Below are 56,553 nucleotides of genomic sequence, written 5' to 3'. Positions count from 1 at the left end.
CCATCGTCTTCTCCGGCGGTCCGATGCTCGACGGCTGGCATGACGGCGATCTGGTCGGCTCCGGCACCGTGATCTGGCGCTCGCGCCGCAAGCTTGCCGCGGGCGAGATCACCCGCGAGGAATTCCTTGAGGCGGCGCTCGATTCTGCCCCCTCGGTCGGCCACTGCAACACCATGGGCACGGCCTCGACGATGAACGCCATGGCCGAGGCGCTCGGCATGTCCCTGACCGGCTGCGCCGCCATTCCGGCCGCCTACCGCGAGCGCGGCCAGATGGCCTATCGCACCGGCCGTCGCGCCGTGGAACTGGTCCTTCAGGACATCAAGCCGTCCGACATCCTGACCCGCGCCGCCTTCCTCAACGCCATCAAGGTCAATTCGGCGATCGGCGGCTCGACCAATGCGCAGCCGCATCTCGCCGCCATGGCGAGGCACGCCGGCGTCGAACTGCACCCGGACGACTGGCAGGTGCACGGCTTCGACATTCCGCTGCTAGCCAATGTCCAGCCGGCCGGCGCCTATCTCGGCGAGCGCTTCCACCGCGCCGGCGGCGTACCGGCGATCATGTGGGAACTGCTGAATGCCGGCAAGCTCGACGGCTCCTGTCCGACGGTCACCGGCAAGACCATGGCCGACAACCTGCAGGGCCGCGAATCCGACGACCGCGAAGTCATCAAGCCCTACGACGCGCCGATGCGCGAACGCGCCGGTTTCCTGGTGCTGAAGGGCAATCTGTTCGACTTCGCCATCATGAAGATGAGCGTCGTGTCGGAAGGCTTCCGCGAGCGCTATCTGTGCGAGCCCGGCAGGGAAGGCGTGTTCGACGGCAAGGCGGTCGTGTTCGATGGTTCAGAGGACTACCACAAGCGCATCAACGATCCCGAACTCGACATCGACGAGAACACGATCCTGGTGATCCGCGGCGCCGGCCCGCTCGGCTGGCCGGGATCGGCCGAAGTGGTCAACATGCAGCCGCCGGATCACCTACTGAAGAAGGGCATCATGAGCCTGCCGACGATCGGCGACGGCCGTCAGTCAGGCACCGCCGACAGCCCGTCGATTCTCAACGCCTCTCCGGAAAGTGCGGCCGGTGGCGGTCTCGCCTGGGTGAGAACCGGCGACATCATCCGCATCGACTTCAACGAGGGTCATTGCGACATGCTGGTGGACGAGGCCGAGATCGAGCGTCGCAAGGGCGAAGGCATCCCCAAGGTGCCCGCCGACGCGACCCCGTGGCAGCGGATCTATCGCCAGACCGTCACGCAGCTCTCCGAGGGCGCGACGATCAAGGGCGCGGACGACTTCCGTCAGATCGCCAGGACGCCACCGCGTCACAACCACTGACGCCCAGCGGGTCGCGGGAGCCCTTCCGCGATCACATCCTCGTGCCCTGCGGCCCGCGCGTTTGACGTTGCGGGCCGCACGCCCCATCTAAGGGCGGAACCCACACGGAAGGAGGATGGCATGACGACAAACACCGAACGCGCCGTACTGGCTGGCGGATGCTTCTGGGGCATGCAGCAGTTGATCCGCAGGATGCCCGGCGTTCTCGCCACCCGCGTCGGCTACACCGGCGGCGACGTGGCCAACGCCACCTACCGCAACCACGGTACCCATGCCGAAGGCATCGAGATCACTTTCGATCCGTCGAAGATCAGCTATCGCGACCTGCTGGAGTTCTTCTTCCAGATCCATGACCCGACCACGCCGAACCGTCAGGGCAATGACGTCGGCATGAGCTATCGCTCGGCGATCTACTACACCAGCGACGAGCAGAAGCGCGTGGCCGAGGATACCATCGCCGACGTCAACGCGTCAGGCCTGTGGCCCGGCAAGGTGGTGACCGAAGTCGAGCCCGTCGGCGATTTCTGGGAAGCGGAACCGGAGCACCAGGATTATCTGGAGCGCATTCCGAACGGCTACACCTGCCATTTTCCGCGGCCGAACTGGAAACTGCCGCGCCGCGCTGCCTGACAGGTCAGGACGACATCATCGACGCCGCCGATACCTTAGGTTCGGCGGCGTTTCTGCGTCTCAGAGCACGGCGCTCATGCCGCCGTCGACATAGATGATCTGCCCGTTGACATAGTCGGAAGCGGACGAGGCAAGGAAGACGGCGGCTCCCACCAGTTCCTCCGGGCGCCCCCAGCGGCGCGAGGGCGTGCGTCCCTTTACCCAGGCATCGAACGGCGGATTGCTGGTGAGCGCCTCGTTCATGTCGGTCAGCATGTAGCCCGGGCCGATGGCATTGGCCTGGATGCCGTGCTCGGCCCACTCGGCCGCCATCGACTGGGTCAGGAGCTTGATGCCACCTTTCGCTGCCGTGTAGGGTGCGACCGTCGGACGGGCAAAGGCGCTCATCAGCGAGCCGATATTGACGATCTTGCCCTGACCGCGCGGGATCATGCGCTTGGCCGCCTCGCGGCCGACGAAGAAGGCGCTGGTCAGGTTGGTGTCGATCACCCGCCGCCATTCCTCGGCCTCAAGCTCGACGAGCGGCTTGCGCAGCTGGATGCCGGCATTGTTGACGAGAATGTCGATCGGGACACCTTCGGCGTCGAGACTCTGGAAGGCTGCAACGACGGCGGCTTCGTCGGTGACGTCGAAGGGTTCGACGAGTACGACATGCCCTTGCGAACGCAGGACGTCCGCTGTCATCGCCAGGCGGTCGGCATCCATGCCGTTCAGCACCAGCCGCGCACCTGCTTCGGCGAGCCCCGTGGCGATCGCCAAGCCCAGCCCGCGCGATGAACCAGTCACGAGGGCGGTCTTGCCTTCAAGGCTGAACAGCGGATTCTTCAAGCCTGTACTCCCGGTTTCCGTTTGCGTCTCCCTCCCCGTCACCACGGCACGAAGCAGACCACGTTCGACTATAGAGGACGCGGTACGGGAGGACAGTCGCGACTGCCGGTATTCGCCCCTTCCTCAGGTTACGGCGCCGACCTGCCACGGTACGAATTCGTTGTCGCCGTATTCGAATTCCTCGCTGCGCGTCTTCTTGCCGGAAGCGACTGCGATCACCTCCTCGAAGATCCGCCGGCCGGCGGCCTCGATCGTATCCTCGCCCGTAACGATGTCGCCGCAGTTGAGGTCCATGTCGTCCTCCATGTGGCGGTACATTTCGGAATTGGTGGCGATCTTGATGCAGGGCGCCGGCTTGAAGCCGGAGACCGATCCGCGGCCGGTGGTGAAACAGATGACATTGCAGCCGCCCGCCACCTGACCCGTCACGGCCACCGGATCATAGCCGGGCGTATCCATGAAGACGAAACCGGGCTCGGTCACCATCTCGGCATATTCGTAGACCGCCGAAAGCGGCATCGACCCGCCTTTGGCGACGGCGCCCAGAGACTTCTCCAGAATGGTGGTGAGCCCGCCGAGCTTGTTGCCGAAGGAGGGATTGTTGTTGAGTTCGTCGCCGTTGCGGGCGGTGTACTGACGCCACCATTCGATCCGGTCGAGCAGCTTCTTCGCCACCGCCGGGCTGACCGCGCGGCGGGTGAGCAGATGTTCGGCGCCGTAGATCTCCGGTGTTTCGGCAAGCACCGAGGTTCCGCCGTTCCGCACCAGAAGGTCGGAGGCAATGCCGAGCGCCGGATTGGCCGAAATGCCGGAATAGCCGTCCGAGCCGCCGCATTCGAGCGCGAGCTTGATGCCGGACAGGGGTTGTTCCGTGCGGCCGACCGCATTGACGAGCGGCAGCATCTCCTTGATCGCCTCGCAGGCGGCGTCGATGGTCTTGCGGGTCCCGCCCGTGTGCTGGATCGTCATGGTCTTCAGCAAAGCGCCTTCGACGAGCTTGTAGTGCTCAAGGATGGGCGCGATCTGGTTGGTCTCGCAGCCGAGCCCGATCATCAGGATGCCGCCGAAATTCGGATGGCGGGCATAGCCCTGGATGGTCCGCGTCAGGATCTCGTAGCCTTCGGACTTGGTATTGATGGCACAGCCGCCTCCGTGGGTCAGTGCGACCACGCCGTCGACATTGGGAAAACCCTCGAGCCCGTGATGCCGGTTGAAATGCTCCGCCACGTAGCGCGAGACGGTCGCCGAACAGTTCACCGAGGAGATGATGCCGATGTAATTGCGGGTGCCGATGCCGCCGACGCCGCGGTTGAAGCCCATGAAGGTGCGCCGCTCGGCCTCCGGCAGGAGGACCGGGCCGGGCACGCCGCCGAATTCGTAGGCATGATGCGAATCGATCATTTGAAGGTTGTGCAGATGCACATGGTCACCCGCTGCGATCGATTCCGACGCGACCCCGATCACCTGGCCGAACTTCAGGACTTCCTTGCCCTTGGCGATGGCATGCAGCGCGATCTTGTGGCCGCGGCCGATCTGGACCCTGGCAAACAGGCCTTCCGGCCCGGCCGGCGCACCGGCGGGGATCACCTTGCGGGCGACGCCCACGTCGTCGGCGGGATTCAGGATGATGATCGGCGAAACTGCAGTGGTCATGGCCGGGCTCCCTGGCGAAAGCGATGCGGACGTTTAAGGTTCGGCGCCCGCCATTGCGGGCTCGCCTCATGGATATTGGGCGCCGCTGGCCGTTGTATAGACCGCATAGAGCGAACGTGTGGCGGTGATGAACAGTCGATTGCGGCGCGGCCCGCCGAAGGTCAGGTTCGCCACCGTCTGCGGCACCAGGATCTTGCCGAGCAGCGTGCCGTCCGGCGCAAAGCAATGCACCCCGTCGCCGGCGCTGGTCCAGACATTGCCCAGGGTATCGACACGAAAGCCGTCCGGAATGCCATTGTCCAGATTGCAGAACACCCGCCCGTTTGTCAGCCGCGACCCGTCGACGACGTCGAAGACGCGAATGTGGCTCGGCGCCGTCTCGTCATGGCTCTGCGCGGAATCGGCAACATAGAGCCGCTTCTCGTCGGGCGAAAAGGCAAGACCGTTGGGCTGGCGAAAATCGTCAACGACGGCGGAAAGCGCACCGCTCTGCGGATCAAGCCGGAAGACGTTGCGGTTCGGCAGTTCCGGTTCGGCCTTGTAGCCTTCGTAGTCGGACAGGATGCCGTAGGTCGGATCGCTGAACCAGACGCTGCCGTCGGACTTCACCACGACATCGTTCGGGGCGTTGAGCCGCTTGCCCCCAAACTGGTCGGCCAGCACCGTGATGCTTCCGTCGATTTCCGTCCGCGTCACGCGCCGTCCGCCATGCTCGCAGGTAACGAGCCGTCCCTGGCGGTCGCGCGTATTTCCGTTGGCAAAGTTCGACGGCTCACGAAACACCGACACGCCATGGCCCGGCGAATAGCGCAGCATGCGCTGGTTGGGAATGTCGCTGAACAGCAGGCAGTTGAGATCGGCGAACCAGACCGGACCCTCTGCCCAGCGGCAGCCGGAATAGAGTTCCTCCAACTCGGCGCTGACGACGATCAGGTGGCGGAAGCGCGGGTCGTGGATCTCGTAGATCGATGAAGGGGCAGTCGTCATGGCAGTCGTTCCGCAGACATGTGGAATTGGAGGAGATGGATGTTCATCTTGCTCCCCGCGGCGGTCGGCTCGCGACCAGGATCACGGTGATGATGATGAGGCCGGTCAGGATCAGTCGGATGCCGGCGCCGAAGCCGTAGGTGTTGAGCATCGAGACGACCAGGAACATGAAGAGCGAGGCGCCCCAGATGCCCGGAACGTTGGAATTGCCGCCGGCGACCGCCGAACCGCCGATGACTACCACGGCGATCGACATCAGCAGGTATTCCGAACCCATGTTGAGCGCCGCGCCGCCGGAAAAGCTCGCCAGCAGATAGCCGCAGATCGCTGCCAGCACCGCACAGAGCACGTAGGTCAGGAGGCGCGAGCCGTCGACCGGGATACCGGCCATGCGGGCGGCGAACCGGCTCTGGCCGATCGCCGAGATCCAGCGGCCGAAGATCGCCCGGTCCAGCAGCCACCAGACGGCAACGGAAAGCAGCAGCGCGACGAGCGCAATGTTGGGAATGCCGAAGCTGGTCGAGGTGGTGAACTGCGCCAGCATTTCCGGTGGCTTGATCCTGAGGCCGCGATTGTACCAGATGGCCGAGGACTGGACGATGAAGCTCATCGACAGCGTGGCGATGATCGGCGGGATCCTGAGCAGCTTGATCAGCGCATAGTTGAGCACGCCGATGACCATACCGATCAGGATGGCGACGAGGAAACCGAGGAGGATCAGCGAATCCTGTCCGTCCATCAGCTTGAGCGCAATGGTGCCCGACAGCGTCATGGTGGACGGCACCGAGAGGTCGACATTGCCCGGTCCGAGCGTGATGACCAGCATCTGCCCGAGGCCGACAATGACCGAGAAGGCGGCGAAAGTGAAGGCGGCCTGGGAGAGCCCGGCCGAGCTGGCACCGCCGGTGAACAGTACGGTGACGATCCAGGTGGCGATTGCGGCGACGAAGGACCAGATCCAGGCCTTGCTGAAGAGCGCGGTTACGCGGGTCATGGCTGCTTCTCCTCCTGGCCGCGGCGATTAAGCACCAGCCTGAGCCCGAGCACGATGATGAGGATCGCTCCCTGGGCGCCAATCTGCCAGTCGGGCGAAATGCGCAGGAAGGAGAGGAACGAACCGGCAAGCGTCAGCGTCAGTGCACCGATGACCGCACCGACCGGCGAAACGCGCCCGCCGACGAACTCGCCGCCACCGAGGATGACGCCGGCGATCGACAGCAGCGTATAGCGCAGCGCGATATTGGCATCCGCCGAGGTGGCGAGGCCGACGAGCGCGATGCCGGACAGGATGGCGAAGAAGCCGGCCGCCGCATAGGTCGCGCCCTTGATCCACAGCACCGACCAGCCGGCGCGTGCGACCGAGCGGGCATTGCCGCCGACGCCGCGCATCAGCACGCCGAAGGTGGTGCGCATGACGAGAAGGTGGGCGACGAGCGCGATCAGCAGGCTGGCGATGATCGCCATCGGCACGAAGGGCGGCTTGGACACCATCACGGCCCGCAGCCAGATCGGCGCCTCACCGCCGGGAGCCGGCAGGATGATGACCGCAAGCCCGCCCCAGACGAAGCTCATGCCGAGCGTGACGACGATCGAGGGCAGGTCCCGCAGGTGGATGATCATGCCGAGCGCCGCATAGGTCACCACGGCCGCGGCAAGAATGGCGATGGCCGTGGCCGGCTCCGTCGGCATGTAAACGGCCGTCACGCAGGCGGCGAAGCTGACGAAGGTGCCGATCGACAGATCGAGATCGTTGACCGCCATGATCAGCATCTGCGCGATGGTGGCGAGCGCGATCGGCACGGCGAGATTGAACAGCAGGTTGAGCCCGGTATAACTCATGGCGCGCGGCTGGATATAGAACACCGCCGCGAGCAGGATCGCGAGTGAGGCCGCAGGAATGACAAGCCTCAGCGTATTGACGGAAACGCCCTTCATGCGGCCTCTCCCGAGAAGGAGGCTGCGAGCACGTGGCTCTCGTCGATCTCGTCGTCCGTCAGTTCGGCGACGATCCCGCCGTCCCGGAACACATAGACCCGGTCGCACAGGCAGATTTCGTCCATTTCGGTCGAATACCAGATGAAGGTCCGGCCACCTTCGGCCTCTGCTCTGAGGATCGCATAGACCTCCTGCTTGGTGCCGATGTCGACGCCGCGCATCGGGTCGTCCATCAGCACGATCTCGGCCTTCGTGGCGAGCGCCCGGGCGAAAAGCACCTTCTGCTGATTGCCGCCCGACAGCGAGAGAATGGGATTGCCCATGTCGGGCGTGCGTATTTCCATGCGGCTTTTCCAGTCCGCGCCGAGCGCCGTTTCGCGCCCGCCGTCGATCGCCCAGAGCCGCGCAAGATGCGGCAGGCTGCCGACCGACAGGTTTTTGAGGATGCTCCACAGCGGGAAAGTGCCGTTCAGCGCGCGGTCGCCGGCGACGAAGGCGACCGCATCGCCGTGGCCGGGCAACCAGTTGCCGCTGTGGTCGCGGAAGAGATCGAGCAGCATGTCGGTCTGGCCATGGCCACCGAGGCCGGCAAGCCCGATGATTTCGCCCTTGCGCGCCTTGAAACCGATCGGCGATCCGGCCTGTGGCGCGCGCTCGATCGAAAAATCGGCTTCGGTCCTGATCCTGGCGCCACGGGTCCGCTCCTTGACGACGCTGCCCATGGCTTCCACGAGACTGTTCACGGTGAATTCGGCCGCCGGCCGCGAGGTCACGACCCGACCGTCCTTCATCACCACGATGCGGCTGGAGGTCGACAGGATCTCGCCGAGAATATGGGAGATGAGCAGCACCGCGCCGCCGGAGGCGACGAAGCGGCGGACATGGGCGAGCAACTGTTCGGCCAGGCCTGCATCGAGCGACGATGTCGGCTCGTCCAGGATCACCAGCCGCGGCGCGTCGGTGACGGCGGCAAAGGTGATGGCGATCTCCACCATCTGCCGCTCGGCGATCGACAGTTCTCCGACGGTCGCCGTGCAGTCGATGTGATTGCCGGGAAAGATCTCGTCGAGTTTCGCGCGGATCAGCGACAGCGCCCGCTTGCGCCAGCCGAAACCGGATAGCCCCGCATGCATGACGCGGGTGTTCTCGACAATGGTGAGGTTCGGGCAGAGCGACAGTTCCTGGAACACACATCGCACGCCGCCGGCGCGCGCCGTGGCAATGCCGCCGGCCCCGTCCACCCCGCCATAGGCGATCGTGCCCTGGTGCGGCGGGAGGCCGCCATTGATGACGTTGACGATGGTCGATTTGCCGGCGCCGTTGTGGCCGACCAGCCCGACCGCCTCGCCCGGCAGGATCGTCAGATCGACGCCGTCGAGCGCCTTGACCGCGCCGAACTCGACCCTGATCCCGCGCGCGGAGACGACCGCCTGCTGTTCGGCTTCAATACTCATGCCCTTGGCCACTGCCTGTCCGAAAGATTCATGAAATGACCACCCGGCGCCAGGTTGGGGGCGCCGGGTGGCGGGAGATCACGGCGGCGTGAAGCTCCGCCGTGATGATACCGTCACTTGCCGGCGATGACCGCCTGGGCGTCCTCGAGCGAGTATTCGACGTTGGCCACACCGCCCTTTTCGGTGGTCTCGAGGTTCTTCTCGAGATTGTCCTGATCGATGCGCAGGAAGGGAACCACGAGGTCCTTCTTCACTTCCTTGCCGTCGAGGATCTGCTGGGCGACCCAGAAGGCGAGCGTCGAGACGCCCGGCGCGATCGAGACCGACATGGTCTCATAGCCGTTGGCATCCTTCTGCTTCTTCCACCACTGCAGTTCGTCCTCGCGGTTGCCCATGACGATGGTCGGGATCGGGCGCTTGGCCGCGTCGAAGGCCTGCGCGGCGCCATAGCCGTCACCGCCCTGGGTCACGACCGCGGCGATTTCCGGCAGGCTCGGCAGGATGCCGGCGACAGCGCGCTGGGCGACGTCCTGCGCCCAGTCGCCATGGACCGAACCGGCGATCTTGAACTGCGGGTACTGCTTCACGCCCTCATGGATGCCGGCGGAGATTTCGTCATCGACGAAGACGCCTGCGAGGCCGCGGATTTCAAGCAGGTTGCCGCCGTTCGGGATCTTCTTCGACAGGTATTCGACCTGGCTGCGGCCCATTTCCTTGAAGTCGACAGCAATGCGCCAAGCGCAAGGCTCGGTGACGATGCCGTCGAAGGAAACGACGGTGATGCCGGCATCGCAGGCTTCCTTGACGGCGCCGTTGAGCGCGGTCGGGGAGGCAGCGTTGACGACGATGGCGTCATAGCCTTCCAGGATCATGTTCTGGATCTGCGCGGCCTGTTCGGTCGCCTGGTTTTCGGCGGTGGTGAACGGATCGGCTGCGGCGACGATGCCGGCCTTCACCGCTTCCTTGGTGACCTTGTCCCAGCTCGTCAGCATGGCCTGACGCCAGGAATTGCCGGCGTAGTTGTTGGAAAGCGCGATCTTCTTGGTCGACGTGTCGGCATGGGCCGAAATTGGCATGGCCGCGCACACGATCGCAGCCGACGCCAGGAGTAGTTTCCTGATGGTCATGTCTCTCTCCCTGAATGCCGGAGCGGTCCGGCGGATCTCCGGGACCGCTCCTCAACGGCTGGCCCGGAAATGTTCCTCCACTGAGGACTGGCGCCTCAGTGAAAAGCAGGATGGAGGAAATCGAAAAAGCTGTATAGACGGATACGAGCAGGGAGACTGCGGGATCCCGCAAGCGATTTGCGGATGTTCGCAAGACGCGACGACCGGTTTTCGCGCTAATGGGTGCGAAGTAAGTTGGTTTCACGGCTCTGGAGGGAGCCTTGAAACCGGGGAGGAATACCAATGCTGGAAGACGCCTCGGCCTCGTTGTTCGGCCAGTACCTGGCGATCTCGCGCCTGCTTGCCGGCCAACTCGATTTCCATTCCGCCATACGCGCAGTGGCCATGGAAATCAACCTGATCATTCCCAACGATCACATGGACGTCTGCATCATCACGCCCGGAAGCACCTATCACACGGCCTATGAAAGCGGCTTCGAGACGGCATGGAGCAAGATGTCCGCGGCGCTCATCGCCAACAGCCCGCTCCGCGATCTGCTGATGGGAGAGGTGGACGAAATGCTGACCGCCGATGCCAGCACCGACCCGACATTCAACTTCTCCGGCGCCTTTTCGCACCCGATCTTCGAACACGGCTTGCGCAGCCGGCTGCATGTCGCGCTCAAGGTACAGGGCGAAACCATCGGCGCGCTGTCCTGCTCCAGCCTGCAGCCGAACTTTTATACCCCAGCGGACATTACCAAGGCCCGTTCGATCGCTGACCTGCTCGCGCCCTACTTCTTTGCGCTGAGGGCCGCCGACCAGGCCAAGCGTTCGGCGATCGTCGAGGCTGAGGCCCGGGCCCGCGAGGAGGGGTTGCGTCTTGGTGCGCTGCGGCTGACCGAAGCGCTCGAAGCCGAGCGCCAGCGCATCGGCATGGACCTGCACGACCAGACGCTGGCCGACCTTACCCGTTTCGCCAAGCGCCTGGAGCGGCTGAGCCTGATGCCGACGATCAGCGGCGAGACGCTGGAGCCGCTGTTTCGCAGCCTGCAGCACTCGATGCAGGACCTGCGCCAGATCATCGAGGAGGCACGCCCTTCCGTTCTCCAGCTGTTCGGTCTTGCCGATGCGATCGAGAACCATCTGGAGCGATCGGTGCGCGACAGCGGGCTGACGATCGAACACCAGCTCCTCGACCATACCGAGGGAGCGACCGACCGGCTCGGCCATTCCGTGCGCGTCGCCCTCTTCCGCATCGCCCAGGAGGCAATCAACAACGCCATTCGCCACGCGCAGGGCGACCGGATCTCCGTTCGCCTCGACTGCCCGCCGGGCGAAATGCTGCTGGAAATCCGCGACAACGGCATCGGCATCGGCAAGGTCGCCCGCCGCCCCGGCAGCGGTCTGGAAAACATGCGCACCCGCGCGCGGCTGATCTCCGCCGGGTTCACCTATGGCCGCGAGCATGGCGAGACCTTTGTCCGCGTCACTTTGCCCATGCCGGAACAGGAGGTTGCAGAATGAAGGTTCTGATCGTCGAGGACGATGCGCTGCACCGGGCCTATCTCAACGAGGCCGTGCGTTCCGCCCTGCCGGAATGCGATACCGTATTCGAGGCTGAAAACGGACTGGTCGGCGAGAAACTGGCCCGCGAACACCGCTCCGAGCACATCGTCATGGACCTGCAGATGAGCCCGCGAAACGGCATCGAGGCGGCCCGCACCATCTGGAAGGAGCGTCCCGACACCCGCATCCTGTTTTGGTCGAACTATGCCGACGAGGCCAATGTCCGCGGCATCTCGCGCATCGTGCCGGATGGGGCGGCCTATGGCTATGTGCTGAAGTCGGCCTCCGATGAACGGCTGAGGCTGGCGCTCCGTTCGATCTTCATCGAGGCGCAATGCGTGATCGACCGTGAAGTACGGGGCCTGCAGCAGAAGAGCCTCGGCCATGCCCGCGGCTTCAGCGAATCCGAATACGAGATCCTGGTCGACATCGCGCTGGGTCTGACCGACCGCGCCATCGCCAAGCGCCGCAACCTCTCGCTTCGCAGCGTTCAGAACCGCCTGCAGCAGCTCTACGAAAAGCTTGGCGTCTACCAGCCGGTCGGCGAAGAAGCGGAAGAAGGCCGCTTCAACCTGCGTGCCCGCGCAGTCACCGTGGCGCTCCTGCGCAAGTTGCTCAACTACAATGCTCTGGAACGGGCCGAGGCCGACCTCGAGCACTGGCTGGCCCGCAAGCCGCAGCGACACAACTAGAGCCGTCCGTCTTCGGCGCCCCGAGTAACCACAGGTACCGCCATCTCCAAAGCGAGAGCCGGGTGAGGCGTCGCCGCCTCCCCGGTTCCGTGGAATCTGACTTTGGCTCGATATGCCCTATGCGTCGACGCGCTTGTTGATGATGAACTTGCGCTTTTCCAGTTCCTTGAAATAGGCCGCGACGTCGAAATATTCTTCCGGCGCCCAGACGCCCGGCCTCTTCGGATTGGCGAGGATCAGCTGCGCGGCGATCGAGCCGTTCATCGATGTGCAGGCGTCGACGTAAGGCGCGTACATCGCATCCGGCTTGACCACGACCTCGACCGTCACCGTCGTTTCGACGCCGTTCTTGCGACCCTTGCCGATGGCAAAGTGGATCTCGTGACTGTCCTGCGCCGGGATCTTGGCCGCATTCTTCTTGATATTGCGTTCGATCACCTTGTTCAGCACGTCGAGCGGGCGAACCTTGACACCCCCCACTTCGACCGGATCGTTGAAGTCGCCGAAGCCGGCCTTGACCAGACCCACCCAGGCCTCGTGTTCACGATGCGGCAGGTGCAGCTTCCAGGAGAATTCCTTGATGCCCTTTTCCTTGATGCCGTCGGCCAGCGGCACGGTCAGTTGCTCGGAATGCGGAGAGTGCATGAATTCGCAGCGTCCCCAGGGTTCCGGCAGGTCGAGGAACTCGCTGCCGCTCATCGGCGGGCAGGTCACATGCTTGCCCTCGTAGAACTGCGTGCTCTCATGGGCATATTCGGCGAGCACTGTCGAGACGCTGTAGGGCGGAACGAGAACCGGGTTTTCGTCGCCGACCAGTTCCGCGGCCCAGTAGAGGTTGATCTTGTCGATCTCGTCCAACTCGTCGGCCACTGCCCGGCAGATCACGTTCGACATGCCCGGATCGGCACCGACGCCGATCACGGCGGTCACGCCTGCCGCCTTGAAACGGTCGTGTTCGGCCAGTTGCTTGACCGTGAAGGTGCCAAGCCCGCCGAGGTCGATATAGGGCACCTTGGCCGCAAGCGCCGCTTCGAAGATTGCCATCTGGAAGCCGAGCAGGGTCGGCACGCAATTGATGCAGATGTCGGCACCGGCAATCGCGGCATTGAGCGCGGCCGGATCGGTCACGTTGAGGTCAACCAGTTCCAGGCGCGCATCGCCGAGCTCTTCCTTTAGCGCTTCCATCTTGTCGCGCGCCGCATCGCAGACGCGGATCTTCGTGATGTCGACGATGGCGCGGTCGGAGACGAGGTCGCGGACAATGCCGGCGCCCATGAAGCCCGCGCCGCCGAGAAGGGTGATGATCATTTCGAAATTCCTCTTGTCATGAAATCTGTTCGGGGCCGAAGCGCCGTTTACGCGTGCTTGCGGCCGCCCGTTTCGTAGAACCACGCATCCGGATAGGGATACCACCACTCCTGGCGCACCGGGTTGTGGTCGATGATTACCATCTTGGACCGGCGGAAGGTGTCGAGCCCGAGCTTGGACAACTCCCGGCCGATACCGGATTTCTTCCAGCCTCCGAAAGGCAACGCGTCATTGTCGATCAGCGGATTGTTGACCCAGACCATGCCGGCCTCCAGCCGCTCCGCCGCTCCCATCGCTTCTTGAAGAGAGGTGGTGAAAACCGAGGCGCCAAGGCCGAATTCGCTGTCGTTCGCCTTCTCGATCGCCTGGTCGAAATCCCCGACCCGCATGACGGCGGCGACGGGTCCGAAGCACTCCTCCTGCATGATCGCCATGTCGGACGTGCAGCCGGTGAGGATGGTCGGTTCGTAGAACCAGCCGACCGGCTCGGACGGCGGGATTCGTCCGCCGATCTCGACCTTGGCGCCCTTCGCGACCGCGTCCTCCACCAGCCGGGTGACCTTGGCGCGGGCGGCTTCGGAAACGAGCGGCCCGATCTCGGCCTTGCTGAGACCATTGCCAATGCGCAGACGTTTGGTCTCGGCGACGAATTTCGCGATGAAATCGTCATGCACAGCGTCGACCACGAAGAAGCGCTCGGCCGAGGTGCACACCTGGCCGGACATGTGGAAGGCGGCGGTGACCGCGCCGGCGGCGGCAACGTCGAGGGGAGCGTTGGCGGTGATGATCATCGGATCGGAACCGCCGGCCTCGATCACAGCTGGCTTCATCTGGCCGGCCGCGGCGATGGCGACCGCCCGTCCGGCGGCAACCGAGCCGGTGAATGCCACCGCATGGGTCTTCGGCGAGGCGATCAGCGCCTCGGCCAGCGCCACGCCGCCCGGCAGGCAGGCGATCAGGCCCTCCGGCAGGTCGGCGAAGATCTGCATGAATTCGAGCGTCGACAGCGTCGTGGCCGGTGCCGGTTTGATGATGCAGCCGTTGCCCGAGGCCAGCGAGGCCGCGACCGTCCAGCACATCAGAAGGATCGGGAAGTTGAACGGCATGATGTGGACGGACAAGCCCAGCGGCTCGTAGCGTGCGAACTGGAAGGAGCCGGTCTGCGTGGTGCCGGCGATCTTGCCCGCCTCGTCGCGCGCCATTTCGGCGAAATAGCGGAAAGCGCCGGCGCAGTTGGCCACCTCGCCGATCGCTTCCGGATAGGGCTTGCCCATTTCGCGCGACATGATCTCGGCACAGCGCCGCATGTCGGTCGCCTCGATGCGGTTGGCCACCTTGTGCAGGATGGAGGCGCGGGTCTTGGCGTCGAGAACCTTCCACTTGCGCTGGGCGGCCGTTGCGGCATCCAGCGTGGCGGAAAGCTCGTCCTCGGTGACCTCGGTGATCACCCCGACCTTCTCGATCCGGGCAGGATCGATCACGTCGATGATCCGGCCGAGACTGCGTCTGTATTCTCCCGCCGCAAAATAGGTGGGCTTGGAAATGTCATAAGCGCTCATGGCGTCCTGCCTGCTTCGGAAGTCGGAGAGGAATTCGGCGCGACCGGTGCGTGGTCGCGCCAGGAGGGAAGTGCCGCGTCCATGACGGCGCGGATATCATCGAGGCCGGCGCGCATCAGCGCCTTGTCGAGTAGACGCGCGACGCGCGGCAGATGGATCAGATAACCGTGCTTGCCGTCGCGCTTCGACAATCGCTCGAAATTGCCGAGGATCTTCGTGTGCCGATGGGCGGCGAGCAGCCAGTATTCGGTGAGGAAGCGCTGACGGTCGAGGCATGGTCGTCCGGCGAAGTACCGTTCGATCAGTCGTTCCTCCAGCGCGGGATCGATGTCGCGCCGGGCGTCCTGGGTCAGCGACACGAGGTCATAGGCCGCCGAGCCGATCAGCGCGTCCTGGAAATCGAGCAGCCCGCAGGCGGCGACGCCCTGGCGGTCTCCGATCACCATCAGATTGTCGACGTGATAGTCACGCAGCACCAGCGCGTCGCGGCTTTCCGCCACATCGGTAAGCGCGGACTTCCATAGGCCGAGGAACCGGTCCTTGAAGACGGCCGCGTCACAGCCCGGCGCGCATTGCGGCACGAACCAGTCGGTGAACATGGCGAGTTCTTCGAACAGCGGACCATGGTCATAGGCCGGCACATCGATCCGGGCTGCGCCAGGTGCCTCATGCAGGTGGATCAGCGCATCGACGGCCAGGCCGTAAAGCTTTTCTTCCGAATGGCTGGCGCCAAGAAGCCGGGTGAAGGTGCCGTGGCCGAAATCCTCGATCAGCGCCAGCCCGCGCTCGAAATCCACCGAAAAGACCTTCGGCGCCGACAACCCGAGCGCGTTCAGATGTCGGCTGATGCGAACAAAGGCCTCGAAGTCCGGCGTGCCGGGCTCGACCTCCATCAACAGCTTCGGCGCGACCTCGATCCGGTAATAGCGGCGCGGCGAGGCATCCGCCGGCAGCGCCCTTGCCTCCGGTGTCGCGTCGAAATGCGCGGCAATGAACTCCCGGCGCGCGTCCGGCAGCGTTTGGCTTTGCAGCATGGTCAATCTCTTGCCTCGAACGGCCGCCAGGGCGGCGTTTCGTTCCGCTGTTCAGCGGATCATGTAGACCTTCTTGATCGTCTCATGGACGGTGCAGACGCCCTTCCAGTCCTTGGGGAAGAAGGCTGCCGTATCCGGCGTAATCTCGATCACCTCGCCCGACTCGTGCACATAGGTGCTGCGGCCTTCGAGGAAGTGGCAGAACTCGTCGCGGGTCACGTGGCACTCCCACTTGCCCGGCGTGCAGACCCAGAGCCCGCATTCGCTCTCGCCGTTCGGGCCCTTGTGGATCAGCCGGCCGGAGACGTGGCTCTCGCCCTCGATCATGGTCGGGATGATGCCCCAGTCGACGAGATCGGTCTGTTCGAGCGGATTGCGCATCAAAGGTGCGGTGGTCATGGTCATGTCCTTTCGAGTGGGCCGGCTCAGGCCAGCATGTAGATGTTGCGCATGGTCTCGTGGACCGTGCATTCGCCGGTCCAGCCGGCCTTGAACATCACGGCGGTGCCGGGGGTGACGTCGATCACCTCGCCGTCGTCCGACCGGTAGGTCGCAGAGCCGGCGACGAAGTGGCAGAACTCGTCGCGCGGGATCGACAGCCGCCAGCGCCCGGGCGTGCAGACCCAGATGCCGGTTTCCGGTTGGTTGTTCGGCCCCTTGAACAGCAGGCGGCCGGTCGATTTCGAAGCACCCTCGATCGCATCCGACTGCACGCCCCAGTCGACGAGGTCGTCGAAGGTCGTGGCGCCGTGGATGTGCGGGGCCGTCGTATTCAGCGTCTCAACCATTGTATTTCCCGGTCTTCACCAGTTCGTCGAGAATACCGGCTGCCTTCTGCGGCCCGTTCTGGCTCTGCATGTGCTTTGCGGCAGCGGCGAGCTTGGCCTTCATCGCCGGGTCGTTGATCATGTGGTCGATCTTTGCCGCCAGTTCCGCGTCGGTCCAGTCGTATCGCGGCATCTTGAAGCCGTGGCCTGTCTCGTCGACGCGGGTCGCGTTGTCGTGGCCGTCCCAGACATAGGGCATGATGATCGCCGGCTTGCCGAAGTAGAGGCACTCGGTGAAGGAGTTGTTGCCGCCGTGATGGATCACGGCGTCGACGAGCGGGATGACAGATGGCTGCGGGAACCAGCTCTCGACGATGACGTTGTCGGGCAGGTTTTCGTACTGGTCCTTGTAGTCGCCGACATTGACCAGAGCGCGGTACGGCAGCTTGCCGACCGTTGCGATGATCCGCTTCAGCAGATCCGTGTCGCCGGCGCCGAGGCTGCCGAAGCTGACATAGAGCAGCGGCTTGTCGTTGTTGGCCTTGAAGACCGGCACTTCGTAGGGCTTTTCCGAGCGCACGCAGCCTTCGAGATACTGGAACTGGCTCGGGTTCAGCGGGTGTTCGCGCTCGAATTTCACCGGCTCCGGATAGAGCAGCAGGTTCATGAAGGGCGAGGCCTCGAAGAACTGGCCGATCGGATAGGCGTCCTCGCCGGTCGATGTCAGGAATTCGTTGAAGTCGTCATGGATCGGCTTGATGACCTCGTTGAAATGGTCGCGATAGGCCGCATGGCAGGCATAATCCTTGGCGCCACAGCCGGAGAGATGCGGCGGGATCTTGGGATCCTCGATCTCGTTTTCCGAGCAGGAGATGATGCGCACCCACGGCTTGCCGAAATGCTTGATGGCCGGAAACAGGATGACGTTGTCGACGCAGATCAGGTCCGGCTTGATCCTGGCCAGCACGCCCGGGAGGTCCTTTTCCGCCCATTTGGCGCTGTCGACGATCGCCGTCCAGCAGTCCTTCACATAGTTGTCGATCTGGTCGTAGGGGCTCTTGCGGAAGTTCGGAATGTGGCCGTTGATGAAGTCTTCCCAGAACTTCGCCATCTGCTCCGGCGGCATCGGCTCGGAGAGATTCACCGGATGGGCCTCGAAACCATAGCCCTGATAGACCGAGACGAAACCCGGATCGGACAGGAAGACGGCCTTGTGACCAAGCGCCTCGATGGCCTGCGCGATACCGACGGAATTCAGCGCCGGTCCGAAGGCGGCTTCTGGAAAGAATGCGATTGTCTTTTGCGACATGGGGTTCCCCTTCATTTTTTAGTTCTTGAATAGCCGGGTGCGATCCGGGTCGATCGCGATGTGAATGGTGTCGCCGACGGTGTGCGGCACGGCGGCATTGGCCGGAACCCGAACCTGCAGCGGCGTTGCACTGGCGGCGATCTTGACGTGCAGGACACGGTCGAGACCGTGATAGGCCATGTCGACAATCTTTCCTGCGCTGCCGGCGCCGCCTGCCGTCACCGTGATGTTCTCGGGCCGCACGGCAAGCGTCGCAGCACCACGGATGTCGGTTCCGACCGCCAGGTTTAGTCCGTCGGCAGCGAAATTGCCGTCGTTGCCGACCGCACCTTCGATGAAGTTCATCACGCCGATGAAGTTGGCGACGAAGCGGTCGGCCGGCGTTTCGTAGACGGCCTCGGGCGATCCGCATTGCAGCAGCTTGCCGTCCTTCAGGATCGCCATCCGGTCGGCCATGACCAGGGCCTCTTCCTGGTCGTGGGTGACGATGATGAAGGTGATGCCGACCTCGTGCTGCAGGCGCTTCAGTTCGAGCTGCATGCGTTCGCGCAGTTTCTTGTCGAGCGCGCCGAGCGGTTCGTCGAGCAGCAGCACCTTCGGGCGCTTGACCAGAGCGCGCGCCAGCGCAACGCGCTGCTTCTGTCCGCCCGACAGCTGGTCGGGCTTGCGGCCGGCGAACTGGCCAAGGTCGGTCACCGCCATGATCTCCTCGACGCGGCGGGATATTTCCGCCTTCGGCAACCGGTCCATCTCAAGCCCGTAGGCGAGGTTCTTGGCGACCGTCATGTGTGGGAAGAGCGCATAGGACTGGAACATCAGGTTGAGCGGCCGCTTTTCCGGCGGCAAAGCGGAGATGTCATTGCCTTCCAGGAGGATGCGCCCGCCGGTCGGCGTCTCGAAACCGGCCAGCATGCGCAAAAGCGTGGTCTTGCCGCAGCCGGAGGGGCCGAGCAGCGCGAAGAATTCGTTCTTGCGGATCTCCAGCGACACGTGGTCCACAGCGTTCACCGGGCCGAAGCTCTTGTGGAGGCCGTCGATCGTCAGGATCGGCTCGTGGGAATGGGGCGCGTCGGTCATTGCATCTGTTCTTTGTTGAGCCATTGGGAGATGAGCAGCGCAAGCGCGCTCACCCCCATGACGATCGTGGCGAGGGCGTTGATTTCCGGCGTGATGCCGAAACGGATCATCGAGTAGATCTGGATCGGCAGGGTGATCGAGGAACGGCCGGCGCCGGCGGTGAAGAAGGCGATGATGAACTCGTCGACCGAGAGCGTGAAGGCCAGCAGCCCCCCGGCGATGATCGCCGGCAGGAGTACCGGGAACGTCACCCGCCAGAAGGTCGTCCAGCCCGAGGCGCCGAGATCGCGGGAAGCCTCGACGATCGAATAGTCGAAATGCTTGAGCCGCGCCCGGACCACCGAACTCACGAAGGCGAGGTCGAAGATCACGTGGCTGATGATGATCGTGTGCAGGCCAAGCGTCACGTTGAGCAGCGAGAAGAAGGTGAGGAGTGCGACGGCAAGCACGATGTCCGGAATGACCATGGGCGCAAACGCGAGAGCCTCGAGCCCCGTGCTCTTGCGGCGCCGTGTCTCCATGCCGAGCGCCAAAAGCGTGCCGAGCGCCGTCGAGATCAGCGTCGCGAACACCGCGACGACCAGCGTATTCCAGGCCGCCCCGAGGATCTCGCCATTGCCGGCGAGCGCGGCGTACCACTTGAACGAGAAGCCGGACCAGCTTGTCGGCAGGCCCGCCTCGTTGAACGACAGCGCCACCAGGACCGCGATCGGCAGGTAGAGAAAGCCGAAGACGGCAAGCAGGACGAGACGGCCGGGCAGGCGCGAGGAATTTGCCATTCTCATGCGTCCGCCCTCCCGCGCTCGCCGCTGGCACGCGCGGTCGCCCGGGCCTGCAGCATCAGGAGGAGGATCATGATGGCGATCAGCACGAGACCGAGGGCTGCACCGAAGGGCCAGTCGTTAGCGGTGAGGAACTGGTCGTAGACCACGTTGCCGATCATCTGGAAGCGGCCGCCGCCAAGCAGCGCGGGCGTCACGAAATTGCCGATCGACAGGACGAAGACGAAGACACCGCCGGCAGCCACGCCCGGCAGGGTGAGCGGCAGGGTGACGCGCCAGAAGGTCCGGATCGGCCCGCCGCCGAGATCGCGGGAGGCTTCCATCAGCTCGGGGTTGAGCCGCGACAGCGTCGAATAGATCGCCAGGATCACGAAGGGCAGGTAGTTGTAGACGAGGCCGACGATGACCGCACCTTCCGTGTAGAGCAGCGACAGCGGCTCGCCTTGATAGCCGAACCAGCGCAAAAGGTTGTTGATCAGGCCTTCGCGGTTGAGCAGCACCATCCAGGCATAGGTGCGGATCAGATAATTGCTCCAGAACGGCAGAACGGCAAAAAACAGCAGCATGGGCTGGCGCATGCGCGGCGCACGGCTGATCGCATAGGCCGCCGGATAGGCGATCAGGATGGCCAGCAGCGTCGCAAGACCGGCGATGCGCGCCGAAGTGAGGAAGATCTTCGCATAGAGCGGATCGACGACGCGGGCGAAGTTTTCAAGCGTGAAGGTATATTCGATGCCGCCCCACATGCCGCGCTGGAAGAAGGCGTATGACAGGATCAGCAGGCACGGCGCCACCATGAACGCCACGAGCCAGGCGACGGCCGGCGCGGTAAGCAGGTTCGATCGGGCGGACTGATAGGACATGCACGAGTTCCAGACGAGGGATTGCCATGACGACCGGCAAGGGAGCGCGGCAGCCGAAGGGGTGGCGATGAGGGAGACCGACATCTCCCCCATCGTCTTGCAGTGTTCGGGTCTTCTCCGCTTAAGGCCTTAGTTCGCGGCCTTGATCTCGCTGACGGCGCGAGAATAGTCCTTCTGGGCCGCCCCCAGATCGCGCAGCAGTTCGTACTTGGTCAGTTCAGTCGGCGTCATGCCCATGTTCGGGTATTGATCGATCAGCGCCTTGTCGAGGCTCTCCATCGCAGCGCGGTTCGGCACCTTGTAGAGGATGTTTTCGGCAGCCCAGGCATGGTTGGAGGCGTCGAGGATGAAGTTGATGAACTTCATCGCCGCATCCTTCTTCTCCGAGTTCTTCATCACGACGATCGTGTCGACCCAGAGATCGGAGCCTTCCTTCGGCACGACGAACTTGATGTCCTTGTTCTCGGTGATGCCGTAATTGCACCAGCCGTCCCAGGCATGCACGAGCGAGGCTTCGCCCGATACCAGCTTGGAATAGAAGGTCGTGTCGTCATAGGCGAGCAGCGTCTTCTTCGCCTGGATCAGCAGATCCTTGACCTCGGCGATCTTCACCGGGTCCGCTTCGTTGACCGAATAGCCCTTGGCGAGCTCGCCCGCCGCCATCAGCCAGCGATCGGTCGCCAGCATCGTGGTCTTGCCCTTGATGTCGTCGGACGGGGCCAGCAGGTTCATCCAGCTGTCGGGCGCGGTCTTGACCAGATCGGAGCGATAGCACAGGCCGGTCGTGCCCCAGGTATAGGGCACCGAATAGACATTGCCCGGGTCGTAGGCGAGATTGACCGCCTCGGGATAGAGGTTGGCGAGGTTCGGAATGGCGGCGCCATCGAGCGGCTCGACCAGACCCTGATGGTTGAGAATCTCGGCGAAGGGCGACGAGACGAAGACGACGTCATAGCCCTTGCCCTGGCTCGCCATCAGCTTGCCCATGATTTCTTCGTTCGTGGCGTGGTTCACCACTTCGATTTCGAGGCCGGTTGCGGCCTTGAAGCTCTCGGCGATGTCCTTCGCCATGTAGCCATCCCAGTTCGAGATGACGAGATCGGCCGCGTTGGCGACACCGGCGCTGCCGGCGAGTACGGTTGCGGCGAGCAGTTTGACGGCAAAGGCGCTGGTTCTGGCGTATCCGCTTTTCGTTCGCACGGATCTCTCCCTATTTTTGATGATTGTTCCAACCTCATTCGGCGAGGCGTCGGTGTCCCGATCTCGTGTCGCCGTTGGTGAACAGTATTATTTATAAAAAAAATACGTCAATAGGGAATTTACATTTTCTCAACTGCTGCCAGAATTGACAGGGAAAGGCTTGCGAAAAGAGCCGGCTAAGGTCAGCATGCGGCCTTTGTGAGAGACAGGTGGGGCATGGCGACAGAGCCGGGACGCATTCATCACCGCCATGTGGAATTGGCGCAAAGAATACTGGATTTCGCCAGCGAGCGCGGCATGTCGCCCGGCGAACGGCTAGCCGAGCAGGCGCTCGCCTCGCACTGCAATGTCTCGCGAACACCGGTCCGCAAGGCGCTTCAGGTCCTTGCGGAGCGTGAACTGGTGACCGCCGATGCCGATGGCGGCTTTCTGCTCGCCGTCGATCCGGTGGCCATCGCGCGGCTCGACGACGTCGGCGAAAGCGATGGAGAAACGGAGATCTACAGCGCCATCCTGCGCGACCTCTCCGCCGGCCGGATTGCCGAGGCGCAGACGGTTGCCGGACTGCAGCGGCGCTATGACGTCTCCCGCCAGACGGTACAAAACGCGCTACAAAAACTCTCCGAGGATAATCTGGCCGAACGCGGTGCCGGCCAGCAATGGCTGCTGAAGCAGTTTGCGCTGGGCGCCGATGCGGTCGCCAAGTCCTACGAGTTCCGGCTGGCGACCGAGCCGCTGGCACTGACCCTGCCCGAATTCCGCCGCGACCTGCCGGCGCTGACCTCGCTGAGGCAGTCCATGCTCATCCTCAGGAGCATGAGCGAGGCGGATTTCGACCGCAAACTGTTCGAGCGCACCGATTTCGACTTCCACATGCTGGTGGCGCGGGGCTGCGGCAATCCCTTCATGGCGGAAGCCCTGACCAACCACCATCGCCGGCGCCGCGCCAATGCCGCGGCGGGCCACGTGAACACCTACCGGCTGATGCAGTCCAATCTCGAACATATCCAGATTCTCGAGCAGATCGAGCGCGGCCAGATGGAGCTTGCCGCCGATCTGATGCGTGTGCATATACAGCTGTCGCAATCGCTGAGGCCGCGCCTCGCCGGCCGCGGCGTCCCTCCCGCCTTCAAGCTCGTTTCGCGATAAGGCCAGCAAAAACAAATCCATGGCAGCACAAAAGACCATCGCCCTGTTCCCCGAAGCAAGCTACGGCGCCGCCCTCAACTGCGTCGGCATCGCCCAGGAGCTGCGCCGGCTCGGCGCCCGGCCCGTCTTCATCTGTCATCCGGGTTTCATCGGCGTCTTCGCCGAATATGGCTTTGCCGAATATCAGCTAGGCGAGAGCGGTCCGGCCCAGACGACCGACTGGAACGACTTCATCAGCCGCCACCAGGATGCCTTCCGGCAATCGCCCTTCGAACAGCTCACCTCTTATGTCGGGCCGACCTGGGACGCCATCGTCGAGACGGCGATCGGCGTCGAGGATCCGCTGCGCCAATTGCTGGCAAGGCTGAAGCCCGATGCGATCGTGCTCGACAACGTGGTGATGTTTCCGGCGATCGCGACGGCTGGCGTGCCGTGGATCCGCGTCGTGTCCTGTGCCGAGACCGAAATCCCCGACCCGCTGGTGCCGCCCTATCTGTCGGGTCTCGGCGAAACGCCGGGCGCGGACTGGAAGGCCTTTTCCGCAGCCTATGACAAGGTGACGGCCGCCTCCCACAAGCGGCTCTCCGCGTTCATGAGCGAGTGCGGCTTGAAGCCGCCCGCCGCACCCCTGTTTCTCGACGCCTCGCCCGATCTCAACCTGCTGCTCGCGCCCGAGATCATCCGCCATCGCCGCGCCGAACCGCTCGACCCCGAGCGTTTCGTCTTCCTGGACGGCTGCGTGCGGCGCGAAACGCCCTATCAGGTGCCGCGTTTTGCCAGCCACAATGATGCGGAACTCGTGCTGACCAGCTTCGGTTCGCTGGGTGCCATGGATGTCGACATGCTGCGGCGGATGATCGACGTCTTCGCCACCCTGCCCTATCGCTTCCTCGTCAATGCCGGCCATTGGCGGGACGAATATGTGCAAGTGCCGGACAATGTCTTCATCGACAGCTGGTTCCCGCAGCCATCGGTGGTCGAACAGTCGAGCCTCTTCATCCACCACGGCGGCAATAACAGCTTCTGCGAGGCGCTCTATTACGGCGTTCCGTCGCTGGTGATGCCCTATTGCTGGGACGGACACGACAATGCGCGCCGCGCCGAGGAAACCGGTGTCGGCAGGATGCTCCATCGCTACGACTGGTCGCCGGACGAACTGGCAGACGTCATCGGCGGGCTTCTCTCCGACCGCGCCATGCAGGCCCGCCTCAGGGACAATGCCCGCAAGATGCAGGCCTTTGCCGGGGCGACCCGCGCCGCCGAGGCGATCCTCAAAGTCACAGGCTGACCGGGTTTTGCCCCGTCGCCTGCGCAAGAACCAAAAGCCAAGAAGGGGAAAAAATGAAGCACAAGCTTTTCATCGACGGTCAGTGGCTGGCACCCGTCAAGGGCGGCACCTTCCCGGTCGTCAATCCGGCAACGGAAGAAGTCATCCACCAGGCGCCGGCCGGCACGGCCGAGGACATCGACCTGGCGGTCAAGGCCGCCAGGCGGGCCTTCGACACCGGTCCCTGGCCGAGGATGAGCGGAGCCGAGCGCGCCAGATACCTGCGCGCCATGGCCGAGAAGATTCTGGAACGCAAGCAGGAATTGGGTCGCCTGGAAGTCATCGACAACGGCAAGCCCTTGCCGGAAGCCGTCTGGGACATGGAAGATACCGCCGGCTGTTTCTCCTTCTACGCCAAGCTGGCGGAAGAGCTGGACGAAAACCCGGAGGAGCCGATCAGACTCTCCGAGCCGCGCTTTTCCTCGAAAGTCGTGCGCGAGCCGATCGGCGTCGCCGGCGCGATCATTCCGTGGAACTACCCGATGCTGATGGCCTCATGGAAGGTCGCGCCGGCGCTTGCCGCGGGATGCACCATGGTGTTGAAACCCTCCGAACTCACCCCGCTGACGGCACTCGAACTCGCCGCCATCGCCGAGGAGGTGGGGCTGCCGGCCGGCGTGCTCAATGTCGTGACCGGCCTCGGCCCCGATGCCGGCCGGCCGCTGTCCGAGCATCCGGGTGTCGACAAGCTTGCCTTCACCGGCTCGGTGCCGACCGGCGCGAAGATCATGGCGGCTGCCGCCCGCGACATCAAGAATGTCAGCCTCGAACTCGGGGGCAAGTCGCCCTTCGTCGTCTTCGCCGACAGCGACATTGAAAAAGCCGTCGAATGGATCATGTTCGGCATCTTCTGGAACCAGGGCCAGGTCTGCTCGGCCACCTCCCGCGTGCTGGTCGAGGAAAGCCTCTATCCGGCATTGCTGGAACGGCTGGTCGCCGAAACGGCGAAGATCCGCATCGGCGATGGCCTGGAAGACGGCACGCTGCTCGGCCCGCTCGTCTCCAGGGGACAGCATGACAAGGTTCTTGCGATGATCGAGCGCGGCCGCGCCGAGGGCGCCACCATCGCCCATGGCGGCAAGCGTCCGGAAGGGTTCGACACCGGTTACTTCCTCGAACCCACCATCCTCACCGACATGGGCGAGGACAATTTCGTCTGGCGCGAGGAGATCTTTGGCCCGGTCGTCTGCGTCAAGACGTTCAAGGACGAGGCCGACGCCATCCGCATGGCAAATGACAGCAAGTTCGGCCTGGCCGCCGCCGTCATGTCAAAGGACAAGGCGCGCTGCGAGCGCGTCGCCCGCGCCTTCCGCGCCGGAATCGTCTGGATCAACTGCTCGCAGCCGACCTTCACCGAAGCGCCCTGGGGCGGCTACAAGCAATCCGGCATCGGCCGCGAACTCGGTAAGTGGGGCCTTTCCAACTATCTCGAGGTCAAGCAGATCACCGCGTTCAACAGCGACGAACCCTGGGGCTGGTACATCAAGTAGAGCCGTCACCGGTTCAAACGAAGCGACCGGCGATCACCGCCGGCCGCGTCCGGACAGCCTCGAAAACGCGGTAGTCGTCACCCGGCCAAATGCTCGAACAGCCGCGCCACGGCTTCGGCGCCTGGATCGACGTGGCCCTCGAGTTGTTTGGCATTGATATAGGCGGCCCGACCGGCCTTGGCGCGCAGCAGCTTGGCGGTCATGTTGGCGCCGGCGCGGGCGGCGGTTGCCGCAGCCCCGATGCTCTCCCCGAGCGCGTCCAGAGCGGGGGCGAGCGCATCAACCATCGTGCGGTCGCCGACCTGGGCGCCGCCGATTTCCTGCATGCGGGCAAGCCCCGCCTTCAGTGCGTCGCGCATCGGCAGGCCGCTCGATGCCCCGTCGCCGGCCGCGGCAAAGAAGATGGCGAGCAGCACGCCCGACGAGCCGCCCATGGTCTGGCTGAGTTCCAGGCCAATCGCGCGGTAGAGCTGGGTATGATCCGACAGGGGCAGGCGATCCATCGCCTTGATGAGCGCTCGCGCCGCCCCCGCGAGCGTCGAGCCGGTGTCGCCGTCCCCCGACTTGGCATCGAGCGCATTCAGGTCCTGCTCTGCGGCGATCATCACATGACAGCAGTTGATCAGGAACTCCCGCGTCTCCTTGTGGTCGGACGGCAGGGGCGTGATCGGCGTCAGCCCATCCGGCAGGGCGGCAACGGCGACCGGCCGCACGGCGGCAAGGCCGGGCCATGCGGCAAGCGCCACCGGCTGGCCAAGCGCATCCAGATCAGCCTTGTCGGCCGGATAGAGCGAGATCGAGAAGCCGCGCATGTCGAGCGAGGTCATCATCGGCGCAGGCCCGACGACATGGGAAATGTGCTTGCCGACTGCGGAGTTGATCAGCTCATGGGTCAGTACCGACATCTCCAGCACCGACGTTCCGCCGAGATTGTTGATCAGGGCGACATGGGGCCTGTCGTCGATGGTCGGTGCCAGCTTGGCCGCGACGGCGGCCATGGCGGACCGGGCGTCGGAAAAATCGACCTGCTCGACGCCGGCTTCGCCATGAATGCCGAGGCCGAGCTCGGCCATGCCCTCGGGGATGCGGTCTTCCTTCGGCGAGCCCGGAACCGTGCAGGTATCGAGCGACATGCCGATGCTCTTGGTACCGGCAACGACCCGCCTCGCCGCCGCGGTGACGGTGTCGAGATCCGCGCCGGACTCCGCCAGCGCACCGGCGATCTTGTGCACGAACAGGGTCCCGGCCACGCCGCGCGCCTGTGGCAGATCGGGCAAGGCAATGTCGTCATCGACGATCACCATGCTGACATTCAGCCCGAAGGCGCGCGCGCGCTCGGCCGCCAGGCCGAAGTTCAGCCGGTCGCCGGTATAGTTCTTGACGATCAGCAGGCAGCCTGACGGACCCGTGACGGCAAGGATGCCGGCCAGAACCGCATCGACGCTCGGCGAGGCAAAGACATCGCCGCACACGGCCGCCGTCAGCATACCCGCGCCGACGAAGCCTGCATGAGCCGGTTCGTGGCCCGAACCGCCGCCGGAGACCAGAGCGACCTTGGACTTGTCCCAGTCGCTGCGCACGACGACGCGGATATGCGGGTAGCCGTCAAGGCGCGCCAGCGGGCTGCGGGAGGTTGCCAGCAGGCCGTCGATCGCTTCGATGACGACGTCTTCTTTCCTGTTGATGAAATGTGCCATGGAGAACTCCCTTAAACGAGGCGCAGGCCGTCCGCATCGAAGTAGAGCGGCTTGTCTGGCTGAATTTTGACGATATCGCCACTCCGCAATCCAGTATGGGCATCGGTTACGGTCACGAGATCATGATTCTGGAACGAAAGGTGCAGACGCGTCTGGTCGCCGAGATGTTCCACCCGCGTGACCAGGCTGTCCTCCCCGACGCCCTGGGCGACATGTTCAGGCCTGAGCCCGATAGTAACGGCACCACGCGGAGCGGCGGGGAAGAGGTCCGCCGGCAGGAAGTTGATGCGCGGCTGACCCAGCCGGGTGGCGGCATAGACGCTGACCGGGTTTTCGTAGACCTCGCGCGGCGAGCCGAACTGCACCAGCTTGCCGTGATGCAGCACGCCCACATGGGTCGCCATGGTCATCGCCTCGATCTGGTCATGCGTGACATAGAGCAGTGTCGCGCCGGAATCGGCCTGGATGCGCTTCAGCTCGATGCGAAGATCGGCCCGCAACTTGGCATCGAGCGAACTCAGGGGCTCGTCCATCAGGTAGATGCGCGGATTCCTGACAAGCGCGCGGCCGATCGACACCCGCTGCATCTCCCCGCCCGACAGCGCCGTCGCCTTGTTGTCGAGCTTGTGGGAAATCTGCAGAACGTCGGCGATCGCCTTCACCTTGCGCGCGATCTCGTCCGGCGGCGTCTTCAGCAGCGGCGACTTCAGCGGAAATTCGAGATTCTGCCGGACCGTCAGATGGGGGTAGAGCGAATACTGCTGGAACACCATCGCGACGTTGCGCTGCGCAGGCGTCAGGCCGCGCATAGGCTGGCCGTCGATATAGACCTCGCCGCTGTCGGGGTGGTCGAGCCCGGACACCATGCGCAAGGTCGTCGTCTTGCCGGCGCCGGTCGGCCCGAGCAGCACCACGAAAGACCCGTGCGGAACGGTCAGCGACACATTGTCGAGCGCCACCTGGGTGGCGAACGTCTTGGTCACGTTTTCGAGGACGACTTCAGCCATGACGTAGCACTCCCTCATTTGCTTCCGACAGGAGCGCCTGCCCTCGTTCCTCGGTAAAGACGGTCAGCGTGCGTGCATCGAACTCGAGGCCGATTATTTCTCCGGGCGCAATTGCCTGATTGGAGGAAATGCGGGCCTTCACCACCCCATTGGCCGTCGCCATGGTAACGATCTGGGTCGTGCCGAGATATTCGGTCGCGATGACCCGGCCACGGAAATCCGATCGGTCCGAGAAATGGACATGCTCGGGCCGGACACCCAGCGTCAGTTTCCCCTTGGCGCCCTGGCGGGAAACAGGAACCCGCACCGCCGTTCCCGAAAGTTCGACATGATCTCCGCCGATGCCGATCATGCCGTCGAATTCCAGGAAATTCATCGGCGGAGAACCGATGAAATTCGCCACGAACTTGGTTGCCGGCCAATCGTAGATCTGCTGCGGCTTGCCGAACTGCTCGACGACGCCGTGGTTCATCACCACGATCTTGTCGCCCATTTGCATGGCCTCGAGCTGGTCGTGGGTCACGTAAACCGTCGTCGCCCCCATGCGATCATGCAGGGCACGCAGTTCTTCGGCCATGTGCTCCCGGAACTCCGCATCGAGCGCGCCGAGCGGCTCGTCCATGAAGAAGGCCTTGGGCCGCCGGACGATCGCCCGGCCGAGCGCCACGCGCTGCCGGTCGCCGCCGGAAAGGCCGCCAACGGGCTTGTCGAGAATGTCCTCAATCTTGAGGATGCGCGCCACTTCGGCCACACGGCTTTTCACCTCGGCCTTGGGCACGCCCTGGCTGAGCAGCGGATAGGAGATGTTGCGGCGAACATTCATGTGCGGATAGAGGGCAAACATCTGGAAGACGAAGGCGATGTCGCGCTGGCTGGCGGGCTTCATGCCCACCTCTTCGCCGTCGATGTAGATCTCGCCGCTCGTCGGCAGTTCGAGACCGGCCATCATGCGCAGCGTCGTCGTCTTGCCGCAGCCCGAGGGGCCGAGCAGCATGAAGAACTCGCCATCCTCGACGGTGAATGTGGAAGACTGGACGGCCGTGAAGCTTCCGAATTCCTTGCGCACATTTTCGATTCTGATCTGTGCCATGGATTACTCCGGAAAGTGGCTGACGACGATGAACATCACCGTGCCCACCAGGGTGACAACGAAGGAGTAGGAGAACAGCCACAGGGCGAAAGGCTGCATCAGCATGACCACGCCCGCGGCAATCAGGAAGGAGGCAACCAGTTCCCAGGCGCCGCGGCGCAGGCGGAACAGGCCGTTGAAGAACTCACTCATTTGCGGACCGCTCCGAAGGTGATGCCACGCAGCAGATGCTTGCGCAGGACAATGGTGAAGACCATCACGGGAACAAGGAACAGCGTGGCGCCGGCAGCCACCGCCGGCCAGTCCTGGCCGCCCACCCCGATGATCGTCGGAATGAAGGGCGGCGCAGTCTGGGCCGTACCTGATGTCAGCAGCACCGCGAAGGCATATTCGTTCCAGGCGAAGATCAGGCAGAAGATTGCGGTTGAGGCGATGCCGGTCACCGCCTGCGGCAGGACGACCTTGTAGAAGGCCTGGAACCGGGTGTAGCCGTCGATCAGCGCCGCCTCCTCGTATTCGACCGGGATCTCGTCGATGAAGCCTTTGAGCAGCCACACGGACAGCGACAGGTTGACGGCCGTGTAAAGCAGGATCATGCCGGCATGGGTGTCGCTTAAGCCCAGTTGGCGGAACATCAGGAAGATCGGGATGGCGACGGCGATCGGCGGCATCATGCGCGTCGACAGGATGAAGAACAGAAGGTCGTCCTTGAGCGGCACCTTGAAGCGCGAGAAGGCATAGGCGGCGGCCGTTCCCAGCACGATGCAAAGCACGGTCGAACCGAACCCGATGATCACCGAATTGGTGAACCGCTCGCCGAAGCGCGAGGGACCGGCAATCACCAGCCCATCCTTGCGGACCAGCCGCTCATACCACGACGTAGGTTCGCCCATCTGCTGCAGGGTTTCCTCCGAAACGCGCGTGCGGGTGGTGAACAGGTTGACATAACCTTCCAGAGTTGGCTCGAAAACGACCTTCGGCGGATAGGCGATTGCATCGGACGGCGACTTGAAGCCCGTGGCGATGATCCACAGGAGCGGCAGGATGGTGACGACCGCATAGAAGACGACCAGGATGCCGGCGAACCATTTCTGGCGGGCCGAGGGCTCCGTGACGGAATAGCTGCTCATCGCTGCTTCACCTTGTTGAGGGCTTTGACGTAGATCGACGCAAGGCCGAAGACGGTGACGAAGAGAATGACCGCATAGGCCGAGGCATAGCCGGTGCGCCACTTCTCGAAGGCCTCGCGCTTGAGGTTGATCGAGGTGAGTTCGGTGGTCGAACCGGGACCGCCGCCTGTCAGTTGCACCACTAGGTCGAACATCTTGAAGTTCTCAATGCCGCGAAACAGGATCGCCAGCATCAGGAAAGGCAGGACCATGGGAATGGTGATGGTCCAGAACTGGCGCCATTTGCTGGCCCGGTCGCATTCGGCAGCCTCGTAGATGCTGTCTGGAATGGAACGCAGACCGGCCAGGCAGATCAGCATTACGAAAGGCGTCCACATCCAGGTATCGACGATGATGATCGCCCAGGGTGCTAGGTTGACGCTGCCGATCATCGAGAAGCTGGACGGATCGGTGCCGGTGAGGAACCCGACGGCATAATTGAACAGGCCAATCTGCGGCTGGTAGAGGAAGGTCCAGAAGTTGCCGACGACAGCCGGGCTCAGCATCATCGGCAGGACGATGATGGTCGTCCACAGGTCGTTGCCGCGAAACTTCTTGTTGATCAGATAGGCGAGCGAGAAACCGATCAGCACCTGCAGCACGATGGTCCAGATGAGGAAGTGGGCCGTCGCCTGCATGGTCAGCCAGATGTCGCCATCCGTCAGGATGCGCCGGTAGTTCTGCAGGCCGGTGAATTCCACCTCGGCATTGGGCCGGTTGACGCGGAAATTTGTGAAGCTCAGGCGAATGGTCCAGATGAGCGGGAAGATGTTGACCGCCAGCAGCAGGACGATCGAGGGCGCGACGAACAGCCAGGCGATGGCGCGGTCGGAGAGGCCCCGGATCCGCCTGGCCACCGCCGGCGGCGTGGCGCGTGCGACGCGATCTATCGGTGTATCGGACATGATACCCCCTTCAAGGAATGGATCTGGAATGGCAGGGCCGGAAGTAACGACCGGCCCTGCATTGACGCGGTCATGCGCTGAGGCGACAGCGTAACCTCAGTACTTGCCTTCGTCCTCGAACACGTCGGTCCAGTCCTTGACCAGACCGTCGAGGGCTTCCTTGGCGGTGCCCTGACCGGCGACGACATAGTCATGGAACCGCTTCTGCGAAGCCTGCAGCAGCGACGCATAGGACGGCTCGGCCCAGAAGTCCTTCACGATCGCCATGGAGTCGAGGAAAGTCTGCGCATAGGGCTGGCTGGTGGCGAAACCCGGATCCTCGACCACGGCACGCAGCGCCGAGTAACCGCCCAGGCTCCACCACTTGGCCTGGATCTCGGGCTGGGCAAACCACTTGATATATTCCAGCGCGGTCGCCTGCTTTTCGGAGGCTGACACCACCGAGATGCCTTGGCCGCCGAGCTGGGCGAACTGCTTGCCGCCCGGGCCGGCGGGATTCGGGAAGTAGCCCGACTTGTCGCCGCCCACCTTGGCGTCGGCATGAATGCCGGGCCAGATGAAGGCGAAGTTCATCTGAAGGGCGACCTGGCCCGACTTGTAGGCGTCGATGTTCTCGGACATGTAGGCGTCCGAAGAGCCGGGCGGCGTGCAGCAGTCGTAGAGCGCCTTGTAGAATTCCAGGCCGGCGACGGAATCGGCCGAATTGACGAACCCTTCGAGTTCATAGGGCTTGTCGGGATTGTCATACTCGAAGCCATAGCTGTAGAGCACGTCCATGACACCCATGGTGATGCCTTCCGAGCCGCGCTCGGAATAGATCGCCGCGCCATAGACCTTGGTGCCGTCGATCTCGCGGCCCTGGAAGAACTCGGCGATATCCTTTAGCTCGGCGAGGGTCTTCGGCACGGCAAGGTCGCGGCCGTATTTGGTCTTGAATTCGGCCTGCAGCTCGGGGCGCGAGAACCAGTCCTTCCGGTAGGTCCAGCCGACGACGTCGCCGAAGGCCGGCAGCGCCCAGTAGTTCGGCGTGTTCTTCGGCCACTCCGAATAGCCGGTCACGGTCGCGGGGATGAAGTCGCTCATCTTGATGCCTTCCTTGTCGAAGAAATCATTGAGCTTGATGTATTGGCCGTTCTCCGCCGCACCGCCGATCCACTGGCTGTCGCCGATCATCAGGTCGCAAAGCTTGCCGCCCGAATTCAGCTCGTTGAGCATGCGGTCGGCGAAATTCGGCCACGGCACGAATTCGAATTTCATCTTGTGGCCGGACTTGGCTTCGAAATCCTTGCTGAGCTCGACGAGAGCATTGGCGGGATCCCACGCCGCCCAGCAGAGGGTCAATTCATCGGCTTGGGCGGATGTCGCGCCAACCGCGCCGGCACCGACAAGAGCGCCGACAGCCACTACGGAATTCAATAGCCTGGACTTCATGGTTGAAAACCTCCCTTTGTGCATCCCGACCTCCATCAGGAAACGAAAAAATGCCCCGCAGGGGCAAACAGCGCAGAATGAGGAATTGCGACAGGCCGCCATCCTCCCTGGCCCCTTCAACAACAATGCGCTCCTCCGATCGCGATCGGTCCCTTAGCAATTGATGTCGTCTGCGTTAGTAATTGAGGTGCGCACCTCAATGCAAGTGATTTTTGAGGTGCGCACCTCAATTTCTTGCTTTTTGCTTGATTCTGTTGGAAAAGTCGGATGGCGTATTTTTACAGAGACCGACAGGAGACCGGATGCGGCCCACAGCGAAAGATCTTGCCGAAGCGGCCGGCGTGAGCTTGGCCACGGTGGACAGGGTGCTCAACGACCGGCCGTTCGTCAGCAAGACGGCGGCCAGGAAGGTCAATGAGGCCATCGAAAGGATCGGCTTCGTCCGGAACCCGGCGGCCGTCAACCTTGCACGCAACAAGACCTATCGCTTTCTTTTCGTGCTGCCGAACGCCGGCGACCAGTATCTGCGCGAACTGCTTCAGCGCGTCGAGGAAGCCCGGGAAGCGTTGAAATCGGATCTGACCGTCGTCGACGTCGACCAGATCCCCATCAGCGACCCGCACTTCGTCGCCAAGTACCTCGCATTGATCGACAGCAACACGGTCGACGGCGTGGCCATCATGGCGCCGGAATCACCCCAGGTGCGCGATGCGATGGCCCGACTTTTCGAGCGGGGCATCAAGGTGGTGCAGTTTCTCTCCGGCCAGGAGAAGCTCGAAAACACGGATTTCGTCGGCGTCGACAACTTCGCCGCCGGCGCCACGGCCGGCCGGATCATCGGCCGCTTCCTGTGCAACGAGCCGAGCAAGATCATGGTCATCGCGGAAACCATGATGGCGCAGGACAGCATCGAGCGCCGGCTCGGTTTCGACAGCATCATCAACAGCCGGTTCCAGCACCTCAAGAGCCTGCCGTCCCTGGAGACCTATGGCGACGAGCGTCGGGCACAGACGATCATCCAGAGGACGCTGGAGAACAATCCGGACATCAAGGCCGCCTATGTGCTAAGCGCCGAAGCCCGCATTCCCGTGGCCGCCATCGAAAAGAGCGGAGACCACGGCGCGCTGACCGTCGTCGTACACGAGCGCACGCCCTTCACCGAGGAAGCCCTGCGCGACGAGCGGATCGATGCGATCATCGCTCAGGATCCGGGGCACGCCGTGCGTAGCGCCATCCGCATCATGCGGGCACGCACGGATCTTCGCGAACCCCTCGCCTCCCAGGAAAAGATCCGCATCGAGGTGCTGCTGAAGGAGAACCTGTAGCTTCGCGGTACAACGGCCAGCACGCCCGCAAGACCGCGCGCTCATGGCAGCGTCCGCTGAGAAGCCTTTTCGACAGGCTGCACATGCGGCGCGACCAGTCACGAACCAAGCGAGCGCCCATCCCGTCTCGGTTACGGTTGGAGCGCACCCAGCTCATCGGATCGAAGAGATGGAGCGCATCCTCGTCGAGGCGAAGCGGTGCTCCGTTCCACTGGCAATCGGGCAGTTCGGTGGGAGGCAGGCCCGCGGTCGGTGACGTTCGGTGCGGCAAGTGAACCGATCAGCCGAACCTTTGACCCGCGTTTCTCGGCGATCTTGAAAACGCCTGCCGGTACAATGCCGCAATAGAAGCGACCGGCCCCAGGGAACGACGACAGGTCTCCCTTCCGAGGGGCCAGCTTCCAAAGGCGTGTACCGAGACCCGCCCCCGGCTCCGCAGCCGCCTTACGTACTGCTTTCCAGCCTGTATCGGCTTCCCGGATAGAGTAGGCGGACGGAGGTGACGATCCGGTCCGCCGACCAGGTGCGCCGGCGGATCAGCAGGCAGGGCTCGGACCGGGCGATCGCCAGGTGCCTGCACTCCCAGGGCTGCGGCAAGACGGCCTCGACGAACTGCTCGGTGTGCGAGATCGGCGCGACCTGCGTCAGATAGGCGTTCGGAGTCGTGACCTTGAAATCCTGGTCGAGGTAGCCCGGCGCAACCGCTGCGTTGACGAAACGGTCCTCCAGCTGGATCGGCAGATCATCCTCATGATGCAGGATGACGGAATGAAAGGCGGGGCTGCCGACCTCGACATCGAGCGCCTCGGCAAGCTCGTGTCCGCAAATCTCGGTCTGCGCCAGGATGACCTGCGACGTGTGGAGCGATCCCCGTTCGGCAATCTCGTCGGCGATGTTGCGGACCCCCATGAAGGGCGCGCTGCGCTTCTTGCTGGCGACGAACGAGCCACGCCCCTTCACACGGACGATGACGCCTTCCATGGCGAGCTCCCGGAGCGCGCGGTTCGCCGTCATGCGGCTGACATTCAATGTCTCGGACAGCTCGTTTTCCGAGGGAACCCGATGATCGGCCGGCCACTCGCCGCTGTCGATCCGCTGCTTGATGTCGGCCTTCAGGCGCTCGTAGAGCGGCGTGTCGCGCGGACCGGCGGACGGAACGGCGTGGTCGGCCTCGGACATGTGGCGGCTCCTCGATGATGCTGTCTCGTGCATACAAAATACGCATCGGAAATAAAGCGCAATTTTCTCGCCACCCACTTGTCGGATTTTGAAAACTCTGACATCTTCCCTATACAACTCTTTAAGGTCCGCCAAATGGCCATACCGCAGAAACTTTTTTGCAGGCAGATATTGTTGGCCGACGGCTGGGCATCGGACGTGGTCCTGACAATCGGCGGCGACGGCAGAATTCTTGCGATTGAAGCGAATGCAGCTCGGCTGCAGCACCTTCCCGAGGCCTGCGGGCCTGTTGTTCCGGCCCTGACGAACCTTCACTCTCACGCGTTTCAGCGCGCCATGGCCGGCCTCGCCGAAATCGCCGGGTCCACGGATGACAGTTTCTGGACCTGGCGGGAGGCCATGTACCGGCTCGTCGGACGGATGTCCCCGGATGACATCGAAGTTGTCGCGACAAAGTTGTATAGTGAACTGCTGAAGGGTGGATTCGGCCACGTCGTCGAATTCCATTACTTCCACCATGCAGTTGGCGGTCGCCGTCACGCCGACGTGTCCGAGACTTCGCTGAGGATCCTGCGGGCGGCGCAGTCGACCGGGATAGGTCTGACCCATCTTCCCGTGTTCTACGCCCATGCCGGTTTTGGCGGAACGCAGCCAAGCGAAGGGCAGCGGCCGTTCCTCCACGATGTCGAACAGTTCCTGACCCTGCTCGACATGCTCAATCCGGCCTGCGCGGCGGCGGGTGCCACGCTGGGGCTTGCGATCCATTCGCTGCGCGCAGCAACGCCCGACGAGATACGCGCCGTACTCGCCGGCGAACGAACAGGCGGCCCGATCCATATTCATGTGGCCGAACAGGAACGCGAGGTCGAGGACTGCCTTGCCTGGAGCGGTCGGCGCCCCGTGGATTTCCTGCTCGATGAAATGCCCGTGGACGAGCGGTGGTGCGCCATCCATGCCACGCACATGACAGCGGACGAAACCGCCAGGCTCGCGCGCTCGGGCGCCGTTGCGGGCCTCTGTCCGGCCACCGAGGCCAACCTCGGCGACGGAATATTCCCGGCGACGGACTTTGTTGGCCTTGGCGGCGCCTTCGGCATCGGCACCGACAGCCATGTGGCAACGACCGTCGCCGAGGAACTGCGCCTGCTCGAATATGGACAGCGGCTACGGGATCGTCGCCGCAACCGGCTTTCCGGCGGCCCCGGCACATCCGTTGCCAGAGCCATGTTCGATGCGGCATTGAAAGGTGGCGCCCAGGCGGCCGGCATCGGCAATGCCGGCATCCGCGTCGGTGCCCGCGCCGATCTCGTCGTTCTCGACGGCAACGATCCGTTCATCGGCACGGCATCCGGCGACCAGATCCTCGGCCGCTGGCTTTTTGCGACCGGTGCCGAAGTGGTCCGAGATGTCCTGGCGGCGGGCGAATGGGTGGTGCGGGACGGCCGCCACAAGAACGAAGACGCGATCGATCGCGCTTTCCGCGACGTTCTCCTGAAATTGGCCTAGATCCACAAAGCAGCGTCAACCGGCAGCAAGAAAGCGGAATCCCATGCCGACAACCACACCGAGGACCACTCTGCTGCGGAATGCCCGACTGGCCACCATGGCATCGGACCTGCAGGGATTGGGCGTCATCGACAATGGCGCGATCGCTATAGAAGATCGTCGGATTGCCTATGTCGGCGCGGAGTCCGACTTTTCGGCGACTGCCGGCATGCAGGTCGTCGACTGCGAGGGTCGTTGGATCACGCCGGGTCTGATCGACTGCCATACGCACCTCGTTCATGCGGGCAACCGCGCCAGGGAATTCGAGATGCGGCTGGCGGGCGCGAGTTATGAGGAGATCGCCCGGGCCGGCGGAGGCATCGTCTCCTCCGTCCGGCAGGTGAGACAGGCGAGCGAAGCGGACCTGGTGGCCGAAAGCTTGCCGCGTCTTGACGCGCTGATTGCCGAGGGCGTCACCACCGTCGAGATCAAGTCGGGCTACGGCCTGACGGTCGAGGACGAATTGAAGATGCTACGCGCCGCGCGGTCCTTGACGGAAACGCGGAGATTCAACCTCGCCACGACCTATCTCGGCGCCCATGCGACGCCGGCAGACTACAAGGGGCGCAATGCCGATTTCATCCATGACGTCGTGCTGCCCGGGCTGCAGGCTGCCCATGCCCAGGGACTGGTCGACGCCGTGGACGGCTTTTGTGAGGGCATCGCCTTTTCGCCCGACGAGGTGCGGATCGTCTTCGACGCGGCCCGGGCGCTCGCCCTGCCGGTCAAGCTGCATGCCGACCAGTTGTCCAACCTGCATGGCGCGGCCTTGGCTGCGGGGTACGGCGCGCTTTCGGCCGACCATCTGGAGCATACTGACGACGCGGGCGCCGCCGCCATGGCCGCCGCCGGCATGGTCGCGGTGCTGCTGCCCGGCGCCTACTACTTCATCCGCGAGACGAAGAAACCGCCGGTCGGACTGTTCCGCAACCACGCAGTGAAGATGGCGCTCGCCACCGACTGCAATCCGGGCACCTCACCGCTGACTTCGCTGCTGCTCACCATGAACATGGGCGCGACGCTGTTTCACCTCACCGTCGAGGAATGCCTCGCCGGCGTGACCCGCGAGGCCGCGCGCGCACTTGGGCGGCTCGACACCATCGGCACCATCGAGGTCGGAAAACAGGCGGACCTCGCCATCTGGAACATCGAGAGCCCGGCAGAACTCGTCTATCGCATCGGCTTCAATCCGTTGCACCGGCGGATCTGGAACGGGGAATTTACGGGAGGGAACCATCCATGACCATCACGCTACACCCCGGCAGCGTATCGCTTGCAGAACTGTCGGCGATCTACTGGAAATCGGAGAGCGTTGAACTCGATCGCGGCTTCGACGCCGGCATCGAACGTGCCGCCGCCCGCATCGCCGCAATCGCCGACGGCAACGAGGCGGTCTACGGCATCAACACTGGCTTCGGCAAACTGGCCTCGATCAAGATCGATGCGGCCGACACCGCCACGCTCCAGCGCAACCTGATCCTGTCGCATTGCTGCGGCGTCGGGCAGCCGCTTACGGAAAACATCGTGCGGCTGATCATGGCACTGAAGCTGATCTCGCTCGGCCGCGGCGCTTCGGGCGTGCGGCTGGAACTCGTGCGGCTGATTGAGGGCATGCTGGAGAAGGGCGTGACGCCGCTCATCCCGGAAAAGGGCTCTGTCGGCGCGTCCGGCGATCTCGCGCCGCTCGCCCATATGGCCGCCGTGATGATGGGCGAGGCCGAAGCCTTCTACCAGGGCGAACGGCTGTCGGGCGGCGAGGCCTTGAAGCGGGCGGGCCTGAAGCCCGTGATCCTGGCGGCCAAGGAGGGTCTGGCGCTGATCAACGGCACCCAGGCCTCCACGGCGCTCGCCCTGGCGGGGCTGTTTCGCGCCCATCGGGCAGCCCAGGCCGCGCTCATCACTGGCGCTTTGTCGACCGATGCGGCGATGGGATCTTCGGCGCCCTTCACCGAGGGTATTCACACGCTTCGCGGCCACAAGGGCCAGATCGACACGGCGGCCGCGCTGCGCAGCCTGCTTGCCGGCTCGGTGATCCGCGACAGCCATCTCGACGGCGACGAACGGGTGCAGGACCCTTATTGCATCCGCTGCCAGCCGCAGGTCGACGGCGCCTGCCTCGATCTTCTGCGCATGGCCGGCCGCACGCTGGAAATCGAAGCCAATGCGGTGACCGACAATCCGCTGGTGCTCCCCGACAACAGCGTCGTTTCCGGCGGTAATTTCCACGCGGAGCCTGTCGCCTTCGCCGCCGACCAGATCGCCATTGCCGTCTGCGAGATCGGCGCCATCGCCCAGCGCCGCATCGCCCTGCTGGTCGACCCCGTCCTGTCCTATGGGCTACCCGCCTTCCTCGCCAGAAAACCGGGGCTGAACTCCGGCCTGATGATCGCCGAGGTCACCTCGGCGGCACTGATGAGCGAGAACAAGCAGATGTCGCACCCCGCCTCCGTGGATTCGACCCCGACCTCGGCCAACCAGGAGGATCACGTCTCCATGGCCTGCCACGGCGCACGCCGGCTGCTGCAGATGACGGACAACCTCTTCGCCATCATCGGCATCGAGGCGCTGACGGCGGCGCAGGGCATCGATTTTCGCGCGCCCCTGACCACCGGCCCGGAACTGCAGAAGGCCATCGCCGTGTTGCGCCGCGTGGTGGCGACGCTCGACGAAGACCGCTTCATGGCCCCGGACCTGGCTGCGGCCAGCGCGCTGGTGGCCGACGGTTCGCTGGTGGCCAGCGTGTCGGATGGGCTGCTTCCGGGATTGGAGGGGTGAAAATGTTCGCGTCTTCCGCACCCCCCTCTGCCCTGCCGGGCATCTCCCCCTCAAGGGGCGAGATCGCGTGGGGCCACGGTCCCTCCCAGAGCGGACATGTGTTCCACGACGGCAGATATGCGCTGAACGCGTTCGGCGTGAAAGGCGTGCGAACGGCCGGCCGCAGGTCGATCTCCCCCCTTCAGGGGGAGATGTCCGGCAGGACAGAGGGGGGTGTCGCAGGACACAGCCGAGGACCGCTTCAATGACCCATCCCTTCGAGATTGCCCGAGGCACGTCCCCCGTTATTCTCGCCTTCCCCCATACCGGAACCGAAGTCCCGCCCGAGATCTGGGAGCGCCTGAACGACAACGGCAGGCTGCTGGCCGATACCGACTGGCACATCCACCAACTCTATGCCGGTCTCCTGCCCGGTGCGACGACCGTGCGCGCGACTTTTCACCGCTATGTCATCGACGCCAACCGCGATCCGACGGGCGTGAGCCTCTATCCTGGCCAGAACACGACCGGGCTCGTGCCAGAGACGGATTTCGACGGGGTGCCGATCTGGTCAAAAGGCGAAGAGCCATCCGAGGCCGATGTCGCCGAGCGACTTGCGTCTTTCCACGCGCCCTATCACGCGGCCCTCCTGGCTGAAATCGAGCGCGTCAAGGCCATCCATGGCGTGGCCATTCTCTACGACTGCCACTCCATCCGCTCGCGGATCCCGTTCCTGTTCGAAGGCCGGCTGCCGGATTTCAACATCGGCACGGACATGGGCCGCACCTGCGATACCCGCATCGAGACGGCCGCGGCCGACATCGCCCGATCCGCCGAGGGTTATAGCGCCATCGTCAACGGGCGCTTCAAGGGAGGCTGGACCACGCGTCACTACGGTCGGCCGGAAGACGGCGCGCACGCGATCCAGATGGAGCTCGCGCAGATTTCGCATCTGGAAACGGAAGCGCCGCCATTTGCCTATGACGACGAGAAGGCCGGGCGGTTGCGCAAGCACCTGAAAGCCATTCTGCAACGGATCGAGACGATCGTGCCGGAACTGGCCACAGCACAATGCCCCTCACCCTGACCCTAACCCTCTCCCCGTGAACGGGGAGAGGGTGGCCGCAGCCGGATGAGGGGCAGCACCATACAGATGACATTTCCAGCAAGGGAGCAAACACATGACCAATCCACGTCACAACATCCGCGATGTCCGTGCGCCGCGCGGCACCGAACTCAATGCCTTGAGCTGGATGACCGAGGCGCCGCTGCGCATGCTGATGAACAATCTCGATCCTGACGTCGCCGAACGCCCGCATGACCTGGTGGTCTATGGCGGCATCGGCCGCGCCGCCCGCACCTGGGAGGATTTCGACCGCATCGTCGCGACGCTGAAAACCCTGACCGAGGAGGAAACGCTGCTGGTCCAGTCCGGCAAGCCGGTCGGCGTGTTCCGGACCCACAAGGACGCCCCGCGCGTTCTGATCGCCAATTCCAACCTCGTGCCGCACTGGGCGACCTGGGAACACTTCAACGAACTCGACCGCAAGGGTCTCGCCATGTACGGCCAGATGACCGCCGGATCCTGGATCTATATCGGCACGCAGGGCATCGTCCAGGGCACCTACGAGACCTTCGTCGAGGCCGGCCGCCAGCACTATGGCGGCAACCTGAAGGGCAAGTGGATCCTGACCGGTGGCCTCGGCGGCATGGGCGGCGCCCAGCCGCTGGCCGCCGTCATGGCCGGCGCCTGTTGCCTCGCCGTCGAATGCGACGAGACCCGCGTCGATTTTCGCCTGCGCACCCGCTATGTCGACGCCAAGGCCCATACGCTCGATGAAGCGCTTGCCCTGATCGACCAGTGGGCCAGGGCCGGCGAAGCCAAGTCCGTCGGCCTGATCGGCAATGCGGCGGACATCTTCCCCGAGCTGGTGCGCCGCGGCGTCAGACCCGACATCGTCACCGACCAGACCTCGGCGCATGACCCGATCCACGGTTACCTGCCGCTTGGCTGGACGGTGGCCGAATGGCGCGCCAAACAGGAGAGCGATCCGAAAGCTGTAGAAGCCGCGGCCCGTGCCTCGATGAAGATCCATGTCGCGGCCATGGTCGACTTCTGGAACAGGGGCGTGCCCACCCTCGATTACGGCAACAACATCCGGCAGGTCGCCAAGGAAGAGGGCCTGGAAAACGCCTTCGCCTTCCCCGGCTTCGTGCCGGCCTATATCCGTCCGCTGTTCTGCCGCGGCATTGGCCCGTTCCGCTGGGCCGCCCTTTCGGGCGATCCGGAGGATATCTACAAGACCGACGCCAAGGTGAAGGAACTGCTGCCCGACAACACGCACCTGCACAACTGGCTGGACATGGCGCGCGAGCGCATCTCCTTCCAGGGACTTCCGGCCCGCATCTGCTGGGTCGGCCTCGGCGATCGCCACAAACTGGGTCTCGCCTTCAACGAGATGGTGCGGAGCGGGGAACTGAAGGCGCCCGTCGTCATCGGCCGCGATCATCTGGACAGCGGCTCGGTCGCCTCGCCGAACCGCGAGACGGAAGCGATGAAGGACGGCTCGGATGCCGTGTCCGACTGGCCGCTGCTGAACGCGCTGCTCAATTGCGCGTCCGGCGCCACGTGGGTGTCGCTGCATCACGGCGGTGGCGTCGGAATGGGCTTCTCGCAGCATTCCGGCATGGTGATATGCGCCGACGGCACGGACGATGCGGCCCGGCGGCTCGAGCGCGTGCTGTGGAACGACCCGGCCACCGGCGTCATGCGCCACGCCGATGCCGGTTACGAAATCGCCCTCGACTGCGCGGAGGAAAAGGGGCTCCGCCTGCCCGGCATTCTCGGCAACTGAGGCGAGCCGCGATGCGCATCATCCGGCGCGAAGACTACCGGCGCATGCCCTGGAAAAACGGCCAGGGCATGACCGAGGAAGCCCTGTCCTTTCCAACCGGCAGCGACGCCGAGCGGTTCGACTGGCGTGTCTCGATCGCCCATGTCGGCACGGATGGACCGTTTTCACTGTTTCCCGGCGTGGACCGCACCATCGCGCTCCTCGAGGGCAACGGTTTGCTGCTCGATCTGCCCGAGGATCGGACTGTCCCCCTGACCGGCACGAGCGACCCGTTCAGCTTCCCCGGCGAATGGCCCGTTGCCAGCCGCAACCTCGATGGCCCGACAATGGACCTCAACGTCATGACGCGGCGCGGCCGCTATCGGCATGCGATGACCCGTCGGACCTTCCAGACCTCGCAAAGCCTGCAAGCAGTCGAGTACACGCTGCTCGTTCCGACAGCCGACGTTCAGGTCGAGATCGACGGCCGTTGGTCGCAACTCAATCGCTTCGACACGCTGGAGCTTGAGCGCGACGAGCAGGTGACCGTCGATACGGTTCGGCCGGTCGAGATTTTCGTCATCTCAGTCTCCACCGCGACGCCCGCATGATCCCCGTTTGGGCGCTGAGCATGCGCGTGCGTGGCACAGAGACGCCATCGAGCCACCTTTTCCGAGATCACCGCTTTCGGATCGTGCCTCCCAGCCTGCGGACATCTCCTCACAACTTGTCATGCAAGGCGAAAACTCTCTTGACATTTCAATGATAAAAAGGAAATAAAAGATAACAACTAGCTTCAGGTTCCCCATCATGCTGGCAATCATTGCGGACGATCTGACGGGTGCGCTGGACACCGCCGCACCGTTCGCCAGCAGGGGGCTCCATTGCGAGGTGGCCCTCAAGGTCGATGCGATCGGGCAGGCCGTGAGCCTGAATCCGGAGGTCCTGTCGATCGACATCGGTTCGCGGGAATTGGATCCGCGCGCCGCGCAGGACGCCATGGCGGCCGCACTCGCACTCCTGCCGCCGGGCACGATCCTCTTCAAGAAAATCGACTCGCGCCTCAAGGGACATATCGCGGCCGAACTCGACGGCACGCCCTTTCGCTCCGCCTTGGTCGCCCCTGCCATTCCGGCATTCGGGCGAGTGGTGAAAGAGGGCCACGTCCAGGGCTTCGGCGTGGACACTCCGCTCTCCATTGCCGAGGTTCTCGGCCGGCATGCCGCCCATGCGACGATCCCGGACACCGTGTCCGAGGAGGAAATGGCGGCAGCCCTCGAAACGGCACAGCAGTCCGGTGTGGATATCCTCATCGGCGCCAGAGGGCTCGCCGAAGCGCTGGCCCGTCAGTGGACAGACAATGCCCCTGCCCGCTTTGCCGGCATACCGGATGGGCCGGGCCTTTTCGTCATCGGATCGCGCGACCCGATCACCCTGGCCCAGATCGAAATGCTGCGGGAAGCCTGCGATCTACGGCATCTTTCCGCGCCGAATGGACAGTTGGTGGAAGAGGCGCTCCCTGAGGCAGGTAGGCTGACGCTCGTGCAGGCCGTGTCGGCGGATGAGCCGGCCACGCCTTCCGAGGTCGCGCATCGCCTGGCGGAAAGCGTCTGCCCGGCACTGACGGGGACCGCGCGGACCCTGCTGCTTTCCGGCGGCGCAACGGCAGAAGCCGTGCTAGAGAAGATGGGGATCAACCACTTCCGGCTGGCCGGTGAATGTGTACCGGGCCTGGGTCTTGCCCACGCCCAGGGACATTGCATCATCGCCAAATCCGGGGGCTTCGGGCAGCCGCACACTTTGAAAGAAATCGCAGGGCTTATCCTGCACAAACGGGATGATCGATGGCCCAGGAGATCGTGACCACGCGCAAGAGCCTTGCCGATGTCGTCTTCGAGCGCATGCACCGCGCAATCAAGTCCGGCGCCTATCAGCCGGACGAGCGCCTGCCGACCGAACACGACCTGGCGGCGGAATTCGAAGTGTCGCGCCCGATCATCCGCGAGGCGCTGAGACGCCTGCGCGAGCAGGGTCTGGTCTATTCGCGTCGTGGAGCCGGCAGTTTCGTGCGCGCGCTCGGCATGAAGGAACCGCTCGGCTTCGGCCAGCTGGAAAACGTTGCTGACCTTTTGAATTGCTACGAGTTCCGTCTCACGCTCGAACCGGCGGCCGCAGCAGCGGCCGCAGCCCGCCACACGCCCGAAAGCCTCGCCGCCATTCGCCACGCGCTCGAACTCATGCGCGACGCCACCAACCGGCAATCGCACCGCGAGGACGCCGACTTCCAGTTCCATCTGGCGATCGCCGTCGCCGCGAAGAACAGCTATTTCTCCACCGCCATGGAGGCCCTGAAGGACCATATCGCGGTCGGGATGAAGTTTCACGGTGCCTCGGTGAAACGCGAAACGGCGGGGCTGACGCGTGTCTTCGCCGAACACGAAGCGATCGCCGACGCCATTGCCGCCGGCGATGGGGTGAAGGCCCGGCAGCTGATGCTCGACCACCTGACCGGTTCGCGCGAACGCCTTTTCCAGACCACCCGCTAGAAACCGGAGGTCGGCCACGCGACAACGCCCCGATCGCGGACCGGGGCGTTTGCTTGGCTGAATGAAACGGCCGGTTAGAAGGCCGCCCGGTAGATCGCCTGCACGTCTTCGACGCTCATGTCGATCGGATTATTGTCCATCAGCCGGCGGTTGGCATGCGCCTCGCTCGCGTAGAGCGACAGGTCGGCCGCGGTCGCGCCATGGGCGCCAAGCGACATCTCGATGCCGAGATCGCGGCAGAAGCCGTGGGCCACACGCGAAAGGTCCTGCTGCGAAAGCCCGGTGCCGAGGCCGAGCGCCTCCGCCACTTCATTCGTCTTTTCCACGGCTACGGGCTGATTGAAGGCCAGGACATGCGGGAAGATGATGGCATTGGCCAGCCCATGCGGCAGCCGCAGGCGAGTGCCGAGCGGATAGGCGATGGCGTGGCCAGCCGCCGTATTGACCGGGCCGAGGCAGATGCCGCCATAGAAGGATGCGAGCATCATGCCTTCGCGGGCCTCGGTGTCCGAACCGTCGCGCACGGCGCGGGCAAGATATTTGCCGACCAGCCGGAAACCCATGCGGGCAAAGCCGTCGATCATTGGATGCGCGCGGCGATTGGTGAAGGCCTCGACGCAATGGGCCATAGCATCAACGCCGGTTGCGGCCGTCACCGCCGGGGGCACCGAATAGGTGAGTTCCGGATCGAGCACGGCCAGATCGGCGATCATGTGCGGGCTTTCGACCGCGACCTTGGTTCCCTTGTCCGGATCGGTGATCAGCGACCGGATACCGGCCTCGGAGCCGGTGCCAGCGGTCGTCGCGACCTGGGCGAGAAGCGTATTGCGCCCAGCGACCCGGTTGGGGCCGGCGACGTCGGCAAGCGTCTGCGTCCCGTCCCACAGCACCGCCACGAGCTTGGCGACGTCGAGCACCGACCCGCCGCCAAGACCGACGATGACGTCCGGCCGGCAGCGGCGCGCCGCGTCGAGCGCCGCATCCAGCGTTGCGATGTCCGGCTCGCCGGGGATCGCATCGAAGACGGTCACGCGCCCGGAGAGGCCCAGCCGATCGACGAAGCCCGCCGTGAACGGGGTGGCGACGACGAGAACCGAGCTCGTATCGCCAGCCCAGAGGCCGACCTGGCCCACGTTGCCGGCGCCGACAGCCAGGCGGCGCGGCTGGTGAAGCGTGATCGAAGCATTGGTCATGGCTCAGTTATCCTTGCTTGGCGCGGCCGGCCACGAGCTTGCGCGCATAGGCGATGGCGGCGTTCATGTTGCCGTGGTTGGCGATGCCCTTTCCGGCGATGTCGAAAGCCGTGCCGTGGTCGACCGAGGTCCGGTCGATCGGCAGTTCGACCGAGACATTGACCGCCGTATCAAAGGCCACCAGCTTGATCGGGATGTGGCCCTGGTCGTGATACTGGGCAACGACGAGATCGAAGGCGCCGGAATAGGCGCGATAAAAGACCGTGTCGGCCGAGATCGGCCCGTGGACATCGATGCCCTCGGCGCGGGCGGCGGCAATGGCCGGGGCAATCTGCTCGTCGTCCTCAGTCCCGAACAGGCCGTTCTCGCCGCAATGGGGATTGATGCCGGCGACCGCAATTCTCGGCGCGGCATAGCCGATCCGCTTGAGATGGTCGTTGCCGGCACGGATCGTCGCCAGCACCCGCGCGGTGGTCGCCCGCCGGATCGCGTCCTGCAGCGACACATGGGTCGAGACATGGATGACCTTGAGCCGTTCGGAGGCGAGCAGCATGTAGGCCGCCTTCGAGCCCGTCAGGCTGCGCAGCATGCCGGTGTGACCATCATAATGGTGGCCGGCGAGGTTCAACGCCTCCTTGTTGATCGGCGCAGTCACGATGCAGCCAATCTCGCCCGCCTCGGCGTCGCGTACCGCCTTCTCGATGAAGCGGAAGGCCGCATCGCCGGCGACGGGGCTAAGCTGCCCCCATGGCAGCGGTGCGCCCTCGACCGGCAAATCCACCACATGGGGCTTGAGGTCGATGTCGACCCCAAGGGCCTCACGCGCCGCCTCGAGCGTCGCCAGGTTGCCGTAGATGCGCGTCTGCGCGCGATCCGCCTCGGGCATTTCCGCCAGCGCACGGATGGAAATCTCCGGGCCCACGCCACACGGGTCGCCCATGGTAATGCCGATGATGGTGCTCATGTCTCACTCCGTCCTGCCGCCCTGTCCCAGCCCGGGGCCAGGCGGACATATTTGATCGCGCGCCGATGATAGGTATAGGCGAGATGCATGGTTCCGTCCGGCTCTTCCAGCAACCACGGATAGGACATCTCCTTGTTGCGACCATCGGTCGAATCGTTCGATAGGCAGGTACCCGGTCCGTCCTCGACCAGCACCCGGACCGGAAAGGTCTTGCCGCCATCCTGGGAGAGACAAACCGTGACCGGCGCGCGCGGCACGCCCCAGACGGGCACGCAGCCGCCCTCCGGATCGGCATCGGGCCGCCCGTCGTCCTCTCCGAGTTCGTCGTAGAGTGAGGCGCGCCGGTCGGGCGACAGGGCCGCATTCACCGGATTGCAGATCATCGCCAGCCGCCCGTCGCGCAGGCGTGTCACGGCGATCGACGAGTTGTTGTTGGGAACGTCGGTCGCCTGCGGCACCGACCAACTGCGCCCACCGTCCACGCTTTCCGTCCGATAGACGAAGTCTGCCTGCCGCCGCCGGAAGAACGCCGCAAAATGCTCGCCGTGCAGCAGGGCGGGCGACATGTGCACGCAGCCGGTCGACTGCTCGAGCTCGTCCAACCGCCACGTCTTGCCGCCATCCTCGGACACACCCACGGCTGCCGTGTCGTGGCTGCCGTTCCATTTCTGGCCCGGACGCTGCACACAGCGAAAGATCGGCAGCAGCCAGGCGCCATCGTCACGCACCACCAAGGGCGCACGGACGAAACAGCCGCGCGGCAGGTCGAGATAGCGCCCCTCTTCCGCGATGAGCTTCGTCGGATCGGCGCCATCGCGCCGGATCTCGGCCATGCGGATTCGGCATTCGTCCTGATTGCCGGACGGCTGGGAGGTGTGGAAAAGCCACAATATGCCATCCGGTGCCTTGAACAGCACCGGGTTCTGCTCGGAATGCAAAGCGTCGAAGCTCAACTGCTGGGGAGCCCCCCAGGCCGGTGCGCCCTTCGGCAGCACCGAGGCGAAGATCGAGATGTCGGACTTGCCTTCGAGCGTGCCACCGAACCAGGCGCAGGCAAGCGCGCCGTCTTCGAAGAGATGCAGGAAGGCGGCATGGTTCTGCACCATGGGCGAAGGCAGCAGCGCTTCATCGCGTCCCTGGGACACGGTGCGGAGCACGCCGTTCATGTTGCAGGCAATATCATCGGGATGCATGGGATCCTCCTCGTCAGTCATCGAAAATCACCAAACAGACAAAGTTGTCAAGTTTTTTGATGTTATCAAAATTCAATACAATCAACATCACTTAGCTTATATCGCTGATTTTAAACAGTTTTATTTCCCGTAAAACTCCATAAAGATTTTACATCAGAAAATAAATTGACAAAGTCGAGCGAAAGTTGGATGGTTTTACCACACGGCAAGAGGACGCCAGGGAGGGAGGATCTCATGCAGGACGTCCGGAGGCGCCGGAACGCGGCGGCGACTTCGCCATCGGCGGACTGCACAGTGACCATGGTGACCGCAAATACGGTGACCCCTCGCGACCCGAACGACACGCGCTGTCAATCCACATCGAACTGAACGAGATTACTAGGGAGGAGAATGCAATGAGAAACACACTGATCTTGAGCGCCCTGATGCTGGGCTCGGCCCTGTCGCCGGCCTATGCCGGATCGGGTCCGATAAAAATCGTCCTGGCGGAAGAAGCCGATCTGCTGGAACCATGCATGGCGACCCGATCCAATATCGGTCGCGTCATCATGCAGAACGTCAGCGAAACGCTGACCGAGCTGGACGTGCGCAACAACAAGGGCCTGATGCCGCGCCTTGCCGAGAAGTGGGAACAGAACGCCGACGGCAGCTGGCGCTTCCACCTTCGCCAGGGCGTCACCTTCTCGGATGGCTCGGGTTTTGATGCGAAGGACGTGAAGCACAGCTTCGACCGCATCATGAGCGACAAGAATGCCTGCGAGTCGCGGCGCTATTTCGGCGGCATGACCATCTCCGCCGAAATCGTCGACGACCAAACCGTCGACTTCAAGGCCGATCCGGTCCAGCCGATCCTGCCGCTGCTGATGTCCCTCGTCACCATTGTGCCGGAAGAAACGTCGCTCGAATTCGTGCGTGAGCCGGTCGGCACCGGCCCCTACAAGCTCACCAACTGGACGCCGGGCCAGCAGATCGTCCTGACGGGCCGCGCCGACTATTGGGGCGAGAAGCCGCAGGTCACCGAAGCGACCTATCTGTTCCGCGCCGATCCGGCCGTCCGCGCCGCCATGGTCCAGGCAGGCGAGGCCGACCTTTCGCCGTCGATCTCGCAGCTCGACGCGACCAACCCCGCCACCGATTTCTCCTATCTCGATAGCGAGACTGTCTATCTGCGCATCGATCACAACATCGAGCCGCTGGGCGACATTCGCGTTCGACGCGCCCTCAACATGGCGATCGATCGTCAGGCCTTCCTCGGCACGCTGGTTCCGGAAAGCGCCCTGCTCGCCACGGCGATCGTGCCGCCGCCGACGCTCGGCTGGAACCCGGACGTCAAGGTTCCTGCCTTTGATGTCGAGGGCGCAAAGAAACTTCTCGAAGAAGCCAAGGCCGACGGCGTCAAGGTCGACACGCCGATCACCATCATCGCCCGCTCGGCGAACTTCCCGAACGTCGCCGAGATCATGGAGGCCATCCAGGCCCAGCTGCAGGAAGTCGGCTTCAAGATCGAGCTGAAGTTCGTTGATGTGGCCGAGCATGAAGGCTACTACTCGAAGCCGTTCAAGGAAGGTCGCGGTCCGCAGATCGTCGCCGCCATGCACGACAATTCCAAGGGCGACCCATCCTTCTCGATGTTCTTCAAATACGCATCCGAAGGCACCCAGTCCGGCTTCTCGGATCCGAAGGTCGACGACCTGATCAAGCGTGCCTCGGCAGCGGTCGGCGACGAACGCGCCAAGCTCTGGTCGGAACTGATCGCCTACCTGCATGACGAAGTCGTCGCCGACGTCCTGCTCTTCCACATGGTCGGCTTCTCGCGCGTCTCCGAACGCCTGGAATTCAAACCCACCATGGCGACCAACTCGATGCTCCAGCTTTCGGAGATCACGATCAAGTAAACCGTGCTGGCGGGCACATGCATCGCCAGTCAGAAAAGCAATCAAGGCGGCGGGATGATCCCGCCGCCCGATGCAATAGAGGGCGCCATGCTGAGCTTCATCCGAAAACGCGCCGTGGCCAGTCTGATCTCACTCGTCGGGCTGATCGTCATGGTCTTCTTTCTCTCGCGCCTCACTGGCGACCCGGCCGCCCTGTTCCTGCCCGTCGAAGCGTCTGCCGAACTGAAGGCACAGTTCCGCGAGATTCACGGCCTGAACGATCCCCTTCTGGTGCAGTTCGGCCGTTATGTGGGCGATGTCGTCACCGGCGACTTCGGCGAATCCCTGCGCAAGGCGCGCCCCGCCCTCGACGTCGTCCTCGAAGCCTTCGTCTGGACGCTGTGGCTTGCCGTCATCACCATGGCGCTTGTCACCGGTGCCGCCATCGTCGTCGGCTCGCTGGCCGCGTTCCGCGCCGGCGGCTTCTTCGACCGCCTGTCCTCGATCGTCTCGCTGATCGGCGCTTCCGTTCCCGATTTCTGGCTCGCCATCGTCGCGATCGTGGTCTTCTCGGTCAATCTGGCCTGGCTGCCGACATCAGGCACGGGTTCGCTGCAGCATTGGATCATGCCGATCTGCGTCCTCTTCGTGCGGCCCTTCGGCATCATCGTCCAGGTCGTGCGTGGCTCGATGATCAGCGCCCTGTCGTCGGCCTATGTGAAGACCGCCCGCGCCAAGGGCGTCAGGTCCGGCCCGATCATCTTCATCCACGCGCTGCGCAATGCCATGCTGCCGGTCATCACCGTGATCGGCGACCAGGCAGCAAGCCTCCTGAACGGCGCGGTCATCGTCGAGACCATTTTCGGTTTCCCCGGCGTCGGCAAGCTGATGATCGACTCCATCCTGCAGCGCGATTTCAACGTCGTCCTGGCCGCCATTCTCGTCACGGCGCTGGCGATCTTCCTGATGAACCTGTTGATCGACCTCGCCTATGCGCTGCTCGATCCGCGCATCCGTCATTGAGGAGGCCATTGTGACCCTGCCGACGACAGATATGACCATTACCGACGAGCCTCGCTTCATCGTTCGCCTGGCCCGCATGCTTTGGGCCGACAAGTTCGCGCTCTGCGCTGCGGTCTTCCTTGTGGCGATCCTGCTCTTGGCGATCATCGGCCCGAACTGGCTCGGCGATCTCGCCACCAAGCAGAACCTGCGCGGCCGCAACGCCGCCCCCTTCGACTGGGAGCGCGGCTGGGTCTGGTGGATGGGCGCGGATGCGCTTGGTCGACCCCTGCTTGCCCGCATCATCGTCGCCACCCAGAACACGCTGATGGTCGCCGCGGGCGCTGTCGCCATTTCCGCGGTCGTCGGCACGGTTCTGGGCCTCGTCGCCGGCTTCTCCTCCAAGCGCGTCAACCAGGTGATCATGCGCCTGGCCGACGTCATCATGTCCTTTCCTTCGCTGCTGATCGCCGTCATCGTCCTCTATGTGCTGGGCTCGTCCATCATCAACCTGATGCTGGTGCTCTCGATCACCCGCATTCCGGTCTATCTAAGGACGACCCGCGCCGAGGTGCTGGAGATCCGCGAACGCATGTTCATCCAGGCCGCCCGCGTCATGGGCGCCTCCAGCAAGCGCATCGTCTTCCGCCACATCCTGCCGGTCGTGCTGCCGACGCTGACGACGCTGGCAACCCTCGACTTCGCCTATGTCATGCTCGCCGAAAGCGCGCTTTCCTTCCTCGGCATCGGCATCCAGCCGCCGGAAATCACCTGGGGCCTGATGATATCGCAAGGGCGGCAATATCTCACCAATGCCTGGTGGCTGTCCTTCTGGCCGGGCCTGGCCATCATCCTGACCACCATGTCGCTCAACCTGCTGTCCAACTGGCTGCGGATCGCGCTCGATCCCGTTCAGCGCTGGCGCCTGGAAATGAAAGGTCGAAACAATGGCTGACCATCTCCTGGAAGTCCGCAATCTCTCGGTCGAGTTCCACACCGCCATGGGCGTGGTGAAAGCGGTGCGCGACATCTCCTATCACCTGGATCGCGGCGAAACGCTCGCCATCCTCGGCGAGAGCGGATCGGGCAAGTCGGTCTCCTCATCCGCAATTATGAACCTGATCGACATGCCACCCGGCCGTATCAGCTCCGGCGAGATCCTGCTCGACGGCATCGACCTTTTGACCATGCCGGCGCATCAGCGTCGCGCGGTGAACGGCCGCCGCATCGCGATGATCTTCCAGGATCCGCTCAGCCACCTGAACCCGGTCTACACCGTCGGCTGGCAGATCCGCGAGGCGCTGACGACCCATGGGACCGGGTCCACCGAGGCCCAGGCCGAGGCGCTGCGGCTGGTGACGCGCGTCGGCATTCCCGATCCCGAACGCGCGCTCGACAAATATCCGCATGAATTCTCCGGCGGCCAGCGCCAGCGCGTCATGATCGCCATGGCGCTCGCCCTGCGGCCGGACCTGCTGATCGCCGACGAGCCAACGACGGCACTGGACGTCACCGTCCAGGCCGAGGTGCTGGCCCTGCTGGAGGAATTGCAGGAAGAGACCGGCATGGCCGTGCTGATCATCACCCACGATCTCGGGGTCGTCGCCGAAATCGCCGATCGCGTCGTGGTGATGGAAAAGGGCGTGCTGGTCGAGGCCGGCACGGTGCGCGAGGTCTACAAGAACCCGCAGCATCCCTATACGAAGAAGCTGATCGCCGCCGCCCCGGGCAAGGGCGAAATGCACGCGCCGGCAGCCCCGGGCGAGCCCGTCCTCTCGGTCCGCGATGTCCGCAAGCATTACGGCGCCTTCGAAGCGCTCAAGGGCATTTCTTTCGATCTGATGCCCGGTGAGACCATGGCCGTGGTCGGAGAAAGCGGCTCGGGCAAGTCCACGCTTGCCCGCATTCTCGTGCGCCTCGACGAGCCCGACAGCGGCAGCGCGCTGTGGAAGGGTCGCGACCTCTTCACCCTTTCTCCGGCGGAGCTCTACAAGCTGCGTCGCGATCTGCAGATGGTCTTCCAGGATCCGACCCAGTCGCTCAATCCGCGCATGACCGTCTACCAGCTGATCTCGGAGGCCTGGGTCATCCATCCGGACATCCTGCCGAGGGCGAGATGGCGCGAACGGGTCGCAGAGCTCTTGGTCCAGGTCGGGCTCGGACCGGAACATATGGGCCGCTATCCGCACCAGTTCTCCGGCGGCCAGCGCCAGCGCATCGCCATTGCGCGCGCGCTGGCGCTCGAGCCGAAACTGATCATCTGCGACGAAGCGGTCTCCGCCCTCGACGTCTCGGTCCAGGCGCAGGTCATCGCCCTGCTCGACGGGCTACGCAAGCAGATGGGCATTGCCTTCATCTTCATCGCCCATGACCTGCCGGTGGTGCGCGATTTCGCCGACCACGTCATGGTCATGCAGAAGGGCCGTGTCGTCGAACTCGGCACGGTGCGCGAAGTCTTCGAAACGCCGCGCGAAGATTATACGCGCGCCCTTCTCGCCGCCGGCCTCGACCCCGATCCGGATGTGCAGGCGGCCCATCGTGCCGCCCGCCTCGCCCGCGCCTCTTGAGGCTCCCGCCCCTTCACAGGAGACTGACATGACCAAACAAGCCTTCGTCGCGCTCGTGACCTGCTTCAACGAGGACGAGACGATCAACTATGAAGCCACCCGCGCCCAGGTCCGCCGTCAGGTCGAGGCCGGCAACAACATCATGTGCGCCGGCACCAATGGCGATTTCTCCGCGCTCACCTTCGACGAGAAGGTGCGGCTGACCGAGGAAGTGGTCGACGAGGTGGCCAACCGCGTGAAGGTCATCGTCAATGCCGGCATGCCCGCGACCTTCGAGACCCTGAAACTGGCGCGCGAATTCGACCGCATCGGCGTCGACGCCATCGCCGTCATCACGCCCTTCTTCATCGCCTGCACCCAGGACGGTCTGATCCGCCATTTCTCCACTGTCGCCGATGCCGTGAAGGCGCCTATCTACCTCTACGACATCCCGGCGCGCACGCAGAACCATATCGAGCCGGAGACGGCGCGCACGCTCGCCCGCCACGGCAACATCGCCGGCATCAAGGATTCGGGCGGCGCCCAGGAGACGCTGGAAGCCTATCTCGACGTGGCGAAGGAGAATGATGGTTTCGAGGTCTATTCGGGGCCGGACCATCTGGTGCTCTGGGCCCTGCGGAATGGCGCAGCCGGCTGCATCTCCGGCCTCGGCAATGCCATGCCGCATGTGCTGGCCGGTATTCTCGGCGCATTCAATGCCGGCGATATCGCCGAGGCAGAACGGCAGCAGGCGATCTATACCGCCTTCCGCACCGATCTCTACGCCCTCGGCTTCGCACCCGCCATGGTCAAGCGGGCGCTCTATCTTCAGGATGCCTCCGTCGGCGCCAGCCGCCAGCCGGCCCTGCTGCCCAATGCCGCCCAGGACGCGCAGGTGGCCGAAATCCTGCGCCGCTACAGTCTCCTGTAGCGGCAGGCCCGGCTCCGGACGGCATCACATCACCGCGCCGATCTGCCAGGGCACGAACTCCGCCCCACCAAATCCGAGGCTTTCGGATTTGGTGATCTCACCGGACGCCACGCGCAGGAACATCTCGAACATTTCCCGGCCCTTCTCCTCCAGCGTAACGCCTTCCAGGATGTCGCCGGTGTTCAGGTCCATATCCCCTTCCATGCGCACGAACATTTCGGAATTGGTGGCAACCTTGATGCAGGGCACCGGCTTGTAGCCCGAGACTGAGCCGCGGCCGGTGGTGAAGACGATCAGGTTGGCGCCGGACGCCACCTGCCCCGTGACGGAGCACGGGTCGTAGCCGGGGCTGTCCATGAAGACGAAACCCTTGCTATCGATCGGCTCGGCAAAGAGGTAGACACCCGCGAGCGGTGCCGAACCGCCCTTGGCCACCGCCCCAAGGCTCTTTTCGAGGATCGTCGTCAAGCCGCCGCGCTTGTTGCCGGGGCTCGGATTGTTGTTCATCTCGCCCTTGTTGCGCGCGGTATAATCTTCCCACCAGCGGATGCGATCCAGCAGCTTCTCGCCCACCTCGCGGCTGACGGCGCGGCGCGTCAGCAGGTGCTCGGCGCCGTAGATTTCCGAGGTTTCCGACAGGATCGTCGTACCGCCGTGAGCGACCAGAAGATCCGACGCGACGCCGAGCGCAGGATTGGCGGTGATGCCGGAATAGCCGTCCGAGCCGCCACACTGCATGCCGATCACCAGTTCGGACACGGGTATAGGTTCGCGCCGGCAGTTTTCTGCCACTTCGGCGAGTTCGCGCAGCGCCTCGACCCCGCGTTCCACCGTCCGGCGGGTGCCGCCCTGATCCTGGATGATCATGTGCTTGAACTGGCCGTCGGCGCGCAGCCGGGCCTTGCCCACCAGGGCGGGGATCTGCATGACCTCGCAGCCCAGGCCGACCAGCAGGATACCGGCGAAATTGGGGTTCTTCGCATAGCCCTGCAGGGTGCGGAACAGGGTGTCGTAACCCTCGTTGTCGCCCGCCATGCCGCAACCCGAACTGTGCGCGATTGGCACGATGCCGTCGACATTCTTCAGCGCGCGGAACCAGTCGGTCTTTTCCGCCTGTTCCGCGATGAAGCGCGCCACCGAGCCCGAGCAGTTGACCGAGGTCAGAACGCCCAGATAGTTCCGCGTCCCGGCCCTACCATCGGCGCGGCGATAGCCCTGGAAGGTGCGGGTTTCAGCCGGAGCCGGAAGCGGCCGCAGATCGGCGCCGAAGTCATGCTCGAGCGCGTGCACCGACATGCCAAGGTTC

At 64.0% G+C, this 56,553-nt stretch carries 50 protein-coding genes (2 of these 50 running past the window's edge); 21 read left to right on the top strand and 29 right to left on the bottom strand.

Going from position 1 to position 56,553, the window contains the following annotated elements:
- Positions 1 to 1,343: the 3' portion of an IlvD/Edd family dehydratase gene (locus tag AC07Y0_RS00545; RefSeq protein WP_498673490.1), read on the top strand. It extends 442 nt beyond the left edge of the window; only the last 1,343 of its 1,785 coding nucleotides appear in the window; the start codon falls outside the window, past its left edge; the stop codon is at positions 1,341 to 1,343.
- Positions 1,344 to 1,463: 120 nt separating this feature from the next.
- A complete protein-coding gene (msrA, locus tag AC07Y0_RS00540) occupies positions 1,464 to 1,973 on the top strand; it encodes a peptide-methionine (S)-S-oxide reductase MsrA (RefSeq protein WP_028739155.1) in 510 nt (169 codons plus the stop codon).
- Positions 1,974 to 2,033: 60 nt separating this feature from the next.
- Here the strand turns inward: msrA and AC07Y0_RS00535 are convergent, their stop codons facing one another.
- The 7 genes from AC07Y0_RS00535 to AC07Y0_RS00505 all read right to left on the bottom strand — a co-directional run bounded on the left by AC07Y0_RS00535 (position 2,034) and on the right by AC07Y0_RS00505 (position 9,957).
- Positions 2,034 to 2,801, bottom strand: coding sequence for an SDR family oxidoreductase (locus AC07Y0_RS00535; RefSeq protein ID WP_498673487.1), 768 nt, complete (start codon positions 2,799 to 2,801; stop codon positions 2,034 to 2,036).
- Positions 2,802 to 2,924: 123 nt separating this feature from the next.
- Positions 2,925 to 4,454: a UxaA family hydrolase gene (locus AC07Y0_RS00530; protein WP_498673485.1), complete on the bottom strand. Its 1,530-nt coding sequence runs from the start codon at positions 4,452 to 4,454 to the stop codon at positions 2,925 to 2,927.
- A gap of 66 nt (positions 4,455 to 4,520) precedes the next feature.
- Entirely contained in the window at positions 4,521 to 5,441 is a 921-nt protein-coding gene (locus AC07Y0_RS00525) for an SMP-30/gluconolactonase/LRE family protein (protein ID WP_498673482.1), read from the bottom strand.
- Positions 5,442 to 5,484: 43 nt separating this feature from the next.
- A complete protein-coding gene (locus tag AC07Y0_RS00520; protein WP_498673480.1) occupies positions 5,485 to 6,435 on the bottom strand; it encodes an ABC transporter permease in 951 nt (316 codons plus the stop codon).
- Entirely contained in the window at positions 6,432 to 7,376 is a 945-nt protein-coding gene (locus tag AC07Y0_RS00515; protein ID WP_498673478.1) for an ABC transporter permease, read from the bottom strand. Before AC07Y0_RS00515 ends, AC07Y0_RS00520 begins: the two co-directional genes overlap by 4 nt.
- A complete protein-coding gene (locus tag AC07Y0_RS00510; RefSeq protein ID WP_498673475.1) occupies positions 7,373 to 8,830 on the bottom strand; it encodes a sugar ABC transporter ATP-binding protein in 1,458 nt (485 codons plus the stop codon). The genes AC07Y0_RS00515 and AC07Y0_RS00510 overlap by 4 nt, the downstream gene beginning before the upstream one ends.
- A gap of 113 nt (positions 8,831 to 8,943) precedes the next feature.
- Complete coding sequence (locus AC07Y0_RS00505; RefSeq protein ID WP_498673473.1) at positions 8,944 to 9,957, bottom strand: ABC transporter substrate-binding protein; 1,014 nt, start codon at positions 9,955 to 9,957, stop codon at positions 8,944 to 8,946.
- Positions 9,958 to 10,239: 282 nt separating this feature from the next.
- On the opposite strand from AC07Y0_RS00505, the gene AC07Y0_RS00500 reads away from it, so the two are divergent.
- Complete coding sequence (locus tag AC07Y0_RS00500; protein WP_498673471.1) at positions 10,240 to 11,463, top strand: GAF domain-containing sensor histidine kinase; 1,224 nt, start codon at positions 10,240 to 10,242, stop codon at positions 11,461 to 11,463.
- The gene (locus tag AC07Y0_RS00495; protein WP_498673470.1) at positions 11,460 to 12,197 is read left to right on the top strand and encodes a response regulator; all 738 of its coding nucleotides are present in this window, start codon (positions 11,460 to 11,462) and stop codon (positions 12,195 to 12,197) included. Before AC07Y0_RS00500 ends, AC07Y0_RS00495 begins: the two co-directional genes overlap by 4 nt.
- A gap of 117 nt (positions 12,198 to 12,314) precedes the next feature.
- Here the strand turns inward: AC07Y0_RS00495 and AC07Y0_RS00490 are convergent, their stop codons facing one another.
- From AC07Y0_RS00490 to AC07Y0_RS00445, 10 genes are all read right to left on the bottom strand, one after another.
- Positions 12,315 to 13,505 carry a saccharopine dehydrogenase family protein gene (locus tag AC07Y0_RS00490; protein ID WP_498673468.1) on the bottom strand — a complete coding sequence of 397 codons (1,191 nt, stop codon included), beginning with the start codon at positions 13,503 to 13,505 and terminating at the stop codon, positions 12,315 to 12,317.
- Positions 13,506 to 13,552: 47 nt separating this feature from the next.
- Positions 13,553 to 15,064: an aldehyde dehydrogenase family protein gene (locus tag AC07Y0_RS00485; RefSeq protein ID WP_498673466.1), complete on the bottom strand. Its 1,512-nt coding sequence runs from the start codon at positions 15,062 to 15,064 to the stop codon at positions 13,553 to 13,555.
- Complete coding sequence (locus AC07Y0_RS00480; RefSeq protein ID WP_498673465.1) at positions 15,061 to 16,098, bottom strand: aminoglycoside phosphotransferase family protein; 1,038 nt, start codon at positions 16,096 to 16,098, stop codon at positions 15,061 to 15,063. Before AC07Y0_RS00480 ends, AC07Y0_RS00485 begins: the two co-directional genes overlap by 4 nt.
- A gap of 51 nt (positions 16,099 to 16,149) precedes the next feature.
- Positions 16,150 to 16,497: a cupin domain-containing protein gene (locus AC07Y0_RS00475; RefSeq protein ID WP_104368002.1), complete on the bottom strand. Its 348-nt coding sequence runs from the start codon at positions 16,495 to 16,497 to the stop codon at positions 16,150 to 16,152.
- A 26-nt stretch (positions 16,498 to 16,523) separates the two neighbouring features.
- Positions 16,524 to 16,886, bottom strand: coding sequence for a cupin domain-containing protein (locus AC07Y0_RS00470; RefSeq protein ID WP_498673463.1), 363 nt, complete (start codon positions 16,884 to 16,886; stop codon positions 16,524 to 16,526).
- A complete protein-coding gene (locus AC07Y0_RS00465) occupies positions 16,879 to 18,174 on the bottom strand; it encodes a glycosyltransferase (protein ID WP_498673461.1) in 1,296 nt (431 codons plus the stop codon). The genes AC07Y0_RS00470 and AC07Y0_RS00465 overlap by 8 nt, the downstream gene beginning before the upstream one ends.
- An 18-nt stretch (positions 18,175 to 18,192) precedes the next feature.
- Positions 18,193 to 19,251 (bottom strand): ABC transporter ATP-binding protein, encoded by a 1,059-nt coding sequence (locus tag AC07Y0_RS00460; RefSeq protein WP_498673460.1) that lies wholly within the window; start codon positions 19,249 to 19,251, stop codon positions 18,193 to 18,195.
- Positions 19,248 to 20,036 carry an ABC transporter permease gene (locus tag AC07Y0_RS00455; protein ID WP_210163665.1) on the bottom strand — a complete coding sequence of 263 codons (789 nt, stop codon included), beginning with the start codon at positions 20,034 to 20,036 and terminating at the stop codon, positions 19,248 to 19,250. The genes AC07Y0_RS00460 and AC07Y0_RS00455 overlap by 4 nt, the downstream gene beginning before the upstream one ends.
- Positions 20,033 to 20,896, bottom strand: coding sequence for an ABC transporter permease (locus tag AC07Y0_RS00450; RefSeq protein ID WP_498673458.1), 864 nt, complete (start codon positions 20,894 to 20,896; stop codon positions 20,033 to 20,035). Before AC07Y0_RS00450 ends, AC07Y0_RS00455 begins: the two co-directional genes overlap by 4 nt.
- A 129-nt stretch (positions 20,897 to 21,025) precedes the next feature.
- Positions 21,026 to 22,096: a polyamine ABC transporter substrate-binding protein gene (locus AC07Y0_RS00445; protein ID WP_498673457.1), complete on the bottom strand. Its 1,071-nt coding sequence runs from the start codon at positions 22,094 to 22,096 to the stop codon at positions 21,026 to 21,028.
- Positions 22,097 to 22,312: 216 nt separating this feature from the next.
- On the opposite strand from AC07Y0_RS00445, the gene AC07Y0_RS00440 reads away from it, so the two are divergent.
- From AC07Y0_RS00440 to AC07Y0_RS00430, 3 genes are read left to right on the top strand one after another with little or no spacing between them, the layout of a single operon-like run.
- Positions 22,313 to 23,245: a GntR family transcriptional regulator gene (locus AC07Y0_RS00440; RefSeq protein ID WP_454747310.1), complete on the top strand. Its 933-nt coding sequence runs from the start codon at positions 22,313 to 22,315 to the stop codon at positions 23,243 to 23,245.
- Positions 23,246 to 23,264: 19 nt separating this feature from the next.
- Positions 23,265 to 24,533 carry a glycosyltransferase gene (locus AC07Y0_RS00435; RefSeq protein WP_498673455.1) on the top strand — a complete coding sequence of 423 codons (1,269 nt, stop codon included), beginning with the start codon at positions 23,265 to 23,267 and terminating at the stop codon, positions 24,531 to 24,533.
- 53 nt (positions 24,534 to 24,586) lie between these two features.
- Positions 24,587 to 26,062, top strand: a complete 1,476-nt coding sequence (locus AC07Y0_RS00430) for an aldehyde dehydrogenase family protein (protein ID WP_498673454.1) — start codon at positions 24,587 to 24,589, stop codon at positions 26,060 to 26,062.
- A 77-nt stretch (positions 26,063 to 26,139) separates the two neighbouring features.
- On the opposite strand, the gene AC07Y0_RS00425 is transcribed toward AC07Y0_RS00430, so the two are convergent.
- From AC07Y0_RS00425 to AC07Y0_RS00395, 7 genes are all read right to left on the bottom strand, one after another.
- Complete coding sequence (locus AC07Y0_RS00425) at positions 26,140 to 27,759, bottom strand: dihydroxyacetone kinase subunit DhaK (RefSeq protein WP_498673452.1); 1,620 nt, start codon at positions 27,757 to 27,759, stop codon at positions 26,140 to 26,142.
- A gap of 11 nt (positions 27,760 to 27,770) precedes the next feature.
- On the bottom strand, positions 27,771 to 28,766 hold the full coding sequence (locus tag AC07Y0_RS00420; protein WP_498673451.1) for an ABC transporter ATP-binding protein: 996 nt from the start codon (positions 28,764 to 28,766) through the stop codon (positions 27,771 to 27,773).
- Entirely contained in the window at positions 28,759 to 29,856 is a 1,098-nt protein-coding gene (locus tag AC07Y0_RS00415; protein ID WP_498673450.1) for an ABC transporter ATP-binding protein, read from the bottom strand. Before AC07Y0_RS00415 ends, AC07Y0_RS00420 begins: the two co-directional genes overlap by 8 nt.
- A 3-nt stretch (positions 29,857 to 29,859) precedes the next feature.
- The gene (locus AC07Y0_RS00410; RefSeq protein ID WP_498673446.1) at positions 29,860 to 30,048 is read right to left on the bottom strand and encodes a hypothetical protein; all 189 of its coding nucleotides are present in this window, start codon (positions 30,046 to 30,048) and stop codon (positions 29,860 to 29,862) included.
- A complete protein-coding gene (locus AC07Y0_RS00405; protein WP_498673444.1) occupies positions 30,045 to 30,986 on the bottom strand; it encodes a carbohydrate ABC transporter permease in 942 nt (313 codons plus the stop codon). The genes AC07Y0_RS00410 and AC07Y0_RS00405 overlap by 4 nt, the downstream gene beginning before the upstream one ends.
- On the bottom strand, positions 30,983 to 31,930 hold the full coding sequence (locus tag AC07Y0_RS00400) for a carbohydrate ABC transporter permease (protein WP_498673442.1): 948 nt from the start codon (positions 31,928 to 31,930) through the stop codon (positions 30,983 to 30,985). The genes AC07Y0_RS00405 and AC07Y0_RS00400 overlap by 4 nt, the downstream gene beginning before the upstream one ends.
- A gap of 96 nt (positions 31,931 to 32,026) precedes the next feature.
- Positions 32,027 to 33,361 carry an ABC transporter substrate-binding protein gene (locus AC07Y0_RS00395; protein ID WP_498673439.1) on the bottom strand — a complete coding sequence of 445 codons (1,335 nt, stop codon included), beginning with the start codon at positions 33,359 to 33,361 and terminating at the stop codon, positions 32,027 to 32,029.
- 302 nt (positions 33,362 to 33,663) lie between these two features.
- Here AC07Y0_RS00395 and AC07Y0_RS00390 point away from each other — a divergent pair, with 302 nt between their 5' ends.
- Positions 33,664 to 34,686, top strand: coding sequence for a LacI family DNA-binding transcriptional regulator (locus AC07Y0_RS00390; protein WP_498673436.1), 1,023 nt, complete (start codon positions 33,664 to 33,666; stop codon positions 34,684 to 34,686).
- Positions 34,687 to 35,130: 444 nt separating this feature from the next.
- Here the strand turns inward: AC07Y0_RS00390 and hutC are convergent, their stop codons facing one another.
- The gene (hutC, locus tag AC07Y0_RS00385; RefSeq protein ID WP_498673433.1) at positions 35,131 to 35,865 is read right to left on the bottom strand and encodes a histidine utilization transcriptional repressor HutC; all 735 of its coding nucleotides are present in this window, start codon (positions 35,863 to 35,865) and stop codon (positions 35,131 to 35,133) included.
- Positions 35,866 to 36,000: 135 nt separating this feature from the next.
- On the opposite strand from hutC, the gene hutF reads away from it, so the two are divergent.
- The 8 genes from hutF (at position 36,001) to AC07Y0_RS00345 (ending at position 45,544) form a co-directional block, all read left to right on the top strand.
- Positions 36,001 to 37,371: a formimidoylglutamate deiminase gene (gene hutF, locus AC07Y0_RS00380; protein WP_498680150.1), complete on the top strand. Its 1,371-nt coding sequence runs from the start codon at positions 36,001 to 36,003 to the stop codon at positions 37,369 to 37,371.
- A gap of 43 nt (positions 37,372 to 37,414) precedes the next feature.
- Positions 37,415 to 38,653: an imidazolonepropionase gene (gene hutI / locus AC07Y0_RS00375; protein WP_498673431.1), complete on the top strand. Its 1,239-nt coding sequence runs from the start codon at positions 37,415 to 37,417 to the stop codon at positions 38,651 to 38,653.
- Positions 38,650 to 40,185, top strand: a complete 1,536-nt coding sequence (hutH, locus tag AC07Y0_RS00370) for a histidine ammonia-lyase (RefSeq protein WP_498673429.1) — start codon at positions 38,650 to 38,652, stop codon at positions 40,183 to 40,185. Before hutI ends, hutH begins: the two co-directional genes overlap by 4 nt.
- Before the next feature lie 244 nt (positions 40,186 to 40,429).
- Positions 40,430 to 41,251 carry an N-formylglutamate deformylase gene (gene hutG / locus AC07Y0_RS00365; protein ID WP_498673427.1) on the top strand — a complete coding sequence of 274 codons (822 nt, stop codon included), beginning with the start codon at positions 40,430 to 40,432 and terminating at the stop codon, positions 41,249 to 41,251.
- 94 nt (positions 41,252 to 41,345) lie between these two features.
- The gene (gene hutU / locus AC07Y0_RS00360) at positions 41,346 to 43,019 is read left to right on the top strand and encodes a urocanate hydratase (protein WP_498673425.1); all 1,674 of its coding nucleotides are present in this window, start codon (positions 41,346 to 41,348) and stop codon (positions 43,017 to 43,019) included.
- 11 nt (positions 43,020 to 43,030) lie between these two features.
- Entirely contained in the window at positions 43,031 to 43,609 is a 579-nt protein-coding gene (locus AC07Y0_RS00355) for a HutD/Ves family protein (RefSeq protein ID WP_498673423.1), read from the top strand.
- A gap of 199 nt (positions 43,610 to 43,808) precedes the next feature.
- On the top strand, positions 43,809 to 44,861 hold the full coding sequence (locus AC07Y0_RS00350) for a four-carbon acid sugar kinase family protein (protein WP_498673420.1): 1,053 nt from the start codon (positions 43,809 to 43,811) through the stop codon (positions 44,859 to 44,861).
- A complete protein-coding gene (locus tag AC07Y0_RS00345) occupies positions 44,843 to 45,544 on the top strand; it encodes a FadR/GntR family transcriptional regulator (protein WP_498673418.1) in 702 nt (233 codons plus the stop codon). Before AC07Y0_RS00350 ends, AC07Y0_RS00345 begins: the two co-directional genes overlap by 19 nt.
- A gap of 74 nt (positions 45,545 to 45,618) precedes the next feature.
- Here the strand turns inward: AC07Y0_RS00345 and AC07Y0_RS00340 are convergent, their stop codons facing one another.
- The 3 genes from AC07Y0_RS00340 to AC07Y0_RS00330 are packed head-to-tail and all read right to left on the bottom strand — an operon-like array spanning position 45,619 to position 48,894.
- Positions 45,619 to 46,737, bottom strand: coding sequence for an iron-containing alcohol dehydrogenase (locus tag AC07Y0_RS00340; protein ID WP_498673416.1), 1,119 nt, complete (start codon positions 46,735 to 46,737; stop codon positions 45,619 to 45,621).
- Between the two features lie 7 nt (positions 46,738 to 46,744).
- Entirely contained in the window at positions 46,745 to 47,701 is a 957-nt protein-coding gene (pdxA, locus tag AC07Y0_RS00335) for a 4-hydroxythreonine-4-phosphate dehydrogenase PdxA (RefSeq protein ID WP_498673414.1), read from the bottom strand.
- Positions 47,698 to 48,894 carry a sialidase family protein gene (locus AC07Y0_RS00330; RefSeq protein ID WP_498673412.1) on the bottom strand — a complete coding sequence of 399 codons (1,197 nt, stop codon included), beginning with the start codon at positions 48,892 to 48,894 and terminating at the stop codon, positions 47,698 to 47,700. Before AC07Y0_RS00330 ends, pdxA begins: the two co-directional genes overlap by 4 nt.
- A gap of 395 nt (positions 48,895 to 49,289) precedes the next feature.
- On the opposite strand from AC07Y0_RS00330, the gene AC07Y0_RS00325 reads away from it, so the two are divergent.
- From AC07Y0_RS00325 to AC07Y0_RS00305, 5 genes are all read left to right on the top strand, one after another.
- Positions 49,290 to 50,789, top strand: a complete 1,500-nt coding sequence (locus AC07Y0_RS00325; RefSeq protein ID WP_498673409.1) for an ABC transporter substrate-binding protein — start codon at positions 49,290 to 49,292, stop codon at positions 50,787 to 50,789.
- A gap of 87 nt (positions 50,790 to 50,876) precedes the next feature.
- Entirely contained in the window at positions 50,877 to 51,791 is a 915-nt protein-coding gene (locus AC07Y0_RS00320; protein WP_498673406.1) for an ABC transporter permease, read from the top strand.
- A 31-nt stretch (positions 51,792 to 51,822) separates the two neighbouring features.
- Complete coding sequence (locus tag AC07Y0_RS00315) at positions 51,823 to 52,725, top strand: ABC transporter permease (RefSeq protein WP_498680149.1); 903 nt, start codon at positions 51,823 to 51,825, stop codon at positions 52,723 to 52,725.
- Positions 52,718 to 54,337 carry a dipeptide ABC transporter ATP-binding protein gene (locus tag AC07Y0_RS00310; protein WP_498673403.1) on the top strand — a complete coding sequence of 540 codons (1,620 nt, stop codon included), beginning with the start codon at positions 52,718 to 52,720 and terminating at the stop codon, positions 54,335 to 54,337. Before AC07Y0_RS00315 ends, AC07Y0_RS00310 begins: the two co-directional genes overlap by 8 nt.
- A 28-nt stretch (positions 54,338 to 54,365) precedes the next feature.
- Positions 54,366 to 55,247: a dihydrodipicolinate synthase family protein gene (locus tag AC07Y0_RS00305; protein WP_498673401.1), complete on the top strand. Its 882-nt coding sequence runs from the start codon at positions 54,366 to 54,368 to the stop codon at positions 55,245 to 55,247.
- Positions 55,248 to 55,271: 24 nt separating this feature from the next.
- Here the strand turns inward: AC07Y0_RS00305 and AC07Y0_RS00300 are convergent, their stop codons facing one another.
- Positions 55,272 to 56,553 carry the 3' portion of a UxaA family hydrolase gene (locus AC07Y0_RS00300; protein ID WP_498673399.1) on the bottom strand. 227 nt of this gene lie beyond the right edge of the window, so only the last 1,282 of its 1,509 coding nucleotides appear in the window; the start codon falls outside the window, past its right edge — the gene reads right to left on this strand; the stop codon is at positions 55,272 to 55,274.

It is taken from the genome of Allorhizobium sp. GW101-3B10 (assembly GCF_059424725.1).
Note: the sequence above shows the minus strand (reverse complement) of the source record. Positions and strands in the feature narration are given on the sequence as shown.

Bases quoted from the DNA above. Each gene is read 5' to 3' on its own strand.
- msrA (WP_028739155.1), top strand. From the start codon at position 1,464: ATGACGACAAACACCGAACGCGCCGTACTGGCTGGCGGATGCTTCTGG.
- AC07Y0_RS00530 (WP_498673485.1), bottom strand. From the start codon at position 4,454: ATGACCACTGCAGTTTCGCCGATCATCATCCTGAATCCCGCCGACGAC.
- AC07Y0_RS00525 (WP_498673482.1), bottom strand. From the start codon at position 5,441: ATGACGACTGCCCCTTCATCGATCTACGAGATCCACGACCCGCGCTTC.
- AC07Y0_RS00520 (WP_498673480.1), bottom strand. From the start codon at position 6,435: ATGACCCGCGTAACCGCGCTCTTCAGCAAGGCCTGGATCTGGTCCTTC.
- AC07Y0_RS00515 (WP_498673478.1), bottom strand. From the start codon at position 7,376: ATGAAGGGCGTTTCCGTCAATACGCTGAGGCTTGTCATTCCTGCGGCC.
- AC07Y0_RS00510 (WP_498673475.1), bottom strand. From the start codon at position 8,830: ATGAGTATTGAAGCCGAACAGCAGGCGGTCGTCTCCGCGCGCGGGATC.
- AC07Y0_RS00505 (WP_498673473.1), bottom strand. From the start codon at position 9,957: ATGACCATCAGGAAACTACTCCTGGCGTCGGCTGCGATCGTGTGCGCG.
- AC07Y0_RS00500 (WP_498673471.1), top strand. From the start codon at position 10,240: ATGCTGGAAGACGCCTCGGCCTCGTTGTTCGGCCAGTACCTGGCGATC.
- AC07Y0_RS00495 (WP_498673470.1), top strand. From the start codon at position 11,460: ATGAAGGTTCTGATCGTCGAGGACGATGCGCTGCACCGGGCCTATCTC.
- AC07Y0_RS00490 (WP_498673468.1), bottom strand. From the start codon at position 13,505: ATGATCATCACCCTTCTCGGCGGCGCGGGCTTCATGGGCGCCGGCATT.
- AC07Y0_RS00485 (WP_498673466.1), bottom strand. From the start codon at position 15,064: ATGAGCGCTTATGACATTTCCAAGCCCACCTATTTTGCGGCGGGAGAA.
- AC07Y0_RS00480 (WP_498673465.1), bottom strand. From the start codon at position 16,098: ATGCTGCAAAGCCAAACGCTGCCGGACGCGCGCCGGGAGTTCATTGCC.
- AC07Y0_RS00475 (WP_104368002.1), bottom strand. From the start codon at position 16,497: ATGACCACCGCACCTTTGATGCGCAATCCGCTCGAACAGACCGATCTC.
- AC07Y0_RS00470 (WP_498673463.1), bottom strand. From the start codon at position 16,886: ATGGTTGAGACGCTGAATACGACGGCCCCGCACATCCACGGCGCCACG.
- AC07Y0_RS00465 (WP_498673461.1), bottom strand. From the start codon at position 18,174: ATGTCGCAAAAGACAATCGCATTCTTTCCAGAAGCCGCCTTCGGACCG.
- AC07Y0_RS00460 (WP_498673460.1), bottom strand. From the start codon at position 19,251: ATGACCGACGCGCCCCATTCCCACGAGCCGATCCTGACGATCGACGGC.
- AC07Y0_RS00455 (WP_210163665.1), bottom strand. From the start codon at position 20,036: ATGAGAATGGCAAATTCCTCGCGCCTGCCCGGCCGTCTCGTCCTGCTT.
- AC07Y0_RS00450 (WP_498673458.1), bottom strand. From the start codon at position 20,896: ATGTCCTATCAGTCCGCCCGATCGAACCTGCTTACCGCGCCGGCCGTC.
- AC07Y0_RS00440 (WP_454747310.1), top strand. From the start codon at position 22,313: ATGGCGACAGAGCCGGGACGCATTCATCACCGCCATGTGGAATTGGCG.
- AC07Y0_RS00435 (WP_498673455.1), top strand. From the start codon at position 23,265: ATGGCAGCACAAAAGACCATCGCCCTGTTCCCCGAAGCAAGCTACGGC.
- AC07Y0_RS00430 (WP_498673454.1), top strand. From the start codon at position 24,587: ATGAAGCACAAGCTTTTCATCGACGGTCAGTGGCTGGCACCCGTCAAG.
- AC07Y0_RS00425 (WP_498673452.1), bottom strand. From the start codon at position 27,759: ATGGCACATTTCATCAACAGGAAAGAAGACGTCGTCATCGAAGCGATC.
- AC07Y0_RS00420 (WP_498673451.1), bottom strand. From the start codon at position 28,766: ATGGCTGAAGTCGTCCTCGAAAACGTGACCAAGACGTTCGCCACCCAG.
- AC07Y0_RS00415 (WP_498673450.1), bottom strand. From the start codon at position 29,856: ATGGCACAGATCAGAATCGAAAATGTGCGCAAGGAATTCGGAAGCTTC.
- AC07Y0_RS00410 (WP_498673446.1), bottom strand. From the start codon at position 30,048: ATGAGTGAGTTCTTCAACGGCCTGTTCCGCCTGCGCCGCGGCGCCTGG.
- AC07Y0_RS00405 (WP_498673444.1), bottom strand. From the start codon at position 30,986: ATGAGCAGCTATTCCGTCACGGAGCCCTCGGCCCGCCAGAAATGGTTC.
- AC07Y0_RS00400 (WP_498673442.1), bottom strand. From the start codon at position 31,930: ATGTCCGATACACCGATAGATCGCGTCGCACGCGCCACGCCGCCGGCG.
- AC07Y0_RS00395 (WP_498673439.1), bottom strand. From the start codon at position 33,361: ATGAAGTCCAGGCTATTGAATTCCGTAGTGGCTGTCGGCGCTCTTGTC.
- AC07Y0_RS00390 (WP_498673436.1), top strand. From the start codon at position 33,664: ATGCGGCCCACAGCGAAAGATCTTGCCGAAGCGGCCGGCGTGAGCTTG.
- hutC (WP_498673433.1), bottom strand. From the start codon at position 35,865: ATGTCCGAGGCCGACCACGCCGTTCCGTCCGCCGGTCCGCGCGACACG.
- hutF (WP_498680150.1), top strand. From the start codon at position 36,001: ATGGCCATACCGCAGAAACTTTTTTGCAGGCAGATATTGTTGGCCGAC.
- hutI (WP_498673431.1), top strand. From the start codon at position 37,415: ATGCCGACAACCACACCGAGGACCACTCTGCTGCGGAATGCCCGACTG.
- hutH (WP_498673429.1), top strand. From the start codon at position 38,650: ATGACCATCACGCTACACCCCGGCAGCGTATCGCTTGCAGAACTGTCG.
- hutG (WP_498673427.1), top strand. From the start codon at position 40,430: ATGACCCATCCCTTCGAGATTGCCCGAGGCACGTCCCCCGTTATTCTC.
- hutU (WP_498673425.1), top strand. From the start codon at position 41,346: ATGACCAATCCACGTCACAACATCCGCGATGTCCGTGCGCCGCGCGGC.
- AC07Y0_RS00355 (WP_498673423.1), top strand. From the start codon at position 43,031: ATGCGCATCATCCGGCGCGAAGACTACCGGCGCATGCCCTGGAAAAAC.
- AC07Y0_RS00350 (WP_498673420.1), top strand. From the start codon at position 43,809: ATGCTGGCAATCATTGCGGACGATCTGACGGGTGCGCTGGACACCGCC.
- AC07Y0_RS00345 (WP_498673418.1), top strand. From the start codon at position 44,843: ATGGCCCAGGAGATCGTGACCACGCGCAAGAGCCTTGCCGATGTCGTC.
- AC07Y0_RS00340 (WP_498673416.1), bottom strand. From the start codon at position 46,737: ATGACCAATGCTTCGATCACGCTTCACCAGCCGCGCCGCCTGGCTGTC.
- pdxA (WP_498673414.1), bottom strand. From the start codon at position 47,701: ATGAGCACCATCATCGGCATTACCATGGGCGACCCGTGTGGCGTGGGC.
- AC07Y0_RS00330 (WP_498673412.1), bottom strand. From the start codon at position 48,894: ATGCATCCCGATGATATTGCCTGCAACATGAACGGCGTGCTCCGCACC.
- AC07Y0_RS00325 (WP_498673409.1), top strand. From the start codon at position 49,290: ATGAGAAACACACTGATCTTGAGCGCCCTGATGCTGGGCTCGGCCCTG.
- AC07Y0_RS00320 (WP_498673406.1), top strand. From the start codon at position 50,877: ATGCTGAGCTTCATCCGAAAACGCGCCGTGGCCAGTCTGATCTCACTC.
- AC07Y0_RS00315 (WP_498680149.1), top strand. From the start codon at position 51,823: ATGACCATTACCGACGAGCCTCGCTTCATCGTTCGCCTGGCCCGCATG.
- AC07Y0_RS00310 (WP_498673403.1), top strand. From the start codon at position 52,718: ATGGCTGACCATCTCCTGGAAGTCCGCAATCTCTCGGTCGAGTTCCAC.
- AC07Y0_RS00305 (WP_498673401.1), top strand. From the start codon at position 54,366: ATGACCAAACAAGCCTTCGTCGCGCTCGTGACCTGCTTCAACGAGGAC.